The sequence below is a fragment of the Zobellia barbeyronii genome (genome assembly GCF_018603515.1).
Taxonomy (GTDB): Bacteria; Bacteroidota; Bacteroidia; order Flavobacteriales; family Flavobacteriaceae; genus Zobellia; species Zobellia barbeyronii.
Genome location: NZ_JACATN010000002.1, coordinates 865073 through 922743 on the forward strand (window position 1 = coordinate 865073; position 57671 = coordinate 922743).

At 36.6% G+C, this 57671-nt stretch carries 40 protein-coding genes and 1 pseudogene (2 of these 41 running past the window's edge); 12 read left to right on the plus strand and 29 right to left on the minus strand.

Translation table 11 applies throughout. The features are described from left to right. The 3 genes from rraA to aceB all read right to left on the minus strand — a co-directional run. Window positions 1-201 carry the start of a ribonuclease E activity regulator RraA gene (gene rraA, locus HW347_RS08190; RefSeq protein ID WP_155595660.1) on the minus strand. Its footprint begins 276 nt before the window's first position, so 201 of the gene's 477 nt are visible here — the first part of the coding sequence; its start codon is at window positions 199-201; the stop codon falls past the left edge of the window. Window positions 202-321: 120 nt separating this feature from the next. Continuing rightward, window positions 322-1929: an isocitrate lyase gene (locus tag HW347_RS08195; protein WP_214611388.1), complete on the minus strand. Its 1608-nt coding sequence runs from the start codon at window positions 1927-1929 to the stop codon at window positions 322-324. A gap of 212 nt (window positions 1930-2141) precedes the next feature. Further along, entirely contained in the window at window positions 2142-3740 is a 1599-nt protein-coding gene (aceB, locus tag HW347_RS08200; protein ID WP_214611389.1) for a malate synthase A, read from the minus strand. A gap of 126 nt (window positions 3741-3866) precedes the next feature. Between aceB and HW347_RS08205 the strand changes: the two genes are divergently transcribed. Continuing rightward, window positions 3867-5342 (plus strand): helix-turn-helix domain-containing protein, encoded by a 1476-nt coding sequence (locus tag HW347_RS08205; protein ID WP_214611390.1) that lies wholly within the window; start codon window positions 3867-3869, stop codon window positions 5340-5342. 95 nt (window positions 5343-5437) lie between these two features. Here HW347_RS08205 and HW347_RS08210 read toward each other — a convergent pair whose 3' ends face one another. The 5 genes from HW347_RS08210 to rhaM form a co-directional block, all read right to left on the minus strand. Further along, on the minus strand, window positions 5438-6457 hold the full coding sequence (locus HW347_RS08210; protein WP_214611391.1) for a family 43 glycosylhydrolase: 1020 nt from the start codon (window positions 6455-6457) through the stop codon (window positions 5438-5440). Between the two features lie 59 nt (window positions 6458-6516). Further along, window positions 6517-8124 carry a sulfatase gene (locus HW347_RS08215; RefSeq protein ID WP_225901853.1) on the minus strand — a complete coding sequence of 536 codons (1608 nt, stop codon included), beginning with the start codon at window positions 8122-8124 and terminating at the stop codon, window positions 6517-6519. Window positions 8125-8127: 3 nt separating this feature from the next. Further along, window positions 8128-10038 carry a glycoside hydrolase family 97 protein gene (locus HW347_RS08220; RefSeq protein ID WP_214611392.1) on the minus strand — a complete coding sequence of 637 codons (1911 nt, stop codon included), beginning with the start codon at window positions 10036-10038 and terminating at the stop codon, window positions 8128-8130. Window positions 10039-10058: 20 nt separating this feature from the next. Continuing rightward, a complete protein-coding gene (locus HW347_RS08225; RefSeq protein WP_214611393.1) occupies window positions 10059-11621 on the minus strand; it encodes a sulfatase family protein in 1563 nt (520 codons plus the stop codon). Between the two features lie 88 nt (window positions 11622-11709). Continuing rightward, on the minus strand, window positions 11710-12024 hold the full coding sequence (rhaM, locus tag HW347_RS08230; RefSeq protein ID WP_214611394.1) for an L-rhamnose mutarotase: 315 nt from the start codon (window positions 12022-12024) through the stop codon (window positions 11710-11712). Between the two features lie 351 nt (window positions 12025-12375). Here rhaM and HW347_RS08235 point away from each other — a divergent pair, with 351 nt between their 5' ends. Beyond that, window positions 12376-13830 (plus strand): sulfatase family protein, encoded by a 1455-nt coding sequence (locus HW347_RS08235; protein ID WP_214611395.1) that lies wholly within the window; start codon window positions 12376-12378, stop codon window positions 13828-13830. Window positions 13831-13904: 74 nt separating this feature from the next. On the opposite strand, the gene HW347_RS08240 is transcribed toward HW347_RS08235, so the two are convergent. The 7 genes from HW347_RS08240 to HW347_RS08270 form a co-directional block, all read right to left on the minus strand. Further along, the gene (locus tag HW347_RS08240; RefSeq protein WP_214611396.1) at window positions 13905-14540 is read right to left on the minus strand and encodes a hypothetical protein; all 636 of its coding nucleotides are present in this window, start codon (window positions 14538-14540) and stop codon (window positions 13905-13907) included. Between the two features lie 211 nt (window positions 14541-14751). Beyond that, window positions 14752-16089, minus strand: coding sequence for a Gfo/Idh/MocA family protein (locus HW347_RS08245; protein WP_214611397.1), 1338 nt, complete (start codon window positions 16087-16089; stop codon window positions 14752-14754). A 156-nt stretch (window positions 16090-16245) separates the two neighbouring features. After that, complete coding sequence (locus HW347_RS08250; RefSeq protein WP_214611398.1) at window positions 16246-19767, minus strand: sulfatase-like hydrolase/transferase; 3522 nt, start codon at window positions 19765-19767, stop codon at window positions 16246-16248. Window positions 19768-19936: 169 nt separating this feature from the next. Then, window positions 19937-20512, minus strand: coding sequence for a peroxiredoxin-like family protein (locus HW347_RS08255; RefSeq protein ID WP_214611399.1), 576 nt, complete (start codon window positions 20510-20512; stop codon window positions 19937-19939). Window positions 20513-20542: 30 nt separating this feature from the next. Further along, window positions 20543-21364, minus strand: a complete 822-nt coding sequence (locus HW347_RS08260) for a 3-keto-disaccharide hydrolase (protein ID WP_225901854.1) — start codon at window positions 21362-21364, stop codon at window positions 20543-20545. A 216-nt stretch (window positions 21365-21580) separates the two neighbouring features. Then, complete coding sequence (locus HW347_RS08265; protein ID WP_225901855.1) at window positions 21581-23077, minus strand: RagB/SusD family nutrient uptake outer membrane protein; 1497 nt, start codon at window positions 23075-23077, stop codon at window positions 21581-21583. Window positions 23078-23135: 58 nt separating this feature from the next. Next, on the minus strand, window positions 23136-26231 hold the full coding sequence (locus HW347_RS08270; protein WP_225901856.1) for a SusC/RagA family TonB-linked outer membrane protein: 3096 nt from the start codon (window positions 26229-26231) through the stop codon (window positions 23136-23138). Window positions 26232-26514: 283 nt separating this feature from the next. Here HW347_RS08270 and HW347_RS08275 point away from each other — a divergent pair, with 283 nt between their 5' ends. Then, window positions 26515-27426, plus strand: a complete 912-nt coding sequence (locus HW347_RS08275) for a Ppx/GppA phosphatase family protein (RefSeq protein ID WP_214611400.1) — start codon at window positions 26515-26517, stop codon at window positions 27424-27426. 23 nt (window positions 27427-27449) lie between these two features. Here the strand turns inward: HW347_RS08275 and HW347_RS08280 are convergent, their stop codons facing one another. After that, window positions 27450-28496, minus strand: a complete 1047-nt coding sequence (locus HW347_RS08280) for a GntR family transcriptional regulator (RefSeq protein WP_214611401.1) — start codon at window positions 28494-28496, stop codon at window positions 27450-27452. A 176-nt stretch (window positions 28497-28672) separates the two neighbouring features. Here HW347_RS08280 and HW347_RS08285 point away from each other — a divergent pair, with 176 nt between their 5' ends. The 5 genes from HW347_RS08285 (at window position 28673) to HW347_RS08305 (ending at window position 36116) form a co-directional block, all read left to right on the plus strand. Continuing rightward, on the plus strand, window positions 28673-30778 hold the full coding sequence (locus HW347_RS08285) for a bifunctional aldolase/short-chain dehydrogenase (RefSeq protein ID WP_214611402.1): 2106 nt from the start codon (window positions 28673-28675) through the stop codon (window positions 30776-30778). Window positions 30779-30861: 83 nt separating this feature from the next. Beyond that, complete coding sequence (locus HW347_RS08290; protein WP_214611403.1) at window positions 30862-32142, plus strand: sugar isomerase; 1281 nt, start codon at window positions 30862-30864, stop codon at window positions 32140-32142. A gap of 10 nt (window positions 32143-32152) precedes the next feature. Beyond that, complete coding sequence (locus HW347_RS08295; protein ID WP_214611404.1) at window positions 32153-33526, plus strand: FGGY-family carbohydrate kinase; 1374 nt, start codon at window positions 32153-32155, stop codon at window positions 33524-33526. A gap of 9 nt (window positions 33527-33535) precedes the next feature. Continuing rightward, a complete protein-coding gene (locus tag HW347_RS08300; protein WP_214611405.1) occupies window positions 33536-34684 on the plus strand; it encodes an alpha-hydroxy acid oxidase in 1149 nt (382 codons plus the stop codon). A 13-nt stretch (window positions 34685-34697) separates the two neighbouring features. Then, window positions 34698-36116 (plus strand): purine-cytosine permease family protein, encoded by a 1419-nt coding sequence (locus HW347_RS08305; RefSeq protein ID WP_214611406.1) that lies wholly within the window; start codon window positions 34698-34700, stop codon window positions 36114-36116. 17 nt (window positions 36117-36133) lie between these two features. Here HW347_RS08305 and HW347_RS08310 read toward each other — a convergent pair whose 3' ends face one another. Further along, window positions 36134-37120: a hypothetical protein gene (locus HW347_RS08310; protein ID WP_214611407.1), complete on the minus strand. Its 987-nt coding sequence runs from the start codon at window positions 37118-37120 to the stop codon at window positions 36134-36136. Between the two features lie 166 nt (window positions 37121-37286). Then, entirely contained in the window at window positions 37287-39041 is a 1755-nt protein-coding gene (locus HW347_RS08315) for a sulfatase family protein (RefSeq protein ID WP_214611408.1), read from the minus strand. Between the two features lie 378 nt (window positions 39042-39419). On the opposite strand from HW347_RS08315, the gene HW347_RS08320 reads away from it, so the two are divergent. The 4 genes and pseudogenes from HW347_RS08320 (at window position 39420) to HW347_RS20825 (ending at window position 44169) form a co-directional block, all read left to right on the plus strand. After that, a complete protein-coding gene (locus HW347_RS08320; RefSeq protein ID WP_214611409.1) occupies window positions 39420-41117 on the plus strand; it encodes a carbamoyltransferase family protein in 1698 nt (565 codons plus the stop codon). 255 nt (window positions 41118-41372) lie between these two features. Next, window positions 41373-42701, plus strand: a complete 1329-nt coding sequence (locus HW347_RS08325) for a site-specific integrase (protein WP_214611410.1) — start codon at window positions 41373-41375, stop codon at window positions 42699-42701. A 3-nt stretch (window positions 42702-42704) separates the two neighbouring features. Then, window positions 42705-43538, plus strand: coding sequence for a hypothetical protein (locus HW347_RS08330; protein WP_214611411.1), 834 nt, complete (start codon window positions 42705-42707; stop codon window positions 43536-43538). Between the two features lie 178 nt (window positions 43539-43716). Beyond that, window positions 43717-44169 (plus strand): annotated as a pseudogene (locus tag HW347_RS20825) (NADPH-dependent FMN reductase). A gap of 276 nt (window positions 44170-44445) precedes the next feature. Here the strand turns inward: HW347_RS20825 and HW347_RS08345 are convergent. From HW347_RS08345 to HW347_RS08395, 11 genes are all read right to left on the minus strand, one after another. Beyond that, window positions 44446-45420 (minus strand): phosphatase PAP2 family protein, encoded by a 975-nt coding sequence (locus HW347_RS08345; protein ID WP_214611413.1) that lies wholly within the window; start codon window positions 45418-45420, stop codon window positions 44446-44448. A gap of 21 nt (window positions 45421-45441) precedes the next feature. Next, window positions 45442-48234: a gluzincin family metallopeptidase gene (locus HW347_RS08350; RefSeq protein ID WP_214611414.1), complete on the minus strand. Its 2793-nt coding sequence runs from the start codon at window positions 48232-48234 to the stop codon at window positions 45442-45444. A 45-nt stretch (window positions 48235-48279) separates the two neighbouring features. Beyond that, window positions 48280-48849 (minus strand): phosphatase PAP2 family protein, encoded by a 570-nt coding sequence (locus HW347_RS08355; RefSeq protein WP_214611415.1) that lies wholly within the window; start codon window positions 48847-48849, stop codon window positions 48280-48282. Window positions 48850-48852: 3 nt separating this feature from the next. Then, window positions 48853-49473, minus strand: coding sequence for an HD domain-containing protein (locus tag HW347_RS08360; protein WP_214611416.1), 621 nt, complete (start codon window positions 49471-49473; stop codon window positions 48853-48855). 5 nt (window positions 49474-49478) lie between these two features. Continuing rightward, window positions 49479-50132: a phosphatase PAP2 family protein gene (locus tag HW347_RS08365; RefSeq protein ID WP_214611417.1), complete on the minus strand. Its 654-nt coding sequence runs from the start codon at window positions 50130-50132 to the stop codon at window positions 49479-49481. 74 nt (window positions 50133-50206) lie between these two features. Next, window positions 50207-50779 carry a phosphatase PAP2 family protein gene (locus tag HW347_RS08370; protein ID WP_214611418.1) on the minus strand — a complete coding sequence of 191 codons (573 nt, stop codon included), beginning with the start codon at window positions 50777-50779 and terminating at the stop codon, window positions 50207-50209. Window positions 50780-50891: 112 nt separating this feature from the next. Further along, window positions 50892-51776 carry a diacylglycerol/lipid kinase family protein gene (locus tag HW347_RS08375; RefSeq protein ID WP_214611419.1) on the minus strand — a complete coding sequence of 295 codons (885 nt, stop codon included), beginning with the start codon at window positions 51774-51776 and terminating at the stop codon, window positions 50892-50894. After that, window positions 51773-53758 carry an LTA synthase family protein gene (locus tag HW347_RS08380; RefSeq protein ID WP_214611420.1) on the minus strand — a complete coding sequence of 662 codons (1986 nt, stop codon included), beginning with the start codon at window positions 53756-53758 and terminating at the stop codon, window positions 51773-51775. The genes HW347_RS08375 and HW347_RS08380 overlap by 4 nt, the downstream gene beginning before the upstream one ends. Window positions 53759-53843: 85 nt before the next feature. Beyond that, window positions 53844-54314 (minus strand): hypothetical protein, encoded by a 471-nt coding sequence (locus tag HW347_RS08385; RefSeq protein WP_214611421.1) that lies wholly within the window; start codon window positions 54312-54314, stop codon window positions 53844-53846. A gap of 217 nt (window positions 54315-54531) precedes the next feature. Beyond that, window positions 54532-54993: a PepSY-like domain-containing protein gene (locus tag HW347_RS08390; protein ID WP_214611422.1), complete on the minus strand. Its 462-nt coding sequence runs from the start codon at window positions 54991-54993 to the stop codon at window positions 54532-54534. 436 nt (window positions 54994-55429) lie between these two features. After that, window positions 55430-57671: the 3' portion of a TonB-dependent receptor domain-containing protein gene (locus tag HW347_RS08395; RefSeq protein WP_214611423.1), read on the minus strand. The gene runs 176 nt beyond the window's last position; 2242 of the gene's 2418 nt are visible here — the last part of the coding sequence; its start codon lies beyond the right edge, outside the window; it ends in the stop codon at window positions 55430-55432.

Sequence of the window (57671 nt, forward strand, 5' to 3'; positions counted from 1 at the left end):
AGAACCGCCTCCATCTATAACCAACACTTTTCCTTCTCCTTTAGTTTCTAATTTTTTGCGCACCAAGGAATTATCTTCAAATAGTTTTAAGGTCGCTATTTTTCCCCAGAAGGTCTTCTTTTTTCCAAAAGGTTTAAAAATAGGGTTTGCGCATTCAAAAATCCCAATGTTATCATCCCAAAGATCTGCTGTAGTAAACATAAATAGCAATTGTAGTTATGGTCCAAGTTTTAATGTATTGAAATAGATTACATATCTATTATAAAATAATGATAAAGGCGAAGTTCAGACACACCGCCTTTATCATTAAACAGAATAAGACTAACTGGTCAAAGCAGTTTCTCGTTTCACCTTTTTATCAATCGTAAACTGATTACTTGTGTTCTTTTCTCCACCTGCTTTTAGAGCTTTATCACCTGCAAAGAAAGTTTTGTGATCGTCACCCAAATCAGAACCGGCCATACGTTGGTGCTTAACACAAGACACTCCTTTACGTATTTCTTGTCGCTGAACATTACCTACATAAGCCAACATGCCCATATCACCAAAATAGCCTTCCACAAGATTGTTCATATGTAATGCCGTTGTGTGGTACGTTGGCAATGTAATTAAGTGATGAAATACACCTGCATGTAAAGCGGCATCCTCTTGAAATGTTCTGATCATTTCATCTGCACGTTCTGACAATTCCGTTTTATCATATTTAGCATCCATCAGCTCTGCTCTATCATATCCTAATATATTGTCGCCAGCTTCTTTCATAAGGTCATATGCCTGTTGTCTAAAATTAAGCGTCCAATTAAAAGATGGTGAATTATTGTATACCAACTTCGCATTAGGTACCTGCTCTTTCACCCTGTTTACCATGTTCGCAATTTGGCCTACATGCGGTGTTGGTGTTTCTATCCAAAGTAAATCTGCACCGTTCTGTAGACTGGTAATACAGTCAAGAACAACCCTATCTATATTAGAGTTTGCTTTAAACTTGTAGAGTCCGTTAGGCATACGAACGGGACGAACCAATTTACCATCGCGCTTGATCAATACATCGTTCTCTTTTACATCTTCCATAGAAATTTCTTCAGCCTCTATAAAATCGATATACTTAGAAGCCAAATCTCCTTTTTCTTGAGAAACAGGAAGCTTTTGAGTTAAACCGGCACCTTCGGAATCTGTGCGAGCCACAATTACGCCTTCATCTACTCCTAGCTCTAAAAACGCATAACGTAAAGCATTTAGTTTTGCTATAAAATCTTCATGAGGTACGGTTACCTTACCATCTTGGTGACCACATTGTTTGGCATCTGAAACCTGATTTTCAATCTGAAGAGCACAAGCGCCTGCTTCAATCATTTTCTTGGCCAATAAATAAGTGGCCTCCTCATTACCGAATCCGGCATCAATATCCGCGATAATAGGAACTATATGCGTTTCAAAATTATCAATCTCATTCTGTACATCCTCTCCTGCATCTAGACGATGAAATAAATCATTTAGTTCAACAGCATCTGCTTGTCTTAAAAACTGATAGATTTCTTCAATTAATTTAGGTACCGAAGTTTTTTCGTGCATAGACTGATCAGGTAAAGGACCAAACTCTGAACGTAATGCCGCTACCATCCAACCAGAAAGATATAAATATGATTTATCTGTAGTACCGTGGTGCTTTTTTACCGCTATCATTTTTTGCTGCGCCACAAAACCATGCCAGCAACCTAAGGATCGGGTATAGTTCATAGGGTCTGCATCATAGTCCGCCATGTCTTTACGCATGATAGACGCAGTATATTTTGCAATATCCAATCCTGTTTTAAATCTGTTCTGAATAGCCATTCTAGCCGAATTCTCTGGATTTATGCCTGCCCAAGTATTTCCGTGTTTAGCTTTTAAGTTACGTACAACATCAAGAGCCGAATTATAATTTGTCATAATAGTAGCGTTTTAAGAGTTAAGATTAATTGTTGTAAACAGCCCTTTTCTAATTCTAGACCCGTTGTATTGTAACGTGTTATTAATTGCCCATTCGGTAATTAATGCTTGAGTTTTTTTTAAAGATTCCATACTTTTGTTTTACGTTATTATTTATTAATAATTTGGGCCCTGCAATAGATGTTGTAGCATCTGCAGGGTTCCTTTTTTGTTTAGATATACTTATAGGCCGGTATTGTAAGAAACTCCTCAAAATCATCGGCTAAAATCAATTCTCTAAATAGGTCAAAAGCCCTTTTAAACTGAGTGTCTTTTATTTTAGATGGTCCTACTTCTGTTAGAATTTTTTCCACCTCTTCATCAAAAATGGTATTGAAAAGAGCATTGTCAAATTTTCTACCATCTTCTAGAACAACCTCCTTATTTAACCAATGCCAAATCTGTGTTCTTGAAATTTCAGCTGTCGCCGCATCCTCCATGAGATTATATAATGCTACCGCACCATTGCCTTGAAGCCAAGCTTCTAAATACAAGGTTCCTACATTAATGTTTTTACGTACTCCCTCTTCGGTAACCGTACCTGTGGGAAGAGCTACCAAATCTGTAGCTGATATGGATATATCATTACGTGTAACATGCAATTGATTTGGAGTTGGCATGTGTTTATTGAACTCATTCATTGCCACCTCTACCAAATCAGGATGTGCTACCCAGGTACCATCATGCCCGTTTTGAACTTCTCGCTCTTTATCCAACCTCACTTTTTCCAAAGCAGCTGAATTTGCTTTAGGATTATTCTTGATTGGAATTTGAGCCGCCATACCACCTATTGCAAGAATTCCCCTTTTGTGACAACGTTGAATTACCAATTTTGAATAGGCGTCCATAAAAGGAGACGTCATTGTTACTTGATCACGATTAGGAACTAAAAAGTTAGGGTGGTTTCTAAACTTTTTGATATAAGAGAATATATAATCCCATCGGCCACAGTTTAAACCAACAATATGGTTTTTAAGCTCATATATAATCTCATCTAGTTGATGGCTTGCCGTAATGGTTTCAACCAGTACGGTAGTTTTGAAAGTACCTGTTGGTACACTAAGATACTCTTGGGCAAATTCAAAAACTTCGTTCCACCAACGAGCTTCTAAATAGTGCTCCAACTTTGGAAGATAAAAATATGGGGCAGTGTTATTTGCCATCATAGTTTTAGTATTGTGAAATACATAAAGTCCAAAGTCAAACAAACTGGCAGACATTTCAACTTCTTTAATTTGAATATGGCGTTCGTTTAAATGAAGGCCTCTTGGGCGTACCAACAAAACAGCTGTCTTGCCATTTAAAGTGTAAGACTTGTCTTTCTGGCGATTGTAATAATTAATTGTTTTTTTGTTGGCATCAATTAAGTTCTGTTGCCCCTCAACACAGTTAGACCAGGTAGGTGAATTACTATCTTCAAAATCTGCCATAAAGGTTTTAGCACCTGAGTTCAGGGCATTGATTACCATTTTACGATCTACAGGTCCAGTAATCTCTACACGACGATCTTGCAAATCATGCGGGATGGATGAGGCTGTCCAATCAGATGCTCTAACACTTTTGGTTTCAACAGGAAATTCAGGAAATTTTCCTTTATCAAAAAAAGCTTGTTCTGCCTTTCTTCTCTCCAAAAGTGATAATCTTTTATTATCAAAACGCTCATGGAGGGCCGTTAAAAAAGCCATAGCTTCTTCTGTTAATACCTGTGGATAGTAATTTTTTACTTCCGTATTAAACTGCCATTTGGTAAATGTTGTTGTTCTATTTTCCATATCTCGATTGTTTTATGAAACAATATTAAAATAAAGTTTTCACATATTCTAGCGAACGTTCGCTAAATATTAAACTTTAACATAATTTACAATGTTCGCATATTTGATTATCTTTGCTCTTGAACTATGGAAGAAGAATACGTTAAGCTCATTTTTGGACTGAAATTAAAGCAGATCCGCACCGAAAGAAATCTATCTCTATTCGGTTTATCTAAACTTGCCAAACTATCAAAATCGTATCTGAACGAAATTGAGAAGGGCAAAAAATATCCGAAGACGGATAAGATTATTATACTATCCGAAAAATTAGATATTCCTTATGACGACCTCGTTTCTTTGAAGTTGGATAAGAATCTTGCCCCTATTGGTGAAATTTTGCAATCCAAGATTCTAAAGGAAATTCCATTGGAACTTTTTGGGATAAAAGAGAGTAACCTAATTGATATTATAGCAAATGCCCCTGATAAGGTCAATGCCTTTATTACTACTATAATTGAAGTTGCTAAACATTACAACTTCAATAGGGAGAGTTTTTACCTTTCCTCTTTACGCTCCTACCAACAGTCCAACTATAATTATTTTGATGATTTAGAACAGAAAGTAGTTAAGTTTTGTAAAGCATATCAGATAGATTTGAAGTCTCCGGTATCTTCTAAAGAATTAGAAGAGGTTCTTGTTGAAGAATACGGGTACACTATAAATAATAACGATTTAAAAAAGCACAAAGAACTTTACGACCTGCGCTCTGTCTTTGTACCAAAAACTAAAACATTACTACTCGCTAGTGATATAGATGAGGCGCAACGCACTTTTATATATGCCAAAGAAATAGGCTATAACTACTTGGATTTTGAGCAACGTCTTTACACCTTTCCATGGATTAAGTTTGAAAATTTTGACCAAGTTTTGAATAATTTTTACGCGTCCTATTTTGCCGGCGCACTGTTACTACCTAGAGCAGCACTGGTTAATGAATTTTCTAAGCTCATTAAGAAAGACACCTTTGACAAGGTTGCCTTTATAAAGATTTTTTCCTTTTTTGCGGCATCACCAGAGACTTTCTACCAACGTTTAACAAACCTGTTGCCACAAGATTTTAATATTCAAACACTGTTCTTTCTACGTTTCACCCATGACGTAGGTAGTAAAAATTATTACCTAACAAAAGAATTGCATTTACCTAATCAACAATCTCCTCATAGTAATGAAACCAATGAGCATTATTGTAGAAGATGGGTGTCATTAAAGGTTTTAGAGGATATTGATAAAAGCAAAGAAGATCATGCTTTTGATATACAAATTTCTCAGTATCCTGATGATGACGTTTCTTATCTAGTTTTTTCCTCCGCTACCAAAGATCCATTTAAAAAGAATCAATATAGAAGTATTAGTATTGGTCTGCTTATCAACAAGCAATTGAAAAAGAAAATGGCTTTTTTAGAAGACCCAAAAATAGACACACAAATTGTTGGCAACACTTGCGAACGTTGCTCTATTATGGATTGTAAAGAACGCGTGGTAGCTCCTAAAATATTAGAAAAAATCAAAAAGAATCAGGTAATAGAAGAAGTTGTTTCTGATCTGACGAACAAATTTAGTTAGGCCTTTTTTTTTAGCGATATCCATTTTATGTATCTTGAATCTTACTGAATTGCCTCCAAAATAGATTCTATTTTTTTTCAGTGTAGATAACCTTACTATCTGTTACTTTCAAAACGAGCAAGATAAACGGAGCCTTTTCCTCCCTTTAATGAAATACCCCAACCAGGAATTTCGGTTTTAGGATTTCCGTTTTCTAAATGAGGACGATACAAACCTGGTGCTCTGGGAATATTTATAAGGCTGTCTTGTATAACGGAAAAACTCACGCCATCCGCAGCAAAATTTATAGTCTTATTTATCGAAGCTAACGATGCAACGCCATCATCCTTTGCCCATATCAGTACCTCATGACTTTTGTCCAATAATGGCCCATCATGCTTTTCAAAAGGACCTTCTGGACTATCTGCATACGCTACGCTCATTTGCGTTTTACTTGGCCCTGATTTTCCATGTATTACGGATCTCCCTTTGTAAAACAGCCATACTTTATCATCCTTAACTAACATGCTAACGTCATCTATTCGGAAACTATCAAAGTCAGAAGCCACGTTGCTAACCTCTAAAACAGGGTTGTTTTCTACTCTAACAAAAGGTCCGTCTGGACTATCTGCGACTGCAAGACCTATTGCAGTGATATCATTAGTTGAATTATTTTCAAACTCGTTGTTCGCATTCCCTGGGGTGGGTTTTACTCCTGTATAATACAAATAATATTTTCCCTCGTAAGCCAAAATGTTTGGTGTAAAAACCGAGTGATTATCAAACTTCCCTTCCTCTCCTAAGCCTAGCGCCATACCTTGCTCTTTCCAAGTATAGCCTTCATCTTTAGAAGTTGCATACCAGATAGTTCCCCAATAACCTGCAGTTTCCGGACTAATCATACGCGTATACCAGACGTAATGCGTATCACCTACTTTTATAATATCACTATTATCTCTCCTGTTGTATAAGGAGTCTTTTCCTATGCCAGTTATATCTTGGTAAGAAAACTTTATAGAATCGATTTTTGCTTCTACATCTTCCTTCTCATTTTTTTCCTTTTTTACAGAATTACAAGACGTTATGCAAAAAACTAATACCATTAGAATTTCCAAACCAGACTTTACTTTCTTCATTTTCAGATTATGCTTTATGATTATCTAGCCCTAGAAAAATTGATTCTTTTTGAATTGTTTTAGCGTGCACTACCCCACCAATCTTTATTCGGTTGCCAGTCGGGTGACAGCATTTCTTGACGTTGTTTTTCCAATCGCGGCATCAATATATTTCTATTGTCTTCCAATTTTTGTTTCCATGCAGTTTCGTTCCATAAAGTGTCTTCTTCGGCATATTCGGTTTGCATAGATTCTAACCAAGCCAAGAGTTCTTTTTTCATTTCTAGCGACAGTGCTTTTTTTTCAATTGACAAATCATGGGTTTCACCCAAGTCCGTATCTAAATCATAAAGTTCCGTGTGACCGTCTTCCCAATACTGAATGATTTTCCAATTTCCCTTTCGCATGATGGAAACAGGCTCTCCACCTTGGTTACCGTAATGTGGATAGTGCCAGTACAAAGGTCTTTCTGCAATTCGCTTCCCTTTCAGAAGTGGCTCAAGGCTTACTCCATCCGCATGATGTTCCGGCTGAAGCGGAATATCTGCTAAATCCAAAAGGGTAGGAAACAGATCAGCACCGGAAACGGGCACTTCATTTTTAACACCTTCTTGAAGCATCCACGGGACATAGATAAAATAAGGCACGCGCAATCCACCTTCCCATTGATAACCTTTACCACCACGAAGGTTGAGTTGGTTGGTAGAAAAATTATCCCCCGAGGTAACTCCACCATTATCAGAAGTAAAGACCACTATTGTATTCTCATCTAGACTAAGTTCTTTTAGAGTATACAAAACACTGCCAACCGCTTCATCTACTTGTTCTATTAGACCGGCATATATGGGATTGTCTTGGTTCGTTCTAGCAGGAAGCACTCGCTCCATTTCAAAACCTTTTTCGGCAATGCCCATACTATCCGCCTTATCTCTATATTTTTTCCATTTAGTTTGAGAAGTCTGTATGGGGGAATGTACAGCGTAAAAAGAGAGATACGCTAGAAACGTTGAGTCTTTTTGTTCACGGATAAATGTAGAGGTTTCTTTGGCTAGCTTCATAGAAAGCGACATCCCTTTTTCCTCTGGGTAATCCTTCATTTGTGGATTGTTGAAAGGAGAAAAATAACCGCCACTATATGGGCCACCTTTCTCATATCCACCTTGGTTGATATCAAAACCATGGTCTGTTGGAAGTGAATGGTCCGCTTCGCTTCCTAAATGCCATTTTCCTGCAAAAAAAGTAGCATACCCATTATCCTTCAGCACCTCTGGCAAAGTGACATCCTTTTGATCTAAATGATGTTTATATTCCGGTGGTAATAATTTGGTATGCCGATTCAGCTCTTTCCAAGCCTGCCCAGATTTGGCTCCCTCATATTGGGTAATTCCATGTCTTGCGGTAAACTGTCCGTTCAATAAACTAGCCCGAGATGGGCTACAAACGGCACAAGTGGCATATCCATTGGTAAAAATAGTACCCGACTTCGCTAATCCATCAATGTTAGGAGTTTCGTAATACGAACTCCCCATAACACTTAAATCTGCATAGCCCAAATCATCCACTACTATAAAAAGGATGTTTGGTTTTTTAGTCCGCTCAGCTGTTTGTTTTTGGTCTCCACAGGAAGCCAAAAACATTGTACAAAGGCAACTTATAATAGTATTTATGGAATTCACTCTCATTATCATTCTTTACTTTTTACTCGGTCTAATCCACATACAATGTCCTCCCCCAGGTGCTATTTTCGCATGAATGACATCTCCTTTTTTCACCGTTCCTTTTCGTACGCGATAGGCTTCCGGATTAGTTTTAAAATGAGTTTTATCCGTATCCTCATAATACGTAATATCATACTCCTTTCCGGCCTCTAAAAAATCTAACGTAACAAGCAAAGTGCCTCCGGGCTCATTATGCACGGAACCGATAAACCAGGATTCATTATGCCTTCTTGCCGTAGAAATATAGGCATCCATTTTGGCATGGAGTATTTTTGTTTCATCCCATTGTCCTACGGGCATTTCCCTAATAAACTCAAATAGGTCACTTTTTTCGGAATAAGCTTCCGGCGCATCCGGAATACAAACTAGGCCGCTAAAAATGATTAAGGTTCGGGCTGCTTCCGCAGTGACCGTGGTATACAAGTTTTTGGCTTTCGGTCCTTTTTCTCTTTCCCCTGCATTAACTCCGGTGATATCAAAAACACCATTGTTCATATCTAACGGACCTTGCAAAGCATTAATCAATGCCATACGAATAAAGGCTTGTGGGGTGAAAGCTCGTCTGGAGTCTTGCTGGGCGTGGCAATATTCTCTTGTTATGGCATTAGGATACGTTCTTGTAACCCCCGTAAACGGTACCGGACTATCATGAAAGTCAATTAACAGTTCGCTTGCTGCGCTCCTCTGAATAGCATCCCTTGTAAAAGAAACATTACTACCCATGAAACCATATTTAATTCCTTTGGCACCCAATTCTTTATAATACTGGAAAAGCGCAGCATCTCCGTAATCCCCTTCTCGTCTATCATAATATAATAGTACGGACACGCCTTTCTCTTCTGCATAGTCCATTACCTTTTGCAAATCGAGTTTATCGGACATTTCAATATGTCCTTCAGAAACATTGGTATACCAAGCATCATCGATCATAAAATATTCAATACCGTTTTCAGCTGCAAAATCTATAAATCGCAAATAGCTTTCCGTATCTATTCCGTAAGTAAATCCATCTGCTGCGGTATACCCATGTACACGCCAATCCCATACCGTTTTTCCGGGCTTAATCCATGAAGTATCTTCAAGAGCTAATGGCGCAGCTACGTTTTGTGGTACGGTGTTGGTAAGTAAATCACCTATGTTTTCTTCCAAAAGTATCAAGCGCCAAGGTGTTACCACCTTCTTTTCTTGGGAAGTAAATTCGTTATTGGAAATGAGTTTTCCTTTTTCCTTATCGTATTCAAAATCGATAACGGAAAAACCCGGAGCACTTACCAAATCAGATTCTAAAAGTGAGATATATTTGCTTTGCTCGGTCTCTACAACCAAAGGCACTTGCCAACGGTACGGAATTGAATCCATCTGCGCCAAATCATTTAAAACAATAGGACCTTTAGGCATACTTTCCCCTGCCGGCATATAAACTTCATCGCCTGCGGAGAGTCCATATTCAATATAAAAGGCAGGTTCTGCATCTACTAGCAATTCATTAATTACGAAACGAAAAGCACTGCCACCATCATAGGCCCGAACATACAAAGTAGCAGGAACACCTTCATAATCTAAGAATATCTCTAGCTCATTATAGGTGTCTTGAATCTCACTGAATTGCCCCCAAACCGGGTTCCAAGTATTATCAACGGAGCTCACCTTGGTGTCCGTTATTTTCACTTTTGTATTCGGAAAAATGGACAACTCGGAATTTTGAACTATCTGTTGTCCATTCCAATACATCTCATAGTTTAGTGCACCATCAGTATTGTTAATAGTCAATTCAATGGATTGGTTTGGGGATTTTAAAACATACGTATTTGGCTTACTGCACGCTTCTGTTATAATCCCTAAAAGTAAAATCACACAAATTACCAACCATTTTCTACTATTCATATTTTGAAGTTGGAGCATTCCTAATTTACAATCATTTCAATTTGTTTCCACCCTTCCATACCATCATTCTCTTGGTTCTTTCCAGAGGTACTACGCCCATCCAGAATGATTTTTTTAAGGGCTTTTTTTAGTTCTTTGGCTTTTTTAGGATTGGCCGCAATTAAATTTTTGGTTTCACCTATATCGTCTTTTAAGTTGTATAACTGCATATCCGGCAAATCAAGTTTCTCTTTTTCTACATCTTGTGGTCGTGGATAACTCCAACCTCCAGAACCCGAACAAACACTTAGTTTCCAATCACCTTGTCTTATAGCAAAAGACCCATCAATAGAATGGTGGACTGTATATTCGCGAATATCTTCATCGTTATCTCCTTTAATCAAAGAAAGCATACTGTAGCTATCTTCCGCTTCTGTATCTGGAATTTGGTATCCCGTCAATTCTGCACATGTTGCAAAGAAATCAGTTGTACAGATAACCTTATCGGTGCTTGAATTTTTCAATCCTTTACTTGGCCACTCCACTATAAAAGGAACGCGGTGTCCACCTTCAAATATATCTGCCTTTGTTCCTCTATAAACATAACTTGGATCATGGTCTACTTTTTCAAGCTCTTTAAAATCGGCTTTTGGAGAACACCCATTGTCACTTGTAAAAACTAAAAGTGTATTTTCTGAAATACCTTGACTTTTGAGTGTCTCCCGTATTTGACGAACCACATCATCTACTTGCATCACAAAATCTCCATACATATTGGTGTTACTCTTGCCCAAAAATTCCGTAGTTGGTAAAATTGGGGTGTGCGGGGCAGGTAAAGGAAAATACAGGAAGAAAGGCGAAGTTTTCTTTGCATTCTTCTCTATATAATCAACAGCTTTATCCGTTAAATCCTGTAATACATTGGCATGCACAAAATCATCTGAAGTAAGTCCTTTTCTCCAAATGCCCTTTTCATCTACTGAAATCGTAGTTTTAGTCGGCACCATGGTTGGCATATCATTTTCTATATACACATAGGGAGCCATGTCTAGCGAACCACAAAAACCGAACGAATAATCAAACCCGTGTGTAGACGGGCCATTTTTGACCGGTACTGAAAAATCCACCTTTGGGTTAGCATTTAGTTTATTATGCTCCAAATTGGCGTCTTTATCTTCAATTGCCCAATCCCAACCAAGATGCCATTTTCCGATATAAGCCGTGGCATATCCTTGTGTTTTTAGCATTTCGGGAACGGTTGTGCGCTCTTGCTTTATCAATGACTTGGAATACCCGCTTAACACGAAACTTTTTAAGGAACTACGCCAATTGTAACGTCCCGTTAAAATACCGTACCGGGTTGGGGAACAGACCGCAGATGATGTATGAGCGTCTGTAAACTTAATACCATTTGCTGCCATGGCATCCATATTTGGTGTCGGGATTTTCCCATTAGGATTAAATGCCTTTACATCACCATACCCTAAATCATCTGCTAGGATATAAATAATATTTGGACTTTTATCTTGACTAGCAATAGGACCAAAAGCCACGAGTACATTGAACCAAATGAATATAAAAATGGTTATTTTTTTCTTGTTCATGTGTATTAGTTTAGAAAAGTAATGAGTGGTGTTTTACCAGCTCTTGTAATTTATTTTTTAATTATAAAACTGAAAAGCAATCAATCATTTATGGTAAATGGAAAATGTGTTTTAAATCTGTAGAAACCGGACTATAATCTGCATTTGTTTCCATGAGGCCTGCCATATATTTCCACCATTTTTTACAAACTTCAGTATCACCTAGTGCATTCCATTTTTCTTCAGATTCTACCTCGGCATAGCCAAACAGAAAAGAAGTCTCTTCATCTAAAAAGATACTGTAGTTATGAACACCATGGTCTTTTAGGACTTTTTGAAGCTCAGGCCAAATAGGATTATGTCTTTTGGTATACTCCTCTATATTATCAGGATACACTTTCATTTTAAATGCCTTTCTAATCATTTTCTGTTGGATTACATTTAGTTTTTCGGGAGCTTCAGCTTACGTTTAAAATGGTTTAATAATCTACTTAATGATGCATTCATGAGTTACATCTGAATATTAAAACTGCTCTGAGTAGACAACCCATTAAGAGATAAAAACTAGCTCCTCAAAAATAACTCCTCAAAAAAGGTTATGTATCCTGTACAGTGCTGTTAATCTCCAATAATAAAAGACAGAGGCTGATAAAAGAAGTGGGGTATTGACCACATAGTACAGGATACTTTTGAAATTTGAGCCCATTATCTTGCTGTAGAATGAAATTCTCTTGTTGTCAACAAGCTCTAGAGTATTAAAAACTAACGCCCTCCTATGAAACATAAATTCTTTCACCAATATCTACCATTGATTTGCATATTATCCATAGCAGTTTCTTGCAACGAAAAGAAAAAAGAAACGGTTGTAGAGTCTCAAGATAATAGTCGCCCTAATGTTCTTGTAATCCTTACGGATCAGTGGCGGGCTCAAGCTATGGGCTATGCAGGAGACCCTAATGTTAGTACTCCCAACCTAGATGAATTGGCAGCAGCGAGCGTAAATTTTAAAAATGCAGTTTCAGGTATGCCTGTGTGTTCACCTTTTAGAGCTTCACTCTTAACGGGACAACGCCCGTTGACACATGGAGTCTTCATGAACGATGTACAGCTAGACACCAATGCCGTGACCATTGCCAAAGTATTCAATAAGGAAGGATATGATACTGGTTACATTGGTAAATGGCATTTAGATGGTCATGGGAGATTACAAAATGTTGCTCCCGGTGAAAGAAGGCAAGGATTTAAATTCTGGAAGGGCAATGAATGCACCCACGATTATAATGAATCCGTTTACTATGATAATGATGACCCGGACAGAAAAATATGGGATGGCTATGATACTTTTAAACAGACCGATGCCGCCATTGATTATATTCAAAATAGAAACTCTTCTGAGAACCCCTATATGATGATTCTTTCCTATGGCACTCCACATGCCCCATATCATACCGCTCCTGAGGAATACAGAAATAGGTTTGACCCAGCTAAGATTCAACTTCGCAGAAATGTACCTGATAACCTAAAGGAACAGGCTAAGAAAGATTTAGCCGGGTATTACGCCCACATAGCCGCACTTGATGATATGATTGGTAAGCTTATTCAAAACTTGAGAGATTCCGGACAGTATGACAACACCATTATTGTTTTTACTGCGGACCATGGCGATTTGTTAGGTTCTCACGGAGCCTATAAAAAGCAGCAGCCTTATGAAGAATCTGCACGTGTGCCCATGCTATATCATATTCCTGAAAAATTCAAAATCGATACTGGAGAAAGAAATGCGTTGATGAATTCCGAAGATATCATGCCTACTCTTTTGAGTCTGTGTGATATTTCTATACCAAATACGGTAGAGGGATTAGATTATAGACCTTATATGGAGGGAAAAGAACAAATAGGAGATGTAACTTTATTAACCTGTGTACAGCCCTTTGGCCAATGGAACAGGGTAAAATATGGTGGTAGAGAGTACAGAGCCATAATAACCCAACAGTACACTTATGCCAGAAGTTTGGAAGGCCCATGGTTACTTTTTGATAATAAAAATGATCCATACCAGCTATATAATCTTGTAGGCAACGAAGGCGCCACTTCCTTGCAAGACAATATGGAAAAATTGTTATATGAACGTTTGAAGGAAACCGGAGATGAATTTCTTCCCGGTTTGGAATACGTCAAAAAATGGGGTTATACATTGGATGAGACAGGCACTGTTCCTTATACCAATTAACTATAAATCAATATCTTAAATAAAAAAAAGAAGATTTAAAAAGGTATGATGGTAGAAAAAAAATTATGCTTTTTTCATTCTTTCATGCCGTATTTGTAACCAATTCGAAGATGAACATTGAAAACAAAGTCATTACCCATATGTCCAGCTTCCTTAACTGTTTTTCTTTTTTGAGTTTCTAAAATATCAAAACCTAAACCAGCTCCTATTTCAAAATTCCAACGATAATTTATATTACGACGCATTCCCCATGTAGGTGTAATAAACAAACCTCCATTCGGTTCTTCCCCATCAAAAACTAAAGGTTCCTCGCTATTTCCCGATGGTGAATATGCCAAAAATTTAGGATAATATTGAAAAGCAATCGTCACATAATTACCACTATTATGAAATGTATTGTTACTATTACCTATCCTTTTTCGAGAGTTATAATACCAGCGGGGTTCGAAAGTTAATACAGGTTGAAAAACTGGATAAAAATAATTATGACTCCGGGTTGCCTCCGCTCTATATACGTTTCTTTCGTAAGTGGGAGCTGCATAACCAACTTCAGTTCGAAGCGCCCAACGATGAACCAATTTTGATTCATTATGCCACCATATACCTAATAATCCCGTTTGGATACCATTGATAGATCTATCAACAAGTTGTGCGTTGCTCGCAGAGCAAAACATAAGTAAAATCAGTACACTGATAATGGAGTTTTTCATATTTCAAATTGGTATTGGCTCTAACAGCAAAACGCAAAAAAAACCAACTTCGTATTCCAAAAAATTATAATAGAATTAACCATTCAGCAAATGAATTTCACTCATACGAAACTGTTATGTAAAGACTCTACTTAGATAAAAAAATGAAATTAAAAAATTCGGGGGTAAAATGACCAAAGCCACTTTACCCCCGAATTTAATATTTGAAAAACTAAAGTTTTACATCCCAGCCTTTGGCGTATTCCCTACCCCATAAAGCCAATGCTTTACGATCTAGCATTCTTCCAGTTTTGGAGTCTATGTCAAAACCATTACCAATTCTATAGGCTACATTACCAAAGTGAACTAATGCCATACTTTTTGATGCATCATCTATTGGTGCTTGTAAAGTTTCTTTACCTCTAATGGTATTGAAAAAATTACCAACATGTATGGTAGTCATTCCGCCGCCGCCGCCAAGCTCAATTCCGCCTTCTTGCGTTTTTGCGTTAACAGTTTTTACCAAATTACCACCTCTGTCATAAAGCTTGTATAAGTTTCGGTTTACAAAGACACTACCTTCGCTACCATATATAATTGTACCACGACCTCCACCATAGGTAGAATATCCATTTCTACTTTTACCATCCCATTTAATGGTCGTATTATTATCGAACTTAAAAGTAGCTTCCATAGTATCGTACATTTCCCAACCGTCATCTACAAAGGCTGATTTAATACCATCTGCCTCTACATGATTTGGAAAGTCTACTTGCAACGCCCAACGTGCTACATCTAATTCATGTGTACCATTGTTACCTAATTCTGCCGTACCATAATTCCATCCGTACCAATGCCAATTGTAATTCCACGTTTCAGAAGTATAATCACGACGAACAGCGGGTCCCTGAAATAATTCCCAATCCAGACCTGCAGGAATGGGTGCTGCTTTTTGAAGTGGCACCTCTCCTCGTTTACTACTAAAAAAAGCAACCGCCTTATATGGCTTACCGATTACACCATTATGAATTTGCCTTATAATATCAATGCTATGCTCCGCAGAACGTTGTTGGTTCCCCATTTGCACCACACGATCGTACTTTTTCTGGGCGGCAACAAGTAATTCATTTTCTGCCATGTTATGGCTACATGGCTTTTCTACGTAAACATGTTTTCCTTCCTTTAACGCCATTATAGAACCTGGAGCATGCCAATGATCAGGAGTTAAGTTAAACAACGCATCTACTTTTTTATCTTCAAGAACTTTTCTAATATCGTTTTCAAGTTTTGGAGTATAACCCAATCTGGTAGACATTTCCGTAGCGGCTTTTACACGCTGACTCTCCATTACATCACAGAGGTATAACAGCTCTACATTATTACTCTTTAACTCTATTGGTGTATACATAGCACTAACACGGCGCCCCAGACCTGCAATGGCAACCTGAATCCTATCATTGGCGCCCATCACTTTTCTGTAACTCTTAGCCGATAAGCTAGAACTACCCAATATAGCACCCGTAGTTCCCAATGCTGTTTTCTGAATAAAACTTCTTCTAGATGTTTTCATTATTGTTATTCTTTAATTTTAAAATCTTGTAATAAAAAGCGGTCTGAATGACCTTATAACAGGATATTGCCGGTTTTGGCTTCTCCAAAATTTGGCTAATCTTTATGCTTATGTTTTTATAAATGTACCTTTTACAATTAAAAAACTAAAGAAACTTTAAAAAGAATTAACTACTAATTTAATTTCATGCTTACCTGGTTCCAAACGTACAGAGCCAAAAGCAGCGTTTACTTTTTTACCATTGTGCATGAGTTCTTTTCCTGGTGATGGAGCTATTTCAAATTCCGCAACCATATTAGCCGGTATTTGAATTTCGAAAATTTGAAGCCTAGGAGTTTCATATTTGTAGCTTCCTTTTATCGTTCCTTTTATAGTCGGCACTTCAATACTACTATTTTTTAAATCGCTCATTTGAGGTTTGATAGTAGCAATTCCGAATCCCGGTGTTTTAGGTTGAATTCCCCAAAGTCCACGTGGGATGGCATTAGCCGGCACAGCTCCCCAAGCATGGTTCCAATCTAGATTATTCTTATACTTCAAATCCCAAGCTTCCAAGGTCATAGTAGAACCAATACGGATCATATTGTACCAACTTCTATCACTTGTATCAGTTAACAGTTCCAAAGCATAATCTGCCGCCCCAGCATTATAAAGACCGTCCATTAAATATTGCGAACCGTAAACACTACACGCCATTCCACGTGACTTCACGTACTCCACAACAGAGGAAATATGTTCCTCAGGAACCATATTAAAAGCCAAGGGCAACATATTAGCATGTAAGGCAGCATGGTCAGTTCCTATACCGTCTACATAAATACCTCGTTCCGAATCAAACATTTTTTCATTGACCGCTTTTTTAGCTTTTAAAGCACGAAGTTCAAAGTCTCTTGCTTCCTCTGTTTTACCTAAAACTTTTGCAAATTCGGACATGATATTCATATTCTGGTAATAGAATGCATTCACTACGGTATTATAATCTTTAAAAACATAGGCATCACGTTCTCCTTTATTTGATGGGTCTCCTCCCCAACCTGCAGATGGCCAATCTACAATATCCCTAAAGGTCTCCTTTAACTGTGGAGAAAAACCTAAATTCTTCATTAACTCAGGCGTCATTTTAGTAGAAGTAATCAACCCTTCTTCATTTGAAAGCTCATAAAGAGTTTTGTATTTTAACTGGTCATAATACTTCTCAATAAGCTCTGTATTTCCCGTATACATATAATCTGCATAAAACATGAGCGCCACGTGCTGTTGCCATTCGGTAGGCCAGGTTGGGTGTTCCATAAAATATTCCATGGTCTGCCTTGCAATGGCATATTCTCGATCGGTGGTGTAATGGCTTAATTGATTCAAATACGCGTCTGCCTCATAAGGAATACGCTCACGATCACCATCTACATAAAGTCCATTAAAAGTAGTGGCCTTAATCGTGTATTTACAGATTTCCCAAACTTGGTTCAAAATATCATCCGAGCTTTTGAAACTACTAGCGTCATCTTCCCAATAACTATGATGTGCTAATAATGTAAAATCTTCTGCTGTAACAGCTTCTTTTGCTCCATCTACCTCAACATATCTAAACGGCATTAAAACTGGAAAATCTTTTGGAAGCGGTAGCGCCTTGCCTGGTCTTGTATTCCTTTCATCTACTTGTACCTGAAGTTGGTATTCTGTTTGATCAGGGTTTACAGCCATTTTAATTTCTTGATATCTGATATGACTTCTGTGGAAAGGTGTTCTGTTGATGTTTTCACCTTCTAGCTGTTCTCCTATTCTAAAAATAAGCGTATCACTAACTTTAGCTTTATATGTAAAGTCTAAAGTTGCAAAAGCTGCTTTTCCAAAATCCATAAAATAGGTTTCACCTCTTTTTTCAAATTTGACTGGTTTTATTTTATCAATTTGAAAACTGTTGGGAGTGGTTATAGTAGCTTTAGGACTTCCCGTAGTAAAAAACTGACTTTGAGAATAGCGTGAAAGCCGATTGTCTTGATCCCAAATGCGTACTTTCCAGAAATAAGTCTCTCCGCTTTTCAACGCTGTACCTTCATGCTCTATTTCGGAAGAAGCGCTAGTTCTTATTTGCTTGCTATCCCAAACATCACCAATATTATTGGTAATGTTCTGTTTAGATGAAGCAACCAATATTTGATAGGCCGATTGTGAAACCGCTCCGTCCGGCACAACCCATCCAAATTCTGGTTTAGTATCAATTACGGTAACCCCTTCTGTGTTTCGTATCCACTCCACAACCAAATCACTAGGACCTTTAGAATAGTCATCGGAAAGCTCAAGAATAAGGTCATTTGTTTTGTTGCGAAAAGCTGCTAACTTTTCGGCATATTTTGAATCTTTTGCCAAATTGTTAATCTCTTTAGGATCGTCTTCTAAATTGTAAAGTTCTTCAAAAGACTGGTCGTTGACATAACGGAAATATTTCCAATTTTTGGTACGGATTCCTTCGCTTGGCGCAATATTATCAAACTCCCAAAGGTGCTCAATCAAGACGGTATCTCGCTCAAAGTCTTTCTTCGTTTTTTCTACTATAGGCATAAGACTTTTGCCTTGCCATGTTTTTGGTTGGGCAATTCCTGCTAAATCTAAAATAGTAGATGGTACATCTATATTCAACGCTAGAGCATCACTATCTTTTTGCCTTTTAACCCGTGGATCATATACAATTAAAGGCACCCGAACGGAATTATCATATAACAACCATTTCCCCGCAAGCTGGCGTTCACCTAAAAAGTAACCGTTATCTCCCATTAGAATAATAACCGTGTTTTCTGCAAGTCCCTTCTTCTCTAGCTCAGTCCTGATTTTGGCAATTTCCCGGTCTATTCCAGATATCATTCTATAATATCCTTTTACGCTATGCTGATATTTTTCCGGAGTATCATAACGCCACGTCCAACGTAAACGGTTAAAGCCGTCACGTACAAATTTAGGTTGAGCCTCAAAGTATTTGTCTTCTCCCAAATCTGCATCAGGCATATTTATATTCTGAAGCAAAGCATCTGACTCCGTTTGCCAGAAATATTGGTCTTCAGCCCCGTCATGGGCATGAGGAGCACTAAAACTCAAGGAAAGACAAAAAGGTTTGTCTGTTTTTACATCTGCAATAAAGTCAATAGCTTTTTGTCCTGTGTAGCGTGTTAAATGAACCGTGTCCTTACCTAAGGTTTTATAGTAATAACCACGCTTGTCTTTATATTCATTATTACGGTCATAAGACTCATATTCATCAAACTGATTTTTTAGGTTATCATAACGGACTCCATATTTACCATAGAAACCAGTAAAATATCCATTCTCTTTTAAAATAGAAGGATAGGATTCAGCCATGTACGATTCTCTAATATTTCCTGTTTGAAAATTGAAATTGTGCGTACGTTCGTAAAGCCCTGTTAAAATGCTAGCTCTACTGGCGGCACAGATTGGTGTGGTTACCATAGCATTCTCAAAATAGGTGCCTTTCTTAGCCAATTTATCCATTTCTGGAGTAGAAATAAGCTTGTTTCCCGCATAACCCAGTGCATCAAAACGCTGGTCATCCGTTAGAATAAAAATTATATTGGGCTTGTTTGCTTGTTGTTTCTGTACTGTTTTTTGTGCCTTTAGCGGTAGTATACATCCGCAAAGAAAAATTAATGCCAAAACTGGTATTCTCATAAATCAGGTATTTGTCAATTTCCCCTGAAATTAGGCGTTCAGGTTAAAACTAAGAAGTTAGAAAAAATCTTCTTCAAACTTATATGCTATAGAGACATTACCCATCCTGTGCTGTCCTGAGAACTGATATATTTAACCGTTTAATTGTTTTCTATACCTAGCTCACAAATTAAGCTTTCTTTGTTATCACTTTAAGTATCCTGAGTATTTCGTCTACACCCATTCTTTCTGTATAGTTTGCTTCAACATGGGCTTCTTCAATTGTTTGATTGGTGTTGATAATAAAAGTAGCCGGTATAGGAAGAGTTTTTGAACCGTCGCCATTTAGAAGTGTTAAATCACGTCGTGCATGATAATCCTCACCCGGATCAAATTGAAGACCGTACGCTTTAATTACTTTCTGATCAGCATCACTAAGTACTTCAAAATCTAAATTATTCTTTTCTTTTGCCGTTAGTGCACTATCCGGACTTTGCGGACTGATTGCTAAAAATGAAGCTCCAAAAGATTTAATTTCCGATAGTTTACTTTGTACTTCTTTAAGGTCTAAATTGCAAATAGGACACCATTCACCACGGTAAAATTTAATAACCACAATGCCTGATTTTAGCATTTCAGATAGCGTAATATCTGTACCTACAGCATTTGGCAAAGTAAAATCTGGAGCTTTATCACCAACAGATAATCCTTGGAGATGACTTGCATTTGAAATAACTAACTTTTGAAAATCTTGTAATTCACTCATATAATTATCTTTCTTTACGAATTTATACTACTACAAATTCTTCAGCCTAATATTTCTATATTCAACCTTCATTGGCGGACCTACATGAACCTGTACTCCTAAATATCCTTTTAACTTTCTATTTATAGTGTCTTCATCATTTACATCACTCATTAAAACTCCATTTATATAATGTTGAAGTCTATTACCTTTAATAATAAGGTGTACCTCGTTCCAATCCTCACTCTTTATTTTTGTCTTCAGGGAATCTGATTCGCCCAAAGAACCTACCACTTCCCTGCTCTGCCAACAGTTGCTTTTTACATTAGCTCTCAAAGAACCTTCAACGTCAGGAGTATCTTGACTATTAATAGTTACTTTTTCTCCTCTATAGGCCAAGGTAGCCCTTTTTTTCTCCTCGTAGTTTTGACCCGTATATCTTCTCTTACCGTCAATATCTGCTTGGTAGCCTTTCATAGCATTTGGAATTGTATCAATCAAATCACTTCTATAATTAATACCACTATTCCCTGATTCAGCGATTTTAAATTCCAACTTCAATTCAAAATCATCTGGTTGACCTCCCTGCCAGATAATAAAAGTATTACTTTTTAAAAGAGTTTCCGGGGTTACCTCACCCACTAACGCACCATTTTCTACACGCCAATAATTAGGATCACCTTTCCAACCCGTTAAAGTTTCGCCATCAAAAATATTTACAAAGCCATCTCCTTCCTCTAGAATTTTAACTACAGTGTCCACCGTTGCTTCTTGCTTTTTTTCTTTGCATGATTGAACATATGCAAGCAGCAATAGGGCAATAAAGCTACCAGCCAAATATTTAGATACTGTTCTACTATTTTTATACATCATATTTTTTTTTCGATTATCACGGTTCTACTATTTGCAATCAAAGAAACCTAGGTAACCTTTTGATAAGTTACCTAAGTTTAAGACAAACTTAATCCACTCTATAGTTATCGGTAATTTCCAACAACAAATTTTCTACAGATTCTTTTTATGATTAAAGGCCATGGATATCCATGACCTTTAATTGTTTGCATTCTAAATCGTTCCTGGTTAATTTAATTAAAAATTAGGATTCAGAGAGGACTCCGAAGCAGGAAGAGCGTATCGTTCAGAAATATTGGTAAAAACATTACCTCTTGGTTCTACACCTGCAGGATAGTAATAGTCAACAGGATTAGCTTTTATTTTATTACCATGAGCAGTAATAACATCTATTGCACGACCCGTTCTTACCAAATCAAACCATCTTTTGTTTTCAAAAGCGAGTTCCACCCTTCGTTCATTAAAAATTGCTTCACTTAAATCACCTGTCGGTTCACCAAGACCAGCACGTGTACGAACTTCATTTAAATAAGGAAGAGCTTCGCCTGCTTTACCTTGTTCTTCCAAAGCTTCTGCTAAGAATAACAACACTTCTGAATATCTATATACTGGCCAGTTCATACCATGATTACCATGTAATGCATGTGGCTCAACATATTTTTTAATAATAGGGTAAACACCATCTTCCCAAAAGCTCTCGCTAATGGTAACGTACATAATGGAAGCATCTTCTCTTAAATCTCCATCTTCATAAGCATCAATAATGTCCGGTGTTGGAATATTGTTTCCTTCACCGTTTACAGGCTGTGGATTTGACGTTCCCGTAATTGCACCAACTTCTTCTGCAGTAATTGGTCTTGGGAGGAAGTTATATAAAAAGTTGCCATTTAAGCCTTCTGCTCCTTCTCTGTATTGAATTTCAAAAACAGACTCCATGTTGTTTTTGTTTTCACTATTTCCGGAGAAAGCATCTTCGTAATTAGGCATTAGCATGTATTCATTACTGGCTACAACTGCTTTTAATAAAGTTTCTGCCTCGCTCCATTGCTCACGTACGATATAAACATTAGCCAATAGCGTTTGAGCAGCGCCCAGCGTTGCTCTACCCGCTTCTTGGTCAGATTTAAGCGGTAACAATCCTATTGCTGCTCTGGCATCTTCAATAATTTGCACATACAGTTCATCCTCGCTAGAAAGAGGTAAAGCTGCCCCATCACGATCTAATACAGGTTCTAGATGCATAGGCACACTACCGAACAACTGCGCGAGTTCAAAATATGAATAGGCTCTCAAAAACAATGCCTGTCCTTTTAGGTTTGCTTTGGCTGTTTCATCAAATTCCGCCTCATCAATAGTGGTCAAAATTTGATTGGTCCGAGCAACAATCTGATAATACTCCTCATAAATTTGTTTCACCCATCTATTGGCGGTAATACCACCGTCACTAGGTATAGAATGATCTGCAATATCCTCTTGATTGTCCGTTGCCCCAAAAGCCGTGTTACGAGCAAAATATGTATTATCGGAATGCATTTCTGCTAAATACGGCTTCGCCTGGTCATTAATTAGGCGTAATGGAACATAAGCTCCGTTTACTGCTTGCGTAAAATCCGTTTCTGTTTTAAAGAACGTAGGAACACTCAAGGAGTCCTCGGGAAATATAGTTAATTCATCATCGCAACTGCTGACCAAAAAAGTCATCGAGGCTACGATACAATAGAATATCTTTTTCATTTTTTCAGTTTTAAAATTTGTCGAAAGTGAAATATTTTTGGACATCATAGTTTTTGATTTAAAAGTTTAAGTTTAAACCAAGACTAAATATCCTTGGAACAGGATATCCTGAGATATCAACACCAGAAGCAAGGTTACCACCATCGCCATCTCCATTGTTCTGCACACTAACTTCAGGGTTTGGACCACCCCAATATTTTGTAAAAATATGCACGTTTTGAATAGACCCATATATTCTAGCAGATTTAAAATACTTCTCCAATCCTGGCAAAGTATAACCTAAAGTGATATTTCTAATATTAAAATAAGAAGCATCTGCTACAAAACGATCGTTTATCCAATCTCTTTCTATACCGGTAACATTACCACCACCTACAGTAGTACCATAGAAACCATCACCAGGATTTTCAACAGATCTAAAACGATTTTCAACATCTGACAGAAGATTAAAAACACCATCTAAGTTTGTTGTACTGAACAAGTGCCGTACCAACAATTGATTTCCTTGTGAACCCGTACCCACAACTGAAAAATCAAAATTTCCATATTTAATGGTGTTCGTAATCCCATAAGTAAAATCTGGAAAAGGGCTGCCTGTAATGGCGCGATCATCCTCATCACCTCCATTGGTTATAATACCATCTCCATTAACATCTACTAATTTAATACTACCAACTGTAGAACGCCCTGGCACCTGTGGTGAACTATCCAAGTCTTGTTGGTTTAGATACACACCATCAGAAACATGACCATAAAACTGACCAAAAGGCTCACCTACCTTTGTTATGTGCCATCCACCTGGACCATAAACTCTATCTATACCATCTGCCAAAGCTTCCACTCTATTTCTATTAAATGAAATATTAGCGTTGGTTGTCCATTTAAATTTACCTGTAGTATTTACAGTGTTTAAAGCAAACTCATGACCCCAAAAACGAATCTCACCAATATTATCACTGAAATTTGAAAACCCAGATTCTTGAGCCACTTGTACGTTATACAATAAGTTTGTGGTATTCTTAGTATAGTAATCATAAACAAAAGACACCCTATCGTTAAACAGACTTAAATCTAGTCCAGCATCAAATTGTTTGGTAGTTTCCCAACCCAAGTTTGAATTTGAAAGTGAGTTCACCGCAGAGCCTGGAGCAAAAGTATCTCCAAAAACTGCATTTACCGTATTGTCTATTAAAGCATACTGTGTATAATTACCAATGTTATTGTTACCTGTTACCCCATAACTACCTCTTAGTTTAAGTAAAGATATGGTCTCTGAATTTTCTAAGAAAGATTCATCAGAAGCAATCCAACCTGCAGAAACAGATGGAAAAGTACCCCAACGGTTCTCTGATCCAAATCTTGAAGAACCGTCGCTACGAATAGAACCTGTTAAAAGGTATTTTCCTTTGTAATTATACGTAAGTCTTGATAAAAAGGAAACTAAACTCCATTCCCTTACTTCATCAAAAGTACCATTCCTGTTAATATTAGTCGCCCCTTGTATCGTTGGTAAACGATCATCTGCAAAATCAGACGCCTGTAATCTGTTACGGTCTTGACGATATTTCTGATAGGTGAAACCACCTAAGACCGAGAAAGTATGATCACCAATACTTTTATCATATGTAACCGTATTTTCATTCAACCAAGAAAACGTATTTCGATCGTCCCAAATAGCCTCATTATTAGTAGGTACGGGTCTATTGATTGAATAAGTTGCATTAGTAGGGCTGAAGAATTCATATTGCTCATTATATAATTCTGCATTTAAACTAGTTTTAATAGCAAGACCTTCAATAGGTTTATATTCAAGAAAAGCGTTAGATAAAATATTAACACTTGTGGTTTCATCTTTAATCCGCTCAGCAGAATTTAACCAGTTAGCATAAGAAAATATATTTCCCGTATCTGCTGGAAATCTATTAAACTCCGTTCTTGTACCATCTGGATTATTAATAGGCATAATGGGCCACGTATGCAATGCATTAAACAAAAGACCAGTACCTCTAGTACCATCTGTTCTTGGTACGTTATCAATAATATGGTTGGGTGCTATATTTAATCCAATACGAACCTTATCGTTTAACTTATATTCCAGGTTTGCCCGAAGTGAATACCGTTTGTAATCCGAACCTAAAACCACACCTTCTTGATCAAAGAACCCCAAAATAACCGATGTTTTTAGTTTGTCCTTATTAGAAGTGATGCTAAGATTGTAATTGGTCATAGGTGCTGTTCTTAAAAGTGCATCGTACCAATCATTGGTCTGGCCTTCATATTGAGAAGGATTTTGAAAAATATCTGGAACCGGACTCCCTTGATCTTCATAATACTCCTTTTTGAATTGAGCGAACTGAACAGCATCCATCATATCAATTCTTCCACGTTGCGGAACACTTTGCATACTGGTGGTCATATTTAGACTTACACTTGTTTCACCAGATTTTCCACTTTTGGTAGTAATCAATACAACACCGTTCGCAGCCCTAGAACCATAAAGTGAGGTAGAAGCAGCATCTTTCAGCACCGTAATGTCTTGAATTTCATCTGGGTTTATAGAATTGATACCTCCAGAAATAGGAAAACCATCTACTACGTATAAAGGATCACTACCACCGGAAACCGATAATTGCCCTCTAATACGTACAGACATACCCTGACCCGGTTTACCCGTAGTCTGGTTAATTTGAACACCCGGAAGTCTACCTTGTATTTTTTGGGTGACCTGCGAAACTGGAATATCAGCAAGCTCATTGGCTTGGATAGTAGATACCGCACCTGTTACTTGTCGCTTAATTTGGGTGCCGTACCCCACTACAACCACTTCATCTAGAAGTGCTGCATCTTCAGTCATCGTTACATCTATCTGGCTTTTACCACCTACAGCAACTTCCTGAGCAGTAAAACCTATGTACGTAAATACCAAAATACTATTGGCATTTGGAGCTACAATACTGTAGTTCCCGTCAAAATCTGTTACAGACCCAGTAGTTGTACCTTTAACAACTACGTTTACCCCGGGCAAGGCTTGTGAATCATCTGCCGAAATAACTGTACCCGTAACGGTAACGCTTTGTGCCTGCATTGCAAAACCCCATAAGAGGGTAACAACAATTAGAAATCCTTGAGAATTTCTTCGAAATCTTTTTTTCATAATCTTGAGGTATTTAGTTGAGTTATATAAAATCCTTAAAATTTTGAGCGGAACTTTAAGGGATTATCAAATATATATGGGTGATTCTAAGAACTCATCCTGTACCATGCTGTAGTGTCCTGTACTATCCTGTACTACAGGAGTAACTGCAAAGGCAGAGGTTAATTTGCCGTGGATAATTTTGTTCTATGTTGTTTGAAATAGAACAACTATATGCTTTCATCAAAAATTTGAATTATCTTTTGGCTCTATAACAGATTCGCTAAAATTAATTTCACATTAAATGAAACTAGCATCAATAGATATTGGATCTAATGCCATAAGGTTACAGGTTGTTAAGGTTTACGAAGAAGATGATTTAGTCAGCTTTAAGAACCTTCAATTATTACGATTCCCTTTGCGATTGGGCCACGATGTATTTTCTAAAGGTGAAATATCACAGCCTACAAAAGAGAAGTTTGTTAAGCTAATGAGCACTTTTAAACATTTAATAGACCTGTATGAAGTGGAAGATTACTACGCCGTTGCCACTTCCGCTATGCGAGAAGCCAGTAATGGGAATGAAGTTAGCAATCAAATCCTGAAAGATGTTGGTATGAAAATCAATGTCATTAGCGGCAAGAAGGAGGCGAGCATTTTAAACAAAGCTATTAAGCCTACGTTACAGAATAGAAAGTATGTGCATATTGATGTGGGTGGCGGTAGTACAGAACTTAATTTACTAGAAGGCGGCAAACTTATACAAAGTAGATCTTTTAAAATAGGATCAGTACGGCAATTAACCGCAAAAGAACGCGCGGCTGTTTTTGCATCAATGAAAGAATGGCTTCATACCACAAGTTTTTATAAATCAAAAAATATAGTTGGTATTGGTACTGGCGGTAACATTAACAAGCTCTACGGACTAGCCAACAAGGCTTCAAACATGGCGATTTCTTTTGCCGAATTAAAAGCATTGCGAGCTTATGTAAGTGAGTTCACTTACGAACAACGCATGTCTATTTTAAAGATGAATCCGGACAGGGCAGATGTTATCATTCCTGCTTCTGAAATTTATTTAAGGGTACTAAAAGAAATGGGAAGTGACCAAATTCTTGTTCCTAAAGTGGGATTAAAAGATGGTCTTATTTATGAACTTTACGAACAAAGAACTCATAAAAATCTTGACAGAATAGAATACTTGGGTTACCTCTAAATAATTATTAATAGCGGATTTGATTAAATTGAATTTCTGTCGATAAAATGAAATGGGTTTTTTACTTTCCCTTTTTTCTTGTCCATAATCATGCGGGCCGTTGTTTCTCCCATCGCTTTAAAATCTGTTGAGATACATGTAATTCCCAGTAACTGTTTTAGAGGCGTATCATTATAGGAAATTACACCTATATCATTTCCTAGCTCAAATTCCTGGTTCCGTATTTGGTTGACAAGATTCACCAAATCCGACTCGCTTATGGTTATGAATAAATCGCCTTTTTTTAGAATCATGTCATCATAAATCTCATCCAGCACTTCAAAATCTATGGAGTGCTCGCTACAAAATTTTCTGAATCCGTGTAAAATTCTTTTTGGATAAGGGTAAACCGATTCTTTGGGGTACGTTATGAACAGTTTTTCATATTTAGAAATCTTACCATAACCTTCTTTTAATGCATTATAAATATCGTTCTCAAAATCCTGATAAATTTCAATATAGTTCCCTTTAATTTCGGCAACAGGATTATCCATTATGATTAATTTCTCCTTTGGAATTTGATCAATGGCTTTAATTACTTCAGGGGTATAACTGGTATGTTTTAATTTTTCAGTTTTAAAATGAGGCATGATTACATAGTAATCGTATGCATTCCTATTTTTTTCCAAAAGATTTAGAAAAAGCTCTTCCTCGCAATGGTAAATGAAAAGATTTGTGTGCGATTTACCACCAATACTATTTATAAAAGAATTATAAATCCGCATCTTGTACGAACTCAATTTATTGATTAAAAAAAGGATATTGACTTTTGAAATTAATTTGGTTCGTGCTATATAATACCCCTTACCTCTTATAGAAATAATAACTTTTCGCTCCCTTAGAATACTATAGGCTTTTTCTACCGTATCCCTAGAAAGAAGGTACTCTTCACTAAACATATTTATGGATGGTATTTTATCATCCATCTTTAGATTTCCAGCAGAGATATTATAGATAATCGAGTCCACAATCTGTCTATATTTGGGTACTCTTGAGTTCTCGTTAATTTTAATAAAATTAAATATATTCATTAGCTGAAGTCTTTATTTTTTCAATTTCAATGGCCATATAATACAACAATAGTAAAGATGTAATTTGGTAATTTACCCAAAATACACATATTTATTTTTTACCTAAGCGGTACAGTACAGGACACAAAGCTTTATTTCATAATCTACTTTTGCTATCAAACATAATAACCCTTCAAATGAAAAATAAAACACAACAATTCAAGTACGTCGATCATCTTTGGGATGAAAAGAAAGTAGCAGCACTAGGTGATGACCAAGTGGCTCTATTTCTTTATCGCTCAAATATTCTTGGTGCAGATTTAAGAATAACGAATTATGGTGGTGGAAATACGAGTTGTAAAACCATTGAAAAAGATCCATTGACCAATGAGGATGTGGAAGTAATGTGGATCAAAGGTTCTGGTGGAGATATTGGTACGTTGACCAAAGCTGGAATAGCAGGTCTTTATACCGAACGATTAAGAAATTTAAAGAATGTTTACGGTGGTTTAGAAGACGAAGACCGCATGGTGGGTCTTTTTAACCATTGTATTTATGACCTGGACAGTAAAGCACCTTCTATTGATACTCCTTTACATGGTTTACTTCCGTTTAAACATATTGACCATTTACACCCAGATGCTTTAATAGCGGTTGCCGCAGCAAAGGATAGCGAGAAGGTTACCAAAGAGATTTGGGGAGATACAATGGGTTGGGTACCATGGCAACGACCAGGTTTTGATTTGGGTCTTCAATTAGAAAAATGCCTGAATGACAACCCTGGAATACGTGGGATAGTTTTAGGTAGCCACGGACTTTTTACTTGGGGAGATACTTCTCATGAATGTTACATGAACAGTCTTGAAGTCATTGAAACTGCTTCTGAATACATAGAAAAAAAGATTGCCGCTAACGGAAGTGTATTTGGTGGTCAAAAAATAAAAAGTCTTGGTAAAGAAGAGCGTCTGGATAAAGCTGCTCAACTTATGCCAATGCTAAGAGGCCTCTGTTCTTCTGAAAACAGAATGATCGGACATTTTAATGATAGTGATGTTGTCCTTGAGTACATAAATAGTAATGACTTAGAGCGCTTAGCGCCTATGGGAACATCATGTCCTGATCACTTTTTGAGAACTAAAATTCAGCCTTTAGTATTAAAACTAGATGCTAAAGAAGACCTTTCTGATACAGAAGCCGTTCTTGCCAAATTACGTCCAGCTTTTGAAGAGTACAGAAAAGAATATCAATCCTATTATGACAACCATAAACGTGCTAATAGCCCTGCTGTTAGAGATGCTAGTCCGGTCATCATCATCTATCCAGGAGTAGGTATGTTCAGTTTTGCTAAAAACAAGCAAACTACTCGTGTTGCTAATGAATTTTACGTAAATGCCATTAACGTAATGCGTGGTGCAGAAGCTATTACGGAATACACATCATTGCCAAGACAAGAAGCTTTTGATATTGAATATTGGTTACTGGAAGAAGCAAAATTACAGCGAATGCCAAAAGAAAAACCTTTATCCCGTAAAGTAGCATTGGTTACCGGTGCAGGTGGTGGTATAGGCAAAGCTATTGCAGATAAATTGGCCGAAGAAGGTGCCAATGTTGTATTGACGGATATTGTTGAAGATAGATTAAAAGAAGGCGTCGCTACATATGCTAGAGATGTTGCTAGCTATGCCGTTTGTGATGTAACAAAAAGTGAATCTGTTGCAGCTGCTTATAAAAAGGCTTGTTTGGAATTTGGTGGTGTAGACATCGTTGTTCACAGTGCCGGTCTTGCCATTTCCAAACCTTTAGAGGATACTACGGAGAAAGATTGGGATATTCTTCAGAACGTCCTTGTAAAAGGACAATTTGAGCTAGCGAAACAAGCAGTAGCTGTCATGCGTAAACAAAGCTTGGGTGGTGATTTTATCAGCATTGCTAGTAAAAATGGTTTGGTTTCAGGTCCAAATAATGTAGCTTATGGAACAGCAAAAGCTGCCCAACAACACATGGCTCGTTTATTAGCTGCAGAATTAGGCGGTGATAAAATACGTGTGAATACAGTTAATCCTGATGGGGTTATTGTAGGAAGCAAAATATGGGAAGGTGATTGGGCCGAAGGTCGTGCCAAAGCATACGGAATTACAGTAGAAGAGCTTCCTGCCCATTACGCAAAGCGTAACCTTTTAAATGAAATTATTTATCCTAAAGATATTGCCGATGGGGTCTTTGCCTGTGTTGGTGTATTGAATAAGACGACAGGAAATATTATTAATGTAGATGGCGGTATGGCCAATGCATTTGTACGATAGTTAGTTCTGAGTTAGTTAGTTTGTTTTTTTTACTTCCATGGGTCGTTTAACCCATGGAAGTATTTTTCAAAATGAAATACTTTATGAAAATAGATAAAGGTCAACTTGGTGACACCAACAAAACAGGAATCACCGAGCATAATGAGCGTTACGATTTTTTAGCCTATACACTTTTAAAAAAGGGTAAAGATGTTAACGCCATAGTTAAAAAATTACAGGATTTTCAGGTAGCCATACCAAGTTGGGCATTGGGTGCAGGTGGTACGAGGTTCGGACGTTTTGGATTTCAGGGTGAGCCCTCAAGTCTAGAGCTAAAAATAGATGATGTTGGTTTAATTCATTCACTTACGCAAAGTGCAGGAGCCATATCATTACACATACCTTGGGATGTCCCTACAGATTACAATGCCATTAAAGATTTGGCAAATTCTCATGACATCCTATTTGATGCCGTGAATTCAAACACTTTTCAGGATCAAAAGAACAGTAAGGAGAGTTATAAGTTTGGCTCTTTAAGTAATACCAGCAAAGCTGCTCGTGAACAGGCTGTTGCACATAACATTGAAGTAGTTAAGATTGGAGAGAAATTAGGTTCAAAAAGCTTAACTGTTTGGTTGGCAGACGGTTCTAACTTCCCTGGGCAAACTAATTTTCAATCGGCATTACAAAATACAGAAGATAGCTTAAAAGACATATACAAAACACTTCCTGAGGACTGGAAAATGTTTATTGAATATAAGCCTTACGAGCCCAATTTCTACAGTACGGTAATCCAGGATTGGGGAACTTCATTTATGCTAGCTAATGCTTGTGGAGAAAAAGCGTATACTTTAGTAGATTTAGGACACCACCTTCCTAACACTAATATTGAACAAATAGTTTCAACTTTAATGTTAAAAGGAAAGCTAGGCGGATTCCATTTTAATGATAGTAAATATGGCGATGATGACCTTACCGTTGGTAGTGTAAAGCCTTATGCGCTATTCCTAATTTTCAATGCCTTGGTTTATGGAATGGAAAACAATCCACAAAACCCTTATCCGGCTTGGATGATAGATGCCAGTCATAATATAAAAGACCCATTAGAAGATTTAATTCAATCTTTAGAGGCTATACAAGAGGCACATGCAAAAGCATTACTTGTAGATCAAAAACTACTACTTGAAGCGCAACTGAATCATGATGTTGTAAAATGTCAAGAGATTCTCCAAGATGCTTATCGCACAGATGTTAGACCGTTGTTGCAAAAAGCAAGGTTGAACAGAGGTGGTGCTTTAAACCCAATTGATGCTTATAGATCTTTAAAAGTGAGAGAAAATTTAATTAAGGAAAGAGGTGCTAATTCAGTAGCTTCCGGACTATAATTATACCATAATGAAAGTTAACGTAACGGCCGTATTTGATATTGGAAGGACCAACAAAAAGTTCTTTCTTTTTGATGAGAATTTTCAAGAAGTTCATCGAGAATATAATCGTTTTGATGAAATTGAAGATGAGGACGGCTACCCTACTGAAAATCTTGCTGCTCTAGAAGTATGGGCAAAAGAGGTTTTTGATACCATGCTCAATTCTGAGAAATATGAAATTATAGCTTTAAATTTTTCATGTTACGGAGCAAGCTGGGTACATATTGATGAAAAAGGAAAACCACTTACGCCGCTTTACAACTATATGAAGCCGTTAAAAGATGATGTTTTTACTTCTTTTAATAAAGCTTACGGACCGGAGAAAGAATTATCAAGAGTTACAGGCTCTCCAAAACTGGGTATGTTAAATACAGGTATGCACTTGTATTGGTTGAATAATACTCAGCCAGAAACTTTTAAAAAAATAAAATACTCCCTGCATCTACCTCAATACCTCAGCTATTTATTTACAGGTGTTCCCGTAAGTGAATATACAAGTATTGGTTGTCATACAATGCTTTGGGACTTTGAGAAAAAAGACTATCATGCATGGGTTTATCAAGAGGGGATTGATGAAAAATTACCCCCTATTGAATCTTCCAGAAAAACGACCCTCGTAAATTACAAGGGTAAAACAATTAAAATGGGTGTTGGAATCCACGATAGTTCTTCTGCCCTAATTCCGTATATCAGAAGTGTAACCAAACCGTTTTTGCTAATTTCTACGGGAACATGGAGCATTTCAATTAACCCGTTTAACCAAGGGATGCTTACTCCAGATGATATTGAGAACGACTCGTTGTTCAATATGAGAATTGACGGTAGTCCGGTAAAAGTTTCTAGGTTATTCCTAGGTAACGAATACAAACTTCAGGTTAAAGCGCTGTCTGACCACTTTAATGTGTCACCAGATACTCATAAAAAAGTAAAATTTGACCAGGACACCTTTTTTGAAATCAATAAAGATTTTGTCCACATGTTCAAATGGTCTACCATGTCTTCCGAAGATATGCCTAATGAGACCACCATACCTTATGACAAATTTGAGCATGCCTACCACCAACTAATGTTGGAATTGGTTTTGCTTCAAGAGAAAAGTATTAGAGCGGCAATAGGAAGTTCTGAAATAAACCAACTTTATGTTGACGGGGGTTTTAGTGACAATGAAGTCTATATTCAATTGCTTTCTCAATTTATGGGGAATATGAAGTTGAGTACCACAGATTCTTCTTTGGGATCTGCCTTAGGAGCCGCTATCGTTATTTCTGATGTTGTATTAGAATCTACTTTTTTAGACAAAAATTACGCTGTTAAAAACCATCGTCCATTTATCCTTAAATAAACCAATCATATGACTAAGGAATTCAACCCGGCTTACCCTTCAATGGATGATTTGAGAAACAAAGCTATGAAGCGTATACCTAAATTCGCTTTTGAATATTTAGATGGAGGCTGTAATGAAGATGTAAGTATTACCAGAAACACTTCGGAAATACGTGAAGTGCAACTACAACCTAGATATTTAAGAAACCAAGGAATTAGCTCATCTAAGACAAAGGTGTTGGGTATGGAGTTTGATGCGCCTTTTGGGATTGCTCCCGTTGGTCTTCAAGGTTTAATGTGGCCTAATTCTCCTGAAATTTTAGCTAAATCGGCTTTCAAAAATAACATCCCTTTTATTCTTAGTACGGTGACCACAATGAGTATTGAACGGGCAAGTGAATTGACTGAAGGCAATGCATGGTTTCAGTTGTACAATCCTGCTGAGGATGCTTTAAGAGACGATATTATCAATAGAGCTGAAGCTGCTGGTTGTCCCGTATTAGTATTGCTTTGTGATGTACCCACTTTTGGCTACAGACCAAGAGATATTCGTAATGGATTAGCCTTACCACCAAAAATGTCGTTGACCAATATTTTACAAATTTTAGGCAAACCCACCTGGGCACTGAATACTTTAAAATATGGCCAACCCACTTTTGAAACATTAAAACCCTATACACCAGAAGGACTCAACTTAAGACAGTTGGGACAGTTTATGGACAAAACATTTTCAGGTCGATTAAACGAAGAACGAATAAAACCTATACGTGATAAATGGAAAGGGAAACTAGTCCTCAAAGGAGTTGCCTCTGAACAAGATACCCAAGATGCCATTCGTATGGGATTTGATGGCATTATTGTTTCTAATCATGGCGGCAGACAATTAGATGCTGCTCAATCTACTATAAACTCACTTTCTGAAATAACAGAAAAGTATGGCGACCAGATAGAAATTATGATGGATAGTGGGTTACGTTCAGGACCGGACATTGCCAGAACTATGGCTAGCGGGGCTAAATTCACCTTTATGGGGCGTTCTTTTCTTTATGGTTGTGGTGCTCTAGGAGATAATGGTGGCGACCATACGATATCCATGTTAAAAACGCAGTTCAAACAGGTTATGGACCAGTTATGTTGTGAACGTGTCGAAGACTTACCAAATCACCTTATTAAATAAACCAACCACCTCTATGAGCCAAAATCATCACGAAGAAGAACTAATAGAAGAATTGGTTGGTGGCGAATATGAAAGAGAGCCTGTACCCACATCAAAACTAAAAAGCTGGAAAAGCTTTCTAGGAATGTATGCCGGAGAGCATGCTGCAGGAACCGAATTTATGATTGGCCCATTATTTTTGACTGCTGGGGTTAGTGCTTTTGATTTGATTGTAGGCTTATTGATAGGAAATCTTCTTGCCGTATTAAGCTGGAGGTTTCTAACCGCAAAAATAGCCGTTGAAAATAGATTGACACTCTACTATCAATTTGAAAAAATCTGTGGTAAGAAACTGGTCATTGGTTATAATCTAGCCAACGGCATATTATTCTGTTTTCTTGCTGGCGCCATGATAACTGTATCAGCCACGGCTGTTGGTATTCCCTTTGATATGGAAATGCCAAAACTAACCGACACCACACCTAATGGAGCAACCTGGGTGATTATTGTAGTACTTATAGGAGCCGTAATTTCACTGATTGCCTCAAAGGGATATGATACCGTATCCAAGGCTGCAAATTGGATGTCTCCCATTATTGTACTTGCCTTTTTAGCCTGTGGAATTGTTGCTTTAAATCAGCTAGGAGTTAAGAGTTTTACGGATTTTTGGAATATATGGGGAGAAGGATCAGAACCCTTTCCCGGACAATTAAAATACACCTTTTGGCACGTAGTGATATGGTCATGGTTTGCTAATGCCGCTATGCACGTAGGTATGTCTGATTTATCAGTTTTTAGATTCGCGAAAACAGCAAATGCCGGATGGACCACCACTGCAGGAATGTACGTGGGGCATTATATGGCTTGGATTGCCGCTGCACTACTTTATGCCGTCTATTTAAAGTCGCCCGAGGCGCAAGCTTTTCTTTCTAATGGAGAAGCACCACCGGTAGCGCCAGGACCTTTGGCAAACAATGCTATTGGAATATTTGGAATTATTGCAGTAGTCTTAGCAGGCTGGACAACGGCAAACCCTACGATTTACAGAGCTGGATTAGCCTTTCAGGCCATTATGCCTAAACTGTCTACATTTTGGGTAACCATTATAGCGGGAACAGTAGCTACAATTGCCGGATTGTTTCCCGCTTTTGCCATGAAATTATTAGGCTTTGTTGCGCTATACGGATTTATTCTAGCTCCTTTTGGTGCCGTAATCGTATTTGAGCACTTTTTCCATAAACAAGCGGGAATCGTTAAAAACTATGCCGAAGTAGCAAATATTAAATTCAATAAGTCGGTGTTCTTGGCGTGGGCCATCAGTTTTGGATTGTTTTACTTTATTTCAATTCAATTTGATGTATTCCTATCCTTTGTAACACTACCTGCATGGTTGCTCTGCGGAGCTTTGTTTTTAGTATTTAGCAAATCATTTCAGAAAAAAACTGCTAATTAAAAATGTAAATCTTGTCCTTAGTAATTCGCATAAACTATAGAAAAAGTACCGTCAGTAACTTCTGTGGTTGTGCTGTCGGTATTATCTATTCCTGTTAGACTAAATTTTCCTTTTAACAGGGTTAGTTGCGGCCCTACCTCTTTTGCAGTAATAATCAAAGTACCAGAGCATTCATACGATACAAATTCATGAGTAATTACATCATAACGCGAAAGGGCAACTGAATTAACACTACTGTCTGCATTAAAAATGAAAGTACCTTCTTCCGTTTCCTCATGGTTAATCATGATAGATATTAGGTGTTCATTATCACTTAATTGGTGAAGTGTTATGTCAGAACCACTAACAAATCCTCCTGTCTGAAAGCTACCTGTTTCATACCAAGATTCTCCATCTATTTGGGCATAAGCTCCCAAATTTGCAATACTAGGTTCCGTTTCAACGTAACTTGCTATAAAACTCCCTTCCACTTCATGAGAGGCAGATTCTATATCATACTCATCCTCGTATAATTTTCCTGAGAATTGAACCTCAACCTTTTTATTAACTTCATCGATATTAACCAACTCAAACGTGAAAAAGTTAGACGTGAAGTAGGCAAAATTTCCTGATGAAGGAAAATCAAAATCAGTTGTTGAATATGAAGATATTTTTCCTTGGTCTCCAAATGTATTGAACAGCAAATTAATACTGTTCCCATCTGAACCCGAAGCGGTGATGCTTAATGTATTTTCTACTTTTTGTCCAGTCCAGTTGTCTATGCTTACTGTTTCTCCCTTATAGACATAATTAAAAAAATCTTCCTCGGTAATCGCAACATTATCTTCAGAATCTTCTTCTTCAATTTCTTCCTCATCAATAACTTCATCATCTACAGATTCTTCATCTTCAATAATTTCTTGATTTTCCACTGTATTTTCATCAAGGACAGAATCTATGTCATTAGAACAAGAGACAATAAAAAGAATCAAAAAAAAATGGAAAACTAGCTTTGTATTTTTCATAGGGACAGGTAAAGTTATTTTTAAATCTGGGTCTTTATCTGAACTATAACGCACCAAGGATTTTGGTATTGCTTTATCTGTTAATTTTCAATCGAGTGTTTTAACTAAGTTCTTTATTGACATCTAACTTTACTACTTCCGATTGTGAGCTCCCCTTTTGAGGGAATTACAATTCTTTCTCTATTACTTTACTTGGCACATAACCAATTCTATATGCTTGCGCCATAACCTTACTTCCTGACGGAATTTGAAATGGCTTTTGATAAATGCTCCATGCTTTTGGAATAACTCCTTTGCTATCAATAATTTTATATCCCAACGATGCGCCTTCAGTAGAACATCTCATTGTAATTACATTATCATTAGATTCCATTTTGGGGTCTGAAGTTATAGGCTGGCTGGCTGCTCCGTTCCATAACTTAGTAATCAAGTCTCTTTCTGGAAGACTGGGGTCATCCCCTATCTCACTAAGCCACTCATCCATTTCCGTTCGTAACTCTTTTAGTTTTTTATCATAAGTAGGATCTTGGGCCAAATTGTTTACTTCGTACGGATCTGTCCTACAATCATATAATTCCTCGGGCTGCTTACTTTCCCTAAACCAAAGAGATTGTATGCTATCTAAACTACCCTCATCACGTAAGCGCAACAGCTCTTGCATAGTCGGTATTCTTTCTCTGTATTCAACAGGCAAATAATATCCTTGGTTAGGTCTATAGTTTCGGATATATTTAAACCGGTCATCACGTACAGCACGAATTGCATCTGTAAACCCATCAAAACGGTCTGCTGCACCATGAATATATTCTCGTTCATTTTTAGATTTATACTTCCCTAAAAAAGCTTGTCCCTGCATATATGACGGTGGTTCAATCCCTACCAAAGAAAGAAGTGTAGGAGCAAAATCTACAAAACTGAGTAGTTCATCATCTTTGGTCTCAGAATGTTGCTTATTTGGAAATCTAATAATCATAGGAGTATTTAACCCCGAATCATAAACCAAACGCTTCTCCCTAGGTAACGGTCCTCCATGATCTCCGTAGAAAAAAATAATCGTATTTTCCAAAAGTCCATCTTCCTCCAACTGTTTCAATACTGCCCCAACTTGCTTATCCATTTCAGCAATATTGTTGTATAACTTCCACATATCACGACGCACTGTAGGAGTATCTGGCAGATAAGGAGGAATAGAAAATTCTGTGTCTTTGGATAGGTGGATAGGTGTTTCCTCTTCTGACATGCGACCCCCTGCCCAAGTATAGGTTGTATCCCCTGCTTGATAATGTCTCGTTTCTATATTTCTAAAACCATAAGGTTCAAATAATCCAGACTCATGTGTTTCGGTAAAATTGAAAACCGAGAAAAAAGGTTGATTATCGGCTTTATTTCTCCAATGTGCATATGGGCTACTTTCATCCCAAGCAGTTTTAGGAGCTTTAAATTGATAGTCTTCTTTATCGTTATTGGAACAGTAATATCCATTCATCCGAAGTAATTCACTTACCATACGAGTTTCTGACGGTGGAACGGCCCCATAAGAAGGTAACCCTGTAACCTCTGTATACGAAGTAGTTCGCATACCATTGGCACCAATACTCGTTGGGTACATTCCAGTGGTAATGGCTGCCCTACTAGGGGCACAAACTCCCGAAGTTGAATACAAATTAGGGTATACTACACCCTCTTTAGCCAAACGACTCAAATTAGGAGTTACTATAGTAGAGTCTCCAAAGGATGGAATGTAAGGACCCATATCTTCTGTAACCAACCACAAAATATTAGGCCGTTTGGGCAATTCTATTTCTGAAGAAACGGCAACTTCTTTTCCCCCTTTTTTAGTTTTTGTTTGACATCCATTTAAAAATATAAAAACAACACTAAAGGACAGTAAAGTCCGCAAGAATGAGATATACTTGTTCATTTTTTAGATTTTATTTTAATGCTTGGCTGTTTAAGACTAAAAAGTGGTATTTGCTTCCTCCATTTTAATTGTTCACTGAATATAACAATTAAACTATTTAATCATTATAACCCACCACAACCAAATATAATTTCTCTATCTGTTTTACCTGTCCTGTACTGTGCCGTAATAGTTTCTTTTTAATTGTAAAGTGTATTAAATTCCGTAGATTAAAAGAACTCGTTATAAATTCTTCATAGGCTGTTTATTATTGAATATAGTAAAATAAAACAAGTGGGAAAAAGTACTTATAAGCAATTAAAAAAGAGACATTTATCATATAATTTCTCTTAATAAAAATCTATTTTTAAACTTACATCAACCAATACCACACTACAAATGATCATATTGGGCCTCAACTATTATTTTCATGATTCAACGGCTTGTATCGTAAAAGACGGAAAACTAATAGCAGCAATTGAAGAAGAACGATTAAATAGAGATAAGCATACACAGGCTTTTCCTATAATGGCTATTGAACGTTGTTTAAAATTGGCCAATATATCTTATGAAGATATTGACCATATTGCAGTTTCTATAAAACCGACTACCAATTGGAAACAGAAATTAGTTTATCTATTTAAACATCTTGGTAGTTTTATGCCTTTTATTGGCCATTACTTAGTTAATGCCTATGCTAAACAGCGCCGTTTTTGGATTTGGTACGGGCAGCAATTCAAATCAAAAGAAAAAGGTCCGAAAGTACATTTTATAGAACACCATCTTACTCACGTAGCAGGTTCATTTTTTGTATCGCCTTATGAAGAGGCCGCTCTTTTGGGAATTGATGGTTCAGGTGAATGGGCCACTTCTTGGTTAGGTTATGGAAAAAACAATACGGTAACCCGTTTTGAACAGAGCTACTTTCCGCATTCTTTGGGTTCTTTTTACGAAGCGGTAACCGAATTTTGTGGCTTTAGACCTAACTACGATGAAGGTAAAACAATGGGACTAGCCCCCATGGGAAACCCCAATACGTTTATTGATGAAGTAAGAAAACTTGTTACAGTAGATAAAAGCGGAAAAATAAAAATTGACCTAAGCTATTTTAACTATCAGCATATTGTTGGTAAAAGGTGTTCGGATAAATTCTATAAAACTTTTGGTAAGCCACGTGTACACGGCGAAGAATTTGAACAACATCATATGGATGTAGCGGCTGCCTTTCAAAAAGTATTGGAAGAACGTCTATTGGAAATATGCGAGATTCTATATCAGAAAACGAAAGCGAAATTTTTAGTACTCTCTGGTGGTGTTTCATTAAACAGCGTTGTAAACGGAAGGATTGTTAAGGAAAGTCCGTTTGAAGGTATATACGTAATGCCCGCTGCTGGAGATAATGGTACAGCCATTGGAGCAGCCTACTATTTATACAATGGCATTCTGGGCAATCCGCGAAACTTTGTGCACGATGACCCCTACGTAGGAACAAGTTATACCAATGAAGAAATAAAAAAAGTTATTGACGGAGCCAAACTAGAAGCTGAATACATAGACGATATCTGTCAAAAAACAGCCGATTTATTGGCAGAAGGAAATATAATAGGTTGGTTTCAAGGTCCTATGGAGATTGGCCCAAGGGCATTAGGCAGCCGAAGTATTTTGGCAAACCCTGCCTTTCCTCAAATGAAAGATAAAATAAATGCCGAAGTGAAGTTCAGAGAAGCCTATAGACCCTTTGCTCCCTCCGCTCTTGTAGAATCATATAAAGATTTTTTTGATTTAAAAGTAGAAGCTCCCTTTATGCTAAAAGTTTGTAATGTTTTAAAAGACAAACAACATCTAATTCCCGCCATTACACATGTTGATGGCAGTGCAAGATTACAAACGGTAAAAAAAGAATTGCATCCAAGATATCATGAAGTAATCCAAAAACTGGGAGAAAGAACCGGAATTCCCGTTGTGCTAAACACAAGCTTCAATATTCAGGGTGAACCTGTTGTAGAATCTCCAAAAGATGCGTTACGGTGTTTTTATTCTACAGGATTAGACTACTTGGCTATAGGTAATTATCTATTGCGCAAGCGAAATAGTTGATATCAAACAAACACAGTAAAATAAAAAGCACTGTGAACTAAATAGTTAACAGTGCTTTGAAACCACATTAATAGTGATTAGTCGGGATGACAGGATTTGAACCTTCTTATTCCAATTTACTTCATTTAACCTAAATCATCCATGCTATTTACTGTATTTTAGTATTTTATAATTATATTTACTCAACTTAACAAGGGTAATATCTGTTAATATTAAGGTATTTTGTCCGCAATATGTCCGCAAACTACTATAATTATGAGATGTAACTTTTACCTTGACAGACCTTACCATCCTGAATTTGATAATAAAACTATTACCAAAGAGAAAAAACGTGCTAGTGAAAAGAAAAAGAGATTAGCAACTAAATTTTACAATCCAAAACCAACCTCCGTTTATATATTTTTTTCACCTGACAAGAATACTAGGTTAAAATATAGAACTTCTATTAAGATATTACCTAAAGATTGGGATTTCAATAAAGGTAGAATCAGGTCTGCCACACCCGGAGCTTTTGAGCTTAATGTTGAATTAGACCAACTATCCTCACAAATTATTAAAGAAGCCTACTTAGCCTTTGAAAAGAATAAGTTTCTTTCTAAAAATGATTATAAGAATATCCTAGTGAAAACGGTAGATGAAGATTTATTAGTTGTCGGTGGTTCAAAAGTCAAATCCTTAATTACCGAATTTAAAAATCATAAAAGGCGTTATGTAACTGATGGGACAATGCAGGAATATAAAACGGTTTTTAAAGCTCTTGACGAATTTCAAAAATTAGAACGAAAAGAACTATCCTTATTGGATTTTAATAAAGATTTCTACATCCAATTTGAAAACTTTTTAAGCCAAAAAAATAATCCTTCTAATAAACAACGTGGTTTGTTGAATGACACCATTTACAAATACATCTCCACCCTACGTGTCTTTTTAAAATGGTGTAATGAAAATGGTAATAATGTTCACCCATATAGTTTTGAACAGCATAAGTCCTCCTTTAAAAAGAAAGCATATAATGAAATAGTAGTGCTCAATGAAGATGAACTTAACAAATTAGAAGAATTAGATTTAAGTAATCGTTCTTCATATGAGCGAGTGAGAGATTTATTTCTCTTTATGATTTATACTGGCCAGCGTTTTTCCGACGTCGAACGTTTTTCTAAATCAGATTTTCAGAATAATAAATGGACATTTATATCTGTTAAAACCAAGAAACAAACAATCGTTCCTTTTAATGGCTATATAGCTAACGGTTTAAAGATTTTAGAAAAGTACGACTTCAATCTCCCAAAAATATCCAATCAAAAATTTAATACCTACTTAAAGCAGGTAGGTGCCTTAGCCAAAATTGACACTACAGTTAAAATAGTTCGGTTCAGAGGCAAGGAAGAGGTAGTAATTGAAAAAGCTAAATGTGAATTTATGAGTAGCCATATGGGTCGAAGAACAGCAGTAACAATTTTATTAGCGAAAGGCATACCACTACCACTTGTTCAAATGTTGACACAACATTCTGACATACGAACATTAATGAAATATAATTCAGCAAGTATGGATTCACTAATCAATGCTTTAAATAAATTTTAGATAATGGAAGGATACTTTTTTAAGCCGCGTAAGAACTTTGATTTCAATCCTAATAAATATGATTTAGGATTATCAATTTGGAAAACAATATCTCATTTGGACATGCATTTTTTAAATAAAATAATTGATATTGATATTAATGAATATCCACTATTATACGATTATCATCTAACTTACTATTTAGAAACTTATAAAGAAGCTGAGGAAAAACATTTTTTTTCAAAGCTGTATGATTTGATACTAAAATACAAAACAAGAGAGTTTCAAAAGGATTCTTTAAAAATGAGTCCAAAAGAAAAGACTAAATCAGAAAAGACTATCAAAGACTATGAGGATTTTATAGAAATGATGAAATTTAAAGATCAGTGGGGGGTCACGTTCAGTGAAAAAGAGGACATTAACAATATCAGGAAGAATTTAGAGAGTAACCAAGATAACATCGTTTCAATGAAAATGAAAATCAAGAATTTAAATAATGAATTAACTAAATTAAGAAATGACTACAACTACCTTGAAAAAACAAATCAAATAGTAACCGTTTCTTCTAAAAAGAAAATTGACATTAAAAAAGAATACTTCGGAACTGTAATGAATTTAATGTCTAAATTAAAAGATATTGAAATACCAATAGAATCTGACACTGAAAAAAAAATATCCGAGAACCTTTTTGTTACAAATTCTAAAAGTACGTGGGTCAAAATAATAACCAATAACTTTTCTCAGGATGGGGAAGAAATTAAGTACTCAAGAGTTGAGAATTATCTTGATAGAGAGCGAAATGTACCTAGAGGCAGCCATCAGTGTATTATAAGCGTTTTAGAAAAAAAGGTCCTGTAAGTTCATTTCTGGATAATTTGCTAAGTCTGCTAAATCTTTGGAATTTTACTTTTACACTAAAAAATAAACCAAAATGAAATTGTTATGTGGCTGGGGGAATGCAAACGCAATTTTACTCCCGCACTCTTCATAACTCAACCGTTAACTGCAAGCAAAAAAACACTCGAATACCAATTGAATGATAAGGAAGAAAAAAAACACTGGAATTTGTGGAAGTCCCAGTCGGAATTCTGCAAATCTGTCAAATATTAAATGGTTAGCGGAATCAGACAAAGTTGATTTTGATTTGGAAATTATAGATGGATTGACCGAATTACCGCATTTAAAAACGGAACTGACTGAAAAAAATATACCTAAAAAAATTTTAGGATTTAGGACTAAAATTGAAAATGCTGATTGAATTATAATTTGTATACCTGAATCTATTTTCAGTATTCCCAGTCGTTTAAAAAACATGATTGAATGGTGCGTATCGACAACTATGTTCTCTGACAAACCAATTGGACTGATAACTGCTTCAGCGAGTGGAGAAAAAGCACACCAAGAAATAAAATTGATTTTGGAAATTCTCCAAATTAAATTTACGGACAAGACAATTCTTTTGGTACAGGGAATAAAAGGAAAATGGTAAAATATCGGACAAGAAAACAGAAACTGAATTGAAAAAATTCGTTGAATCGTTTGATGAAGGGACAGAAAAGCCAGCAGGTAACAGCTTATAAAAATAAGGCGAGCTTAGTGCTTAATCAAAGTGTCGTGTATTTTTGGCTTTAAAATTTTCCACATAGACATAATTCATGGGAAGTATGAGGAACCGAGCGTTTAAAAATCTTCGCAAGCTATTCTCCGGTACACATTCGCTCAGCCTGCAATCATTAAAATCTAAATTAATGGATTAATCTCTTTTTCAAAAAGTAAAAGAAACCCCAAAAGTCTGATAGGAACCTAATTGACCCAAATTAAAATCTGTTTTTATTTTATTAGAAACCCTCTTACCTGTTTCATTTATATCAATTTTTTTGATACGGCGATCAGCTGCCGCTTTGCCAACCACATATCCAATCAATAAAGCCAGTGGATAATCTGATGCCCAATGTACCCTACTACTCATCATTTCAAAAGCCATTACACCCATAAGGGTATAGCCTACAGGTTTTATCCACTTAATTTCTGGATAGTTAGTAGCTATTACAGTAATTGTGGCCATAAAAGTAGCTACATGACCAGAGGGCATGGCATCGTAATTTCCGGTTCTTGTTTGGTATTCTTTTAGGCTAGGTAAAAATGTCCAATGCCCGCCGGGGTTACCACTAGCTATGGCCGGGCCTGGACTCTGCCTTCCGGTAATTCTCTTAATAGTCTGTGTTATGATCCCCATTGACAGTAAAACTTCTACTAATTCACTAGAGGTATTCAATGCCCGATAATCCTCGCCAATAGCACCTATTGCGTAGAACATACCACTTAACAATATGGTGGTCCCTCCATTGCCAATATAATAAACGGCGGAGTTGATATTGTTCGGTATTACCCGAAACGGACCAATACTGCTATAAGAATGGCCTTTATCAAATGCAAAATTACTACCAAATTTAATAGATTCATCTGTCAATTGCTGATCAAAAGGCATGATTGCCGCCGTGGTACCAATAGCCGAACCTGTCCAAATAAGATTCTCTTTTTGAACGGCAAACTTTCCAAAGTCGGCAATATCTTTTGGAATATATTTGAGCATATCAAAGAATTTGGGTTTTGCGTAACCATAGCTCAATCCTTTTGAAATATCAAAATATTGCTCGTCTTGAAGACTATCTTGTATAGTTTGGGAGAATCCCAAACTATACAAGATAAGAAAGATTGGAACAAGAAGTGATTTTGACATGCCTATAAAATATTTTCTTGTTTAATACCACCTACGAGTAAAAAGGCCCAAGAGGGTCTTTGGACTTAAAGTTACCTTAAAACGAATCTTCTCGCCATAATTATTCTGTCCCATTTCAAAACCATTAGTGGAAGCCACAGGAAAATAGAGTTCAAAATAATCGGTTACCAAGCTCAGTTTTATTCCTGAATCCCAAACGAATTGAGGACTACTTCCTTTATTTTTGATATAACCTGCATCGCTATAGGCAAAAACCCAATTCCAGATACTTGCTTCTGCATTTATGGTGGTTATCCATTGATTTGCAAATCGTGTACCAAGTATGGATTTAAAGCCGCCTTCCGCAGTTAGATATTGTTGTGAAACCAACCCTTCGCTTTCCGACCGTCCCAAGTAGCCATAGTTAAAGAGATAATCCGTAGGTCTATCCAAACCAAAATCGAAAAAACCGTTATCTGCCTGAGTATTATTTTTCAAAAATGTACCTGCAAATAAACGAAGGTCTATCTGACGATTATTTACGAACAGTTTACGATACTTGACTGTGGTAGAAACCTTACTAAAGTTGTTAGCAAGCTCTCCATCCACATAGAAACGGAAAATATTTTCAAAATTAGAGTTCGAATAGGTGTAACGAGCGTTCAATATACTATAATTGGGCGTTTCTAATGGTATATCGGGGCTTTTATCCCTAGAAATGTTGACGCTGCGCAAACTGATATATTGATGTTCATTGCTTCTTAAATCTTTGTTCCTGAAATTTAGACGGACATTCGGCGTAACACTTCTATAAAATAACTTATCCGCATAACTAGATTTATTCATATTAAAGCTGGCAGATAAAGAATATAGCCCGGAATCTTTAAACTGGTAGGTACCTCCAAAACCTAAAGAACCAATTAAAGTTTTAGACTTAAATCCATAGGTTGGAGTAATTTTATAAATGAATGGTCTTCTAAGTACGGTCTTATTGTAGAACTTCCCTCCCAAGGTAACACCATCATAAATATTATTAAATTCTAGAACGGGCATAAAGAACACCTGGCTACGACTAGGATCTTCAATATCCTTTATAAAACGAAACTGGACAGGTTTGTTCAGTATTCCGTTCAGATTCCTGTAATTATTGTTCCTTTTAACTTCAGGAATCTGTTTCTCATAATCAACAACTAATCTTTCCTCTCCTTTATTGGGTATGCTAACGGTCTTTTTTACATTAAAACCATCTACCCAATATTTAGAAATTATGGAATCTCCTTTTAGCCCATGAATCGAAACTGGCATAAGATTTTTTCCTTTATTTTTTAAGGTTATTTGAAGTGAATCTCCATCTTCTTTAACCCTCATGATTTTAAAATCTATTTTGTCATTTTCGCCTACAAAATCAGTAAAAAACCATGTAATATCTTTTTTTGAATTGGATTCCAAAACAGTTCTAAAGTCTTCCGAAGTGCATGGTTGCAGAACATAATCATCATAAAATTGTCTAATTGATTTTTGGACCGTTGTATCTTCAAGGTAACCCTCCAAGTATTTAAGACCCAATCCCGATTTATAAGGGTTGGCAATATTGTAGTTAAATTTCAATAAAGAATCTCTTTGAGTATTAAGCGATTGATCGATAAGGTTTCTGGCCATGTTCTTATAGCCCAAATAATATTGCTCATTAAAATAGAGGTCGGCCCCATGAAACCATCTCAACCCAAAGAAGTTGGCCAAGTTACCTCCCAATTTCATATCAGGGTAATTCGTGTTCATATATTCCATCATCAAATAAACTAGAATACCGTCAGAAACCCATTTTTCGTTTCTAGGATTTAATGCGAGCGTATTTTCCAAATAGGCATCCGTAATACTTTTAAGCATTTGTATTTCGTATTGAAAATCATTGGGAAAGGGTCGCAAGAAGTTAGGGAGCTGATTAAGCCCGTACAAAGGATTTTTATTACTTTCTATATTTGATATCAATAGTGTGTTCAAAGGATATTTACCTAAACGATATTCCAGGAAGTTTAAAATGCTGTCTACTTTTGAGCGTAAAACCAAGTCATCCAATTTTCCTACCCTAACGTCTGACCTAACTTTTATGGAATCAACTTCTATTGTATAAAAATTATTTATTTTATCTAGATAGAGTTTTACCTCTTTTTGATTCTTACCCCATAAATGGAGCTTTTGTAATTGTGAATCTTTTTCGACAATTCGTTGCTCAAGTATAGAAGTGACCGAATATTCAACAGGCAATGTTAGATTAATGGAATAGTTTGAGGGCGATAAAAAGATATCTTGTAAATCTCTATTACTGTAAGATTCCCAATGGTCAACATATACTGCTGGAGCGATATACCAATATTCTAAATTGAATGCACCATCCTTAGTATATCCATATTTGGTAAACTTGCTACTAGGAATTTGAACGGTATACTTCAGTTTTAATGTTAATGACTCTCCTGAAATAAGAGGTTTTTCTGGTATAATTTTTAGAATATCAGGGGCTCCCGGAGGTCTTGTCCAATTCAAATTTTCTCCCGATTCGGCTACAATACTCTTTACATGAGTAGCGCCGCGCTCTGCATTTTTTGCATAGTGAAAATCACGTCTATAATCTTCGTTAAAACGAAGGCCTAAGGGTGTGGTGTTTGAAGAAAAACTATTAGCCCAATCTAGAAAATGAAGGGTGTCCAAGGTTTGACCAGTCGTGTTCTTATAGCGAATACTTTGAGTTATTTTTAAACTATTTTTATTCACATCTAGAATGGCATCAATACTGATTTCATGTTGAGTAAATCCAGATTGACAAATTAAAAATAACAAGAGCGAATAATAGTTTAGCTTATACATTTACATATTGTTATCCTCTTAAAATTTATAGTTTACTCCAATCAGATAATCACCGGATCCACTCTTAAATGAAATATCAAAATGATCACGGGCATAAGGCGTTGTAAATAGATAAGTGCTCCCAATACCGACCAATGCTCCACCAAGAACATCCCAGCCGTCATGCCGCTCGCCTATACCTTCCATACGGCTCCATCCGACATAAGCAGCCAGCGCATAGGCAGGAACTCCATATTTCCATCCGTATCGCCTTTGAAGAAAGGAAGCTCCTTGAAAAGCAAAAGAGGTGTGCCCCGAGGGGAAAGCTTTACCATCTGTACGGCCTTCTGGCCTATGCTTATTTATGCCATACTTCAGAACATAGGTTAGCGCAATGTTCGTTCCTGCAGATTTACTCAATTGCCAAAAACCCTTCTTATCTTTTTTAGCGATTACCGTTATCAATGATACCGCTGTTGGAGCAAATTGCGCATAGTCTCCAAAAGTTTGTATGTTGGTCTCCCTTCTAATTTCTTTTGGGGAGTCAATTTCTTGGGCATTTGCCGAATAAAAAATTATTACAATTAAGATTACGATGATTTGTCTCATAGTCTAAAAAGGATTGGTTGATCGCTTTAAATATACTTGTGTATACTTCTGCTTTAGTTGGTTTAAATTTTTTTGTTTTATAGGTTCAAGTAAATCCTTACCATATTTGGTATGGTATCGATGTTGTTCTAAAAAAGTTATGTTTAAGGCATACCAAGCCTCATCAGTATATCTCACTTCTAAGAATTTCTCCCATTCTTGTCTAATTAATTTATTCTTCGCCGTAAAGAATTTTGTTCCCAAATGAAAGAGGTCTGCATCACAAATAATTTCCTCTAAATAGTTCTTAGGTTCTTGGGGCATTCGCGTAGCCTTGATACAATCGGTAACCATCTTTAGTTTTTCAACTGGGTAGTTTTGTCCATTTAAAAAATCAGTTGCCTTAATTACACTAAAATTCTCGTGCCCCTTAAAAACTGTGGCATTGCCTGTGTCATGAAATAAAGCAGCCAATAAAACAGGTTTAAGCTCATCATTGTTCAGATATCCATAGCTTCCTATTTTCTTTACATTCGAAAAAACTTCCATTGTATGTTCTACATTGTGGAATGGCAATGATTTACAGCGACTTCCCATCAAAACCCTAGTGCAATATTTTTGTGCATTCTTTAGAATTTCTTCCATGGTAGTTAGAGTTTTTTAGAGAAATAAAATCCAACCGTGTTATCATCATATCTTGGGATAAACGTAATATCCTTAGATTTTACGAACGGATTCCATTTGAATAAATAGTCAAAATGATACACCAGTTTAGTTACCAATACTCCTAGCCCTGCCCCTACCATTACGTCAGACACCCAATGTTTGTTGTTTAAAAGGCGGAACGCCCCTGTGGTTGCAGCAAGCCCATAGCCGCTATAGGCAAGAATGGGGCTTGTATCCTTAAATTCCTCGTATAATACTGAACCGGTAGAAAAAGAGATTGATGTATGTCCTGATGGGAACGATTTATCATTAAAACCATTGGGTCGGACTTTATAAATACTATTTTTTAGAAACTTTGTCAGTACATCAGTTAACACCATTGAAATGGCCAAATTCTTCGTCTGATCAAACCAATGACTTTTAGCATCTACTCCTACAATATCTGCGGTATACATTAAGGCTATGGGAATGTATCTGGTATAATCATCTACAGGAACATCAAAATCGTTGCCAACCCAATTCCGGGTTGTTGTGTTTAGCGACTTTTCCAATCCACTATCGGATAACAAGATTCCCGAAGCAATTAAAGATAAAGGAATTACACTTTTTGGCAGCATCCCTTTTCTTTTTTGAATCATTGAATCTTTTTGGCAAAATCCACAGGATAAACCAACTAAAAAGAAACATATAGTGACTACAATGGTTTTCATCCTTAGAATTTAAATTTAAAGCCTAGTGCAACACTTTCTGCATCACTTGCGAACGTAATTTGCATGTGTTCTTTTTGATAAGGTGTTGTAAAAAGATAGGCACTTCCGATTCCGACTACCGCACCGGCAAGAACATCCCAGCCATCGTGTTTCTGCGCGTTAATGCGGCTGTAACCTGTAAGACCGGCTAAGGCATAGGCGGGGATACCTAATTTCCAGCCATACCTTTTTTGAATAAAAGCAGCACTTTGAAACGTGGTAGAGGTATGTCCTGAAGGGAAGGCGCGATTTCCATTACCATATGGTCTATTTTTGTTTAGCGCATATTTTAAACCAACCGTTAGAGCCTGATTGAGCAAAGCCCCTTTTGTAAATTGCCAAGTGCCCTTATAGTCTCCGATAACCAATGAACCTGTCAACGCTGCTGCCGGTAGCGAGAACAGCAGTATATCACCTGTGGTTTGAATGGCCTTGTCTTGTGCAATTGACCTTCCCACCACAATAAACAGGCAAGTAAAAAGGAAAAACGAAAATAATGGTCTGGCACTATTTCTGGTAAGAATGGGGAAATTCATTGCAATGTTTTTTTTTATGGAATTTTAAAACCTAAATTCTAATCAAAAGTAACACCCAATTCTAAAGAGAATTTAAAGTATGGGCTTTGGAGAAAAAGAAATGTGAAAGCTTCTATGGAACTAGTATGCACAAGGATTTTTCTTTTATAGATATCTCTAAAACCCCTTTTTCGATTTGGTGTAGCTCCCCATCCAACTGAGATTCAAAATGAGCAGTGTCGTTTCTGGCCAATCTTAATTCTTTGGTTTGAAAACTTTTAGCTTCCTTTAACCAATACACCCGCCTAAAAAGTATTAGAACGGCAAGCCACAGCATTTTGAGCCTACTGATTTTAGATATTATCAAAACGTCCAGCAGCCCGTCCTGTAAAGAAGCTTTTGGTGTAAGACTTAGATTATATCCCATTTCGTTGGAATTAGAAACCATAATGATAAAAGGATTATCCACTCGGCCTATTTTATTGATATTTACCGAAAGTCCATTGTTTTTTCCCATGGCCCGAAACGAAGTCAAACAAGCATTAACGTAACCCAATAACGTACGCTTATGAGATGACTCATAATGTTTAATAACAGTGGCATCAAAGCCGATGCCCATATTGCTAAAAAAATGGCGGTCATTAATCTTTCCCACATCAATTTTCGTCACATTCCGTTCTTTAATAATGGCTAATGCTTTGCGAAGATTCTTAGGAATACGAAGATTTGAAGCAAGACCATTGCCTGAACCCATAGGAATGATACCCAAAGGTATAGAGGTACCAACCAAACAGGAGGCCACTTCGTTAATTGTACCGTCACCCCCACAGGCTACAATAATATCTGCTTTCTGGGTAATGGATTCACGTGTAAGAACAATGGCATGGTTCTTATATTCAGAATGTTTTACAACTAAATGATGATGACTTCTTATGAAATAAGGCAGGAGAAATTCTTTGGTCAATAACGACCTTCCGTGTCCTGCAACGGGGTTGACAATAAAGTGGATAGCTATCATTTTTTAAGATTATCCAATTTTAGCCCATTGTTTTGGTATAAATAGTCGGCCACTTGATAGTTTGCTATGGTGGTTTCCAACAAACTCTTGTCCATAGATAAAGGGGATAGACTATTGTCTTCGGAGTTCCATTGATAAAAATGGGAAATTTTTCCGTCTCCTAAGACTATAACTTTATTATCTTTTAAGTATCCTAGCTTTCTATAGTTCCCTATAAAAGCACGCTCATCCTGTGGCTCCATTTTTAGGATATTTAGACCAAAAAGATTGGTTTCGTAATCCCATCCCAGAGCTGCAAAAAGCGTCGGGAACATATCAATCTGCGAACTCAATTTATCTATTTTCTGCGGTTGAACAGTTGGTAGGTTATAAATCAATGCAGGAATATGATAGTTCCGAACATCCAGTTCCCAGCGTCCTGCACTGCTCGCACAATGGTCACTCATGATAACAAACACTGTATTCTTGAACCAAGCCTTTGTTTGAGCTGTTTTAAGAAATTCTCCAATGGCGTAATCAGTGTATTTTATTGCTCCATTTCTTCCCGTACCAGAAGGTATGTCCACCTTACCTTCTGGATAGGTGTAGGGTTTGTGATTGGAAGTCGTCATAACAAAATTAAAAAACGGCTTTTCCGTTAGGTATGCCTTATCTGCTTCCTTTATAACTTTAGCGTAAATGTCTTCATCACAAACGCCCCAGGCATTTTCAAAAGTTACTTCATCATCTTCAATATTGGTACGACTAGTAGTTATATTTTTATCCAATAAAAAACCGCGGCCCCTATCTACAATATTAAAACCGTTACCTCCAAAATAGGTGTTCATATTATCAAAATATCCATCTCCACCATAGAAGAAATTACGTTCGTATCCTTTTTGCTTAAAAACTTCGCCAATAGTAAAGAGTCCTGAGTTATCCTTCCTTTTTACTATGCTACGACCAGGTGTAGGTGGAATAGAAAGTGTAATTGCCTCCATGCCACGAACAGTGCGAGTACCAGTTGCAAAAAGGTTTGTGAAAAATAAACTTTTATCGGCTAAAGAATCTAACGTAGGGGTAATATTGTAATCTCCACCCAATGAATTCAAGTATTTACCGCTAAGACTTTCTATACATATGAAAATTACGTTTGGTTTTTTTGGCACTTGAGCGCTATCCCTATTTTTAATCAATCTGAAAATTTCGTTTTGTGAGGGATTTAAAATAATTTCACCTTTATCAACAAACTCATTCTTTACTTTTTTAAATGCCGTTTCTTGGGAAATAGTATTGTAGAATTCTGAATATGCAAGCTCGTTGTTTCTGAAAGCTGCAAAAAAGGAATAAATGCCCGCTTTCGAAAGTTCGTTATTATAACGGTTCTTTGACCATTCAGCTTGATCGTTCGATACTGACACTCCACATACCAATGCAACCGTGAACCAAGGTAAAGAAGCAATTAATTTTTGTTTGAACCCTACCTCATTATGAAATGTTTGCTGAAAATAACCGTACTTAAATACCAAGAAGATAGTTGCAGCAACCAAAACCAATAAAGAACCTATTAATATTGGTAAAGGGTATGATTCATTAATATTCTGTACTACCTCATAGGTATAGATTAGATAGTCAACAGCTATAAAGTTATACCTTCTTTGAAATTCGTCCCAGAAGGTAAACTCGCCGAAAAAGGAAAAGTAGATAATCAAAACTCCTAAGAAGAAACCAATAAACGTTATCACTCTATCTAGTATAGAACCGTACCATTTTATAGGAACCAGCAACAGATATATTAAATAGGGAATTGTGAAAAAGGAAACCGTTGCAATATCGAAGAGAAATCCTATTATAATGGTTTTGAATAAATTATAAATTCCCGTATCAACCTCACCAAAATCTCGAACAACAAAACTTAATCTAACTAAAAAGGAAATTGATATAAAAACTATTACAAATGCTTTTAGCAAAGTAAAACGTTTTGGAAATAATTTAAACTTCATTGTAGCTGTTTGAAGTCAAAAGTAGATTTGAAATCTAAAGAAAAGTTAAAGTTAGCTTAAGGTAATGGTTGTTATCGTAATAGAGTCAGTCGTTTTCGATAATGATTCGAGAAGTAAATCTAATATTATCGGCAGGGATAATATTTGTAGTTCCATTACCGCTATAATACAGTCCAAATAGTTGACCGTTATTTACGATTTCAAAAATATAATCTGTATTTACTTTTGTGTTTCTTCTAAAGACACTAAAAACCAATGAGTTAGGGTATTTTAGATAGACATTATCTACTAAATCATCAGGGATTTCTTCTTCATAAATTTCTGTCTCTAAAGCTTCTAATTTTCCTTCTTTTGAATAGTAGGCAGTCATGTAATCGAACTTTTTACTGTAAAAAATGGCTATCCATTTTTGTTCAGAATTTCTTTGCCACATAATATCTTTAGCACCAACAAACCTACGTAAAAACGCTTCTTCAATTACTTTTGGTACCGATGGGGAACATGATATTAATATAAATGTCGCCACAAGAAGCAGGAAAGCGATTTTAGTTTTCATACCGTTAAATTATAATGGTTGATTATCCCGGTGATAGTGAAGGTTCTAATTGGATTTTTTTGCGTAAACCTTTAGATCTACTACTTGTTATAGGTAATAAAAATGGCCGTAACACTTAAAATCACGACCATTTTAGCTAACCACAAAAAAAGATTTCCTGAAATAAAGAGCATGCTAAATTTTCATCCGAACCAATGGTTAACTTCTCAAGAAATAGTTAATCTTTATCTTTCAATTTTATCTTCTTATTGACCACTTTACCGTTAGTATCAATAACAATCTCCAATTCTTCTTCTCCCATCTCCAACTCAAATTCATATACGGAACCTTCTTGGGTTTCTGATATTTCGACTTCTTCGATTTTATATCCTAAAAATTCAGTATCTAAAGTCGTTTTTACATTTGCAGGAATGGCTTTCTTTTTAATCTCATGCTCGGTTTCTTGCCAAGTGCCATCCTCCAAAAAGTTAGCAGAAAAATCGGTGCCTTTCATTTTGAATTCACCTTCCCATTCTGTATCCGATTCCTTTTCCCATTTCACCTTTTTTACGGCAGGAAATTTTTTAGCGAATGCATCTTTCACTTTTTGGGGCACATCTTCTGTAGTACTAAAAGAATAAAGACCCGATCCAATTACTGCGGCAATGAGTACCGCTCCTAAAACTTTGATTTTCTTCATGATATGTATTTAAATTAGAGTCTAAAAATACTATCGAATTCTAAAGATTATTTAAAGGAAATCTAAAGAAATTTTTGGTTTTAAATACTTTATTGAATCTGTTAAAGCTCTTGACCTGACTCCGTCAAACCAAATCTATAACTAAGGGTAGGAGAATTATTTATTCTTATACAAACCTAAATTTAATTACTTCAAATTGATTTTCACCCCTGCTTTTAGGGTGAATCTATACTATAAATCATTCTGCTTGGAAATCCAATATATTGCAATCATAAAAGGAATAATGAAAAAGACTCCCATTAGTATATGAAAAATAGCTTTGGCCCACCAAATTATTTGATTTTTCGAATTCCACATAACTACCTTTATTTAAAATATTGGAGAAAGGTATAACCCAATTTTAAAGAAATTCTAAAGAGTTTTTAGCTAAAAAACCTTAAAAGCGATATTTTATTCCTAAACGAACAATTTGGGTCTCGTAATAGTTCTCATATCGTGCAGAAAAACCTTCACCATCCAATTCTTGACGAATTCCAAAAGTGTTGAAGATATCTGTGGCCGCCAAAGTCAGTTCACCTTTATTCTCCCAAATATTCTTCTTAAGACCTACATCTATTGAGGAGCGACTTAATTGTTCTCCTTGAGGAATATTTTTTGCAGAATAATAAACACCAGTTAGTTGTGCCGATATTTCCAGGGGTAATTTAAATTCGCTGGTTAGTTTTGCATCCCAAGCCTCATCGGTTGATTCATTTATAATAAATGGCCGCTCAAATGGAAATAGCAATGTACCCTGATATGTATCTATAGTATTAATATACCCATTAAAACTAGCAGACATTTTAAACGAATTCGTAATGTCTTGACTAAACAGTAATTCAATACCTGTGTTAGTAGCACTTCCTGTATTTTGATAAATTCTGTTTACTATATTGTAATCAGGATTGGAATCGTCTATACTAAATATACGCATGTATTGATCTTGTATCATTCTATGGTATAGCGCAGAAAAAAGTGACCCTGTCCCCCATGAATATTTGTGCGCTAGCTCAATTGCATCGGTAAACTGTGGCCTTAAATAGGGATTACCCACTTTTAACAATTCAGGGTCATCGTATTTTGGGAATATACGCAGTTCAGGTTCGCCTGGGCGATCTATCCTCCTATTATAAAAGGCCGAAAGTTTATTGTTGTCGTTCAGCTTGTATGTAAACCGTATGCTCGGAAATAGCTCAAAATAATCATATTTATCATTGTTTGGGTAATATGTGTTGGCTGGGTCTACATCATAGAACACTTCCGTTTGTTCAGCTCGCAGTCCAGCTTCTATGTCATATTTTTCTTTTTCCAAAAGGTAATTGACATAGCCTGCATAAAGATTTTCTCCCCAGTCCGAATATGTACCCAAGTCGGGATAAATAATAGAGTTGTTACCTGGTGTAATCGTATAGTCTACGGGTAATCGCCTAACACGAAGTTTAGCCCCGAGTTCTATACGTCCGTTTTTTAGCGGACGTATATAATCCGTAGATAAGCTCGTTGTATTCTCGATAGCACGTATATTCGTCTTGTCCCTTCCGATTCTTACTGCAGAACTATCGTTCAAAGAATAGGTTTCATCTTCCAACCCCTGGGTATATTGCGCATTGGCGCTCAACGTATGTCCTGCCTGTTCAAACTTATGCCGATAGCTTATAGCTGCATTAATGTAGCGCGTAACTTCTTCCTCCTGCCAATTATAGAAACGGTTTCGAATGTTGTTATCCAAATTGATAAATGCTACTTGAGAAGTATCAATATGCTTTTCGCGGTCATACAATCCGGACAAGGTAAAGCTGTTGTTTTCGTCTAGATCATAATCAATACCTCCATTAATAATTGAACGGAACTGCTTTCTGTTTTCAGGCACTTGGGAAATGATATTGCGACCGTCATCATAATTTCTTGTTGTAAACTCGTTATTAGGCAGAGCCTCTTGTAAGATAAATTCCGATTGTAGAAAATAATTAAGTTTTCCCTTTCTATAGTTTAAATTGATACTAGGAATCAATTTCTGATTGTTGGAAAAACTACCCAGATCGGTCTTGGTATCAAGTTTTCGTTTTCCTAAAGCACCCAAACCATAAGAGAGCCCTACATCACCGTTCAATCCGGTTTGTTTTTCCTTTTTATAAACGATATTCACTATGCCAGCAAAACCATTGGCATCATACTTTGCCGACGGATTATTAATAATCTCGATTTTTTCAATATTGGACGCAGGAATATTCCCTAAACCTTTTTGGTTTCCAAAACCGGTAAGACTACTTTGTTTACCGTCAATAAGTACCACTACCTTATCGCTACCCCGCAATACCACTTTACCTTCTTGATCAAAGGCAACTCCTGGCATCGTTTTCATTGCATCTAATACCGAACCTCCTGACTGGGCAATATTATCTGCTAAACTAAAAGACTTTTTATTCAGGTCTGAATTGGTAGTGGCTTGTTTTCCGGTTACCTGAACTTCCTTTAAAGCTTCTGCCGAGGGACTAAGCTTAATTTTTCCTAAATCAAAAACGGAATTTAGACCACCGGCCAATAACGTTTGGTCCGAACCTGCATATCCAATGAAGGAGAAATAAATTTCATATTTGCCAAATGGTATTTCCTGCATTTCAAACCTACCATTATCATCA

What these genes read in the sequence shown, in the direction of transcription:
- HW347_RS08315 (WP_214611408.1), bottom strand. Translation starts at nt 39,041, where the DNA reads ATGAACAAGTATATCTCATTCTTGCGGACTTTACTGTCCTTTAGTGTT.
- HW347_RS08205 (WP_214611390.1), top strand. Translation starts at nt 3,867, where the DNA reads ATGGAAGAAGAATACGTTAAGCTCATTTTTGGACTGAAATTAAAGCAG.
- HW347_RS08235 (WP_214611395.1), top strand. Translation starts at nt 12,376, where the DNA reads ATGAAACATAAATTCTTTCACCAATATCTACCATTGATTTGCATATTA.
- HW347_RS08255 (WP_214611399.1), bottom strand. Translation starts at nt 20,512, where the DNA reads ATGAGTGAATTACAAGATTTTCAAAAGTTAGTTATTTCAAATGCAAGT.
- HW347_RS08310 (WP_214611407.1), bottom strand. Translation starts at nt 37,120, where the DNA reads ATGAAAAATACAAAGCTAGTTTTCCATTTTTTTTTGATTCTTTTTATT.
- HW347_RS08365 (WP_214611417.1), bottom strand. Translation starts at nt 50,132, where the DNA reads ATGATTCAAAAAAGAAAAGGGATGCTGCCAAAAAGTGTAATTCCTTTA.
- HW347_RS08215 (WP_225901853.1), bottom strand. Translation starts at nt 8,124, where the DNA reads ATGATAATGAGAGTGAATTCCATAAATACTATTATAAGTTGCCTTTGT.
- HW347_RS08300 (WP_214611405.1), top strand. Translation starts at nt 33,536, where the DNA reads ATGACTAAGGAATTCAACCCGGCTTACCCTTCAATGGATGATTTGAGA.
- HW347_RS08380 (WP_214611420.1), bottom strand. Translation starts at nt 53,758, where the DNA reads ATGAAGTTTAAATTATTTCCAAAACGTTTTACTTTGCTAAAAGCATTT.
- HW347_RS08295 (WP_214611404.1), top strand. Translation starts at nt 32,153, where the DNA reads ATGAAAGTTAACGTAACGGCCGTATTTGATATTGGAAGGACCAACAAA.
- HW347_RS08250 (WP_214611398.1), bottom strand. Translation starts at nt 19,767, where the DNA reads ATGAGAATACCAGTTTTGGCATTAATTTTTCTTTGCGGATGTATACTA.
- HW347_RS08345 (WP_214611413.1), bottom strand. Translation starts at nt 45,420, where the DNA reads ATGTCAAAATCACTTCTTGTTCCAATCTTTCTTATCTTGTATAGTTTG.
- rhaM (WP_214611394.1), bottom strand. Translation starts at nt 12,024, where the DNA reads ATGATTAGAAAGGCATTTAAAATGAAAGTGTATCCTGATAATATAGAG.
- HW347_RS08265 (WP_225901855.1), bottom strand. Translation starts at nt 23,077, where the DNA reads ATGAAAAAGATATTCTATTGTATCGTAGCCTCGATGACTTTTTTGGTC.
- HW347_RS08275 (WP_214611400.1), top strand. Translation starts at nt 26,515, where the DNA reads ATGAAACTAGCATCAATAGATATTGGATCTAATGCCATAAGGTTACAG.
- HW347_RS08240 (WP_214611396.1), bottom strand. Translation starts at nt 14,540, where the DNA reads ATGAAAAACTCCATTATCAGTGTACTGATTTTACTTATGTTTTGCTCT.
- aceB (WP_214611389.1), bottom strand. Translation starts at nt 3,740, where the DNA reads ATGGAAAATAGAACAACAACATTTACCAAATGGCAGTTTAATACGGAA.
- HW347_RS08320 (WP_214611409.1), top strand. Translation starts at nt 39,420, where the DNA reads ATGATCATATTGGGCCTCAACTATTATTTTCATGATTCAACGGCTTGT.
- HW347_RS08370 (WP_214611418.1), bottom strand. Translation starts at nt 50,779, where the DNA reads ATGAATTTCCCCATTCTTACCAGAAATAGTGCCAGACCATTATTTTCG.
- HW347_RS08355 (WP_214611415.1), bottom strand. Translation starts at nt 48,849, where the DNA reads ATGAGACAAATCATCGTAATCTTAATTGTAATAATTTTTTATTCGGCA.
- HW347_RS08305 (WP_214611406.1), top strand. Translation starts at nt 34,698, where the DNA reads ATGAGCCAAAATCATCACGAAGAAGAACTAATAGAAGAATTGGTTGGT.
- HW347_RS08360 (WP_214611416.1), bottom strand. Translation starts at nt 49,473, where the DNA reads ATGGAAGAAATTCTAAAGAATGCACAAAAATATTGCACTAGGGTTTTG.
- HW347_RS08220 (WP_214611392.1), bottom strand. Translation starts at nt 10,038, where the DNA reads ATGAATAGTAGAAAATGGTTGGTAATTTGTGTGATTTTACTTTTAGGG.
- HW347_RS08375 (WP_214611419.1), bottom strand. Translation starts at nt 51,776, where the DNA reads ATGATAGCTATCCACTTTATTGTCAACCCCGTTGCAGGACACGGAAGG.
- HW347_RS08210 (WP_214611391.1), bottom strand. Translation starts at nt 6,457, where the DNA reads ATGAAGAAAGTAAAGTCTGGTTTGGAAATTCTAATGGTATTAGTTTTT.
- HW347_RS08195 (WP_214611388.1), bottom strand. Translation starts at nt 1,929, where the DNA reads ATGACAAATTATAATTCGGCTCTTGATGTTGTACGTAACTTAAAAGCT.
- HW347_RS08280 (WP_214611401.1), bottom strand. Translation starts at nt 28,496, where the DNA reads ATGAATATATTTAATTTTATTAAAATTAACGAGAACTCAAGAGTACCC.
- HW347_RS08325 (WP_214611410.1), top strand. Translation starts at nt 41,373, where the DNA reads ATGAGATGTAACTTTTACCTTGACAGACCTTACCATCCTGAATTTGAT.
- HW347_RS08285 (WP_214611402.1), top strand. Translation starts at nt 28,673, where the DNA reads ATGAAAAATAAAACACAACAATTCAAGTACGTCGATCATCTTTGGGAT.
- HW347_RS08385 (WP_214611421.1), bottom strand. Translation starts at nt 54,314, where the DNA reads ATGAAAACTAAAATCGCTTTCCTGCTTCTTGTGGCGACATTTATATTA.
- HW347_RS08260 (WP_225901854.1), bottom strand. Translation starts at nt 21,364, where the DNA reads ATGATGTATAAAAATAGTAGAACAGTATCTAAATATTTGGCTGGTAGC.
- HW347_RS08290 (WP_214611403.1), top strand. Translation starts at nt 30,862, where the DNA reads ATGAAAATAGATAAAGGTCAACTTGGTGACACCAACAAAACAGGAATC.
- HW347_RS08330 (WP_214611411.1), top strand. Translation starts at nt 42,705, where the DNA reads ATGGAAGGATACTTTTTTAAGCCGCGTAAGAACTTTGATTTCAATCCT.
- HW347_RS08270 (WP_225901856.1), bottom strand. Translation starts at nt 26,231, where the DNA reads ATGAAAAAAAGATTTCGAAGAAATTCTCAAGGATTTCTAATTGTTGTT.
- HW347_RS08245 (WP_214611397.1), bottom strand. Translation starts at nt 16,089, where the DNA reads ATGAAAACATCTAGAAGAAGTTTTATTCAGAAAACAGCATTGGGAACT.
- HW347_RS08225 (WP_214611393.1), bottom strand. Translation starts at nt 11,621, where the DNA reads ATGAACAAGAAAAAAATAACCATTTTTATATTCATTTGGTTCAATGTA.
- HW347_RS08390 (WP_214611422.1), bottom strand. Translation starts at nt 54,993, where the DNA reads ATGAAGAAAATCAAAGTTTTAGGAGCGGTACTCATTGCCGCAGTAATT.